Annotated in this window: 52 protein-coding genes and 2 tRNA genes; 31 read left to right on the forward strand and 23 right to left on the reverse strand. The window is 59.7% G+C overall.

Features of this window, described 5'->3' with window-relative positions:
- The first annotated feature begins 29 nt into the window (after positions 1–29).
- The 5 genes from gpmI to AAGQ88_RS25270 all read left to right on the forward strand — a co-directional run bounded on the left by gpmI (position 30) and on the right by AAGQ88_RS25270 (position 7480).
- Entirely contained in the window at positions 30–1565 is a 1536-nt protein-coding gene (gene gpmI / locus AAGQ88_RS25250; RefSeq protein ID WP_285425297.1) for a 2,3-bisphosphoglycerate-independent phosphoglycerate mutase, read from the forward strand.
- A gap of 162 nt (positions 1566–1727) precedes the next feature.
- On the forward strand, positions 1728–3038 hold the full coding sequence (locus tag AAGQ88_RS25255; RefSeq protein WP_342653921.1) for a murein hydrolase activator EnvC: 1311 nt from the start codon (positions 1728–1730) through the stop codon (positions 3036–3038).
- 30 nt (positions 3039–3068) lie between these two features.
- Complete coding sequence (locus AAGQ88_RS25260) at positions 3069–4400, forward strand: S41 family peptidase (RefSeq protein WP_342653922.1); 1332 nt, start codon at positions 3069–3071, stop codon at positions 4398–4400.
- Position 4401: 1 nt separating this feature from the next.
- A complete protein-coding gene (locus AAGQ88_RS25265; protein ID WP_342653923.1) occupies positions 4402–5202 on the forward strand; it encodes a divergent polysaccharide deacetylase family protein in 801 nt (266 codons plus the stop codon).
- A 316-nt stretch (positions 5203–5518) separates the two neighbouring features.
- On the forward strand, positions 5519–7480 hold the full coding sequence (locus tag AAGQ88_RS25270) for an acyltransferase family protein (protein ID WP_342653924.1): 1962 nt from the start codon (positions 5519–5521) through the stop codon (positions 7478–7480).
- A gap of 49 nt (positions 7481–7529) precedes the next feature.
- Here AAGQ88_RS25270 and AAGQ88_RS25275 read toward each other — a convergent pair whose 3' ends face one another.
- The 7 genes from AAGQ88_RS25275 to AAGQ88_RS25305 all read right to left on the reverse strand — a co-directional run bounded on the left by AAGQ88_RS25275 (position 7530) and on the right by AAGQ88_RS25305 (position 13737).
- Complete coding sequence (locus tag AAGQ88_RS25275; protein WP_285425292.1) at positions 7530–8285, reverse strand: ABC transporter substrate-binding protein; 756 nt, start codon at positions 8283–8285, stop codon at positions 7530–7532.
- Positions 8286–8572: 287 nt separating this feature from the next.
- Positions 8573–9343, reverse strand: coding sequence for an imidazole glycerol phosphate synthase subunit HisF (gene hisF / locus AAGQ88_RS25280; RefSeq protein WP_342653925.1), 771 nt, complete (start codon positions 9341–9343; stop codon positions 8573–8575).
- 117 nt (positions 9344–9460) lie between these two features.
- Positions 9461–10198 (reverse strand): 1-(5-phosphoribosyl)-5-[(5-phosphoribosylamino)methylideneamino]imidazole-4-carboxamide isomerase, encoded by a 738-nt coding sequence (gene hisA / locus AAGQ88_RS25285; RefSeq protein ID WP_342653926.1) that lies wholly within the window; start codon positions 10196–10198, stop codon positions 9461–9463.
- A 96-nt stretch (positions 10199–10294) separates the two neighbouring features.
- Positions 10295–10552, reverse strand: a complete 258-nt coding sequence (locus tag AAGQ88_RS25290) for a DUF2164 domain-containing protein (protein WP_342653927.1) — start codon at positions 10550–10552, stop codon at positions 10295–10297.
- The gene (gene hisH, locus AAGQ88_RS25295; RefSeq protein WP_285425288.1) at positions 10552–11190 is read right to left on the reverse strand and encodes an imidazole glycerol phosphate synthase subunit HisH; all 639 of its coding nucleotides are present in this window, start codon (positions 11188–11190) and stop codon (positions 10552–10554) included. Before hisH ends, AAGQ88_RS25290 begins: the two co-directional genes overlap by 1 nt.
- The gene (hisB, locus tag AAGQ88_RS25300) at positions 11190–11783 is read right to left on the reverse strand and encodes an imidazoleglycerol-phosphate dehydratase HisB (protein ID WP_062379429.1); all 594 of its coding nucleotides are present in this window, start codon (positions 11781–11783) and stop codon (positions 11190–11192) included. The genes hisH and hisB overlap by 1 nt, the downstream gene beginning before the upstream one ends.
- Positions 11784–12075: 292 nt before the next feature.
- Positions 12076–13737: an OFA family MFS transporter gene (locus AAGQ88_RS25305; protein ID WP_093465750.1), complete on the reverse strand. Its 1662-nt coding sequence runs from the start codon at positions 13735–13737 to the stop codon at positions 12076–12078.
- A gap of 489 nt (positions 13738–14226) precedes the next feature.
- Here AAGQ88_RS25305 and AAGQ88_RS25310 point away from each other — a divergent pair, with 489 nt between their 5' ends.
- From AAGQ88_RS25310 to AAGQ88_RS25335, 6 genes are all read left to right on the forward strand, one after another.
- Positions 14227–16455, forward strand: a complete 2229-nt coding sequence (locus tag AAGQ88_RS25310; RefSeq protein ID WP_342653928.1) for an AsmA family protein — start codon at positions 14227–14229, stop codon at positions 16453–16455.
- Between the two features lie 103 nt (positions 16456–16558).
- Entirely contained in the window at positions 16559–17626 is a 1068-nt protein-coding gene (gene mutY / locus AAGQ88_RS25315) for an A/G-specific adenine glycosylase (protein ID WP_342653929.1), read from the forward strand.
- Positions 17623–17895 carry an oxidative damage protection protein gene (locus AAGQ88_RS25320; RefSeq protein ID WP_342653930.1) on the forward strand — a complete coding sequence of 91 codons (273 nt, stop codon included), beginning with the start codon at positions 17623–17625 and terminating at the stop codon, positions 17893–17895. Before mutY ends, AAGQ88_RS25320 begins: the two co-directional genes overlap by 4 nt.
- Before the next feature lie 102 nt (positions 17896–17997).
- A tRNA-Phe gene (locus AAGQ88_RS25325) sits at positions 17998–18073 on the forward strand.
- Positions 18074–18230: 157 nt separating this feature from the next.
- A complete protein-coding gene (locus AAGQ88_RS25330) occupies positions 18231–18722 on the forward strand; it encodes a hypothetical protein (protein ID WP_342653931.1) in 492 nt (163 codons plus the stop codon).
- A gap of 96 nt (positions 18723–18818) precedes the next feature.
- A complete protein-coding gene (locus tag AAGQ88_RS25335; RefSeq protein WP_342655886.1) occupies positions 18819–19361 on the forward strand; it encodes a cytochrome b/b6 domain-containing protein in 543 nt (180 codons plus the stop codon).
- A gap of 128 nt (positions 19362–19489) precedes the next feature.
- Here the strand turns inward: AAGQ88_RS25335 and gabP are convergent, their stop codons facing one another.
- Complete coding sequence (gabP, locus tag AAGQ88_RS25340) at positions 19490–20881, reverse strand: GABA permease (RefSeq protein ID WP_342653932.1); 1392 nt, start codon at positions 20879–20881, stop codon at positions 19490–19492.
- Between the two features lie 422 nt (positions 20882–21303).
- Between gabP and AAGQ88_RS25345 the strand changes: the two genes are divergently transcribed.
- The 8 genes from AAGQ88_RS25345 to AAGQ88_RS25380 all read left to right on the forward strand — a co-directional run bounded on the left by AAGQ88_RS25345 (position 21304) and on the right by AAGQ88_RS25380 (position 29679).
- Positions 21304–22077, forward strand: a complete 774-nt coding sequence (locus AAGQ88_RS25345) for an ABC transporter ATP-binding protein (protein ID WP_285425276.1) — start codon at positions 21304–21306, stop codon at positions 22075–22077.
- A gap of 13 nt (positions 22078–22090) precedes the next feature.
- Complete coding sequence (locus tag AAGQ88_RS25350; RefSeq protein WP_342653933.1) at positions 22091–22855, forward strand: ABC transporter substrate-binding protein; 765 nt, start codon at positions 22091–22093, stop codon at positions 22853–22855.
- Between the two features lie 67 nt (positions 22856–22922).
- Positions 22923–23618: an ABC transporter permease subunit gene (locus AAGQ88_RS25355; RefSeq protein WP_342653934.1), complete on the forward strand. Its 696-nt coding sequence runs from the start codon at positions 22923–22925 to the stop codon at positions 23616–23618.
- Entirely contained in the window at positions 23615–24304 is a 690-nt protein-coding gene (locus AAGQ88_RS25360; RefSeq protein ID WP_342653935.1) for an ABC transporter permease, read from the forward strand. The genes AAGQ88_RS25355 and AAGQ88_RS25360 overlap by 4 nt, the downstream gene beginning before the upstream one ends.
- A 99-nt stretch (positions 24305–24403) precedes the next feature.
- Positions 24404–25609, forward strand: coding sequence for a methyltransferase (locus AAGQ88_RS25365; protein WP_342653936.1), 1206 nt, complete (start codon positions 24404–24406; stop codon positions 25607–25609).
- A gap of 295 nt (positions 25610–25904) precedes the next feature.
- Positions 25905–25980: transfer RNA gene (locus AAGQ88_RS25370), tRNA-Thr, on the forward strand.
- A gap of 760 nt (positions 25981–26740) precedes the next feature.
- Entirely contained in the window at positions 26741–28483 is a 1743-nt protein-coding gene (locus AAGQ88_RS25375; RefSeq protein ID WP_342653937.1) for an anti-phage dCTP deaminase, read from the forward strand.
- 827 nt (positions 28484–29310) lie between these two features.
- Positions 29311–29679, forward strand: coding sequence for a DUF3597 family protein (locus AAGQ88_RS25380; RefSeq protein ID WP_093465810.1), 369 nt, complete (start codon positions 29311–29313; stop codon positions 29677–29679).
- 78 nt (positions 29680–29757) lie between these two features.
- Here AAGQ88_RS25380 and AAGQ88_RS25385 read toward each other — a convergent pair whose 3' ends face one another.
- The 5 genes from AAGQ88_RS25385 to AAGQ88_RS25405 form a co-directional block, all read right to left on the reverse strand.
- A complete protein-coding gene (locus tag AAGQ88_RS25385; RefSeq protein WP_093465812.1) occupies positions 29758–31095 on the reverse strand; it encodes an MFS transporter in 1338 nt (445 codons plus the stop codon).
- A 199-nt stretch (positions 31096–31294) separates the two neighbouring features.
- Entirely contained in the window at positions 31295–32233 is a 939-nt protein-coding gene (locus tag AAGQ88_RS25390; RefSeq protein ID WP_342653938.1) for a hydroxymethylglutaryl-CoA lyase, read from the reverse strand.
- Positions 32230–33423 carry a CaiB/BaiF CoA-transferase family protein gene (locus AAGQ88_RS25395; protein WP_342653939.1) on the reverse strand — a complete coding sequence of 398 codons (1194 nt, stop codon included), beginning with the start codon at positions 33421–33423 and terminating at the stop codon, positions 32230–32232. The genes AAGQ88_RS25390 and AAGQ88_RS25395 overlap by 4 nt, the downstream gene beginning before the upstream one ends.
- A 106-nt stretch (positions 33424–33529) precedes the next feature.
- Positions 33530–34441 carry a LysR family transcriptional regulator gene (locus AAGQ88_RS25400; RefSeq protein ID WP_342653940.1) on the reverse strand — a complete coding sequence of 304 codons (912 nt, stop codon included), beginning with the start codon at positions 34439–34441 and terminating at the stop codon, positions 33530–33532.
- Between the two features lie 116 nt (positions 34442–34557).
- Entirely contained in the window at positions 34558–34878 is a 321-nt protein-coding gene (locus AAGQ88_RS25405) for a helix-turn-helix transcriptional regulator (RefSeq protein ID WP_342653941.1), read from the reverse strand.
- Between the two features lie 178 nt (positions 34879–35056).
- Here AAGQ88_RS25405 and AAGQ88_RS25410 point away from each other — a divergent pair, with 178 nt between their 5' ends.
- From AAGQ88_RS25410 to AAGQ88_RS25420, 3 genes are all read left to right on the forward strand, one after another.
- Complete coding sequence (locus AAGQ88_RS25410) at positions 35057–35368, forward strand: hypothetical protein (protein ID WP_285425257.1); 312 nt, start codon at positions 35057–35059, stop codon at positions 35366–35368.
- 260 nt (positions 35369–35628) lie between these two features.
- Positions 35629–35949: a hypothetical protein gene (locus AAGQ88_RS25415; RefSeq protein ID WP_093465820.1), complete on the forward strand. Its 321-nt coding sequence runs from the start codon at positions 35629–35631 to the stop codon at positions 35947–35949.
- A 135-nt stretch (positions 35950–36084) separates the two neighbouring features.
- Positions 36085–36834 (forward strand): transporter substrate-binding domain-containing protein, encoded by a 750-nt coding sequence (locus AAGQ88_RS25420; RefSeq protein ID WP_342653942.1) that lies wholly within the window; start codon positions 36085–36087, stop codon positions 36832–36834.
- A gap of 40 nt (positions 36835–36874) precedes the next feature.
- Here AAGQ88_RS25420 and AAGQ88_RS25425 read toward each other — a convergent pair whose 3' ends face one another.
- The 8 genes from AAGQ88_RS25425 to AAGQ88_RS25460 all read right to left on the reverse strand — a co-directional run bounded on the left by AAGQ88_RS25425 (position 36875) and on the right by AAGQ88_RS25460 (position 46491).
- Complete coding sequence (locus AAGQ88_RS25425) at positions 36875–37834, reverse strand: zinc-binding alcohol dehydrogenase family protein (RefSeq protein ID WP_342653943.1); 960 nt, start codon at positions 37832–37834, stop codon at positions 36875–36877.
- Between the two features lie 40 nt (positions 37835–37874).
- Positions 37875–38048 carry a DUF1427 family protein gene (locus tag AAGQ88_RS25430; protein ID WP_110948701.1) on the reverse strand — a complete coding sequence of 58 codons (174 nt, stop codon included), beginning with the start codon at positions 38046–38048 and terminating at the stop codon, positions 37875–37877.
- A gap of 131 nt (positions 38049–38179) precedes the next feature.
- A complete protein-coding gene (locus AAGQ88_RS25435; RefSeq protein ID WP_342653944.1) occupies positions 38180–38956 on the reverse strand; it encodes a helix-turn-helix transcriptional regulator in 777 nt (258 codons plus the stop codon).
- A gap of 121 nt (positions 38957–39077) precedes the next feature.
- A complete protein-coding gene (locus tag AAGQ88_RS25440; RefSeq protein WP_285425253.1) occupies positions 39078–40346 on the reverse strand; it encodes an OprD family porin in 1269 nt (422 codons plus the stop codon).
- A 255-nt stretch (positions 40347–40601) separates the two neighbouring features.
- The gene (locus AAGQ88_RS25445) at positions 40602–40793 is read right to left on the reverse strand and encodes a hypothetical protein (RefSeq protein ID WP_342653945.1); all 192 of its coding nucleotides are present in this window, start codon (positions 40791–40793) and stop codon (positions 40602–40604) included.
- A 183-nt stretch (positions 40794–40976) separates the two neighbouring features.
- A protein-coding gene (locus AAGQ88_RS25450) for an IS3 family transposase (protein WP_342653946.1) occupies positions 40977–42199 on the reverse strand; the annotation gives its coding sequence in 2 pieces (ribosomal slippage) (positions 40977–41848 and positions 41848–42199; 1224 coding nt in all).
- 111 nt (positions 42200–42310) lie between these two features.
- A complete protein-coding gene (aguA, locus tag AAGQ88_RS25455) occupies positions 42311–43417 on the reverse strand; it encodes an agmatine deiminase (protein WP_342653947.1) in 1107 nt (368 codons plus the stop codon).
- Between the two features lie 155 nt (positions 43418–43572).
- Entirely contained in the window at positions 43573–46491 is a 2919-nt protein-coding gene (locus tag AAGQ88_RS25460) for an aminotransferase (RefSeq protein WP_342653948.1), read from the reverse strand.
- A 281-nt stretch (positions 46492–46772) separates the two neighbouring features.
- Here AAGQ88_RS25460 and rfbB point away from each other — a divergent pair, with 281 nt between their 5' ends.
- From rfbB to AAGQ88_RS25495, 7 genes are all read left to right on the forward strand, one after another.
- On the forward strand, positions 46773–47852 hold the full coding sequence (rfbB, locus tag AAGQ88_RS25465; protein ID WP_342653949.1) for a dTDP-glucose 4,6-dehydratase: 1080 nt from the start codon (positions 46773–46775) through the stop codon (positions 47850–47852).
- The gene (gene rfbA / locus AAGQ88_RS25470) at positions 47849–48724 is read left to right on the forward strand and encodes a glucose-1-phosphate thymidylyltransferase RfbA (RefSeq protein WP_342653950.1); all 876 of its coding nucleotides are present in this window, start codon (positions 47849–47851) and stop codon (positions 48722–48724) included. The genes rfbB and rfbA overlap by 4 nt, the downstream gene beginning before the upstream one ends.
- Positions 48721–49266, forward strand: a complete 546-nt coding sequence (gene rfbC, locus AAGQ88_RS25475; protein WP_093465842.1) for a dTDP-4-dehydrorhamnose 3,5-epimerase — start codon at positions 48721–48723, stop codon at positions 49264–49266. The genes rfbA and rfbC overlap by 4 nt, the downstream gene beginning before the upstream one ends.
- Complete coding sequence (gene rfbD, locus AAGQ88_RS25480) at positions 49263–50144, forward strand: dTDP-4-dehydrorhamnose reductase (protein ID WP_342653951.1); 882 nt, start codon at positions 49263–49265, stop codon at positions 50142–50144. Before rfbC ends, rfbD begins: the two co-directional genes overlap by 4 nt.
- A 307-nt stretch (positions 50145–50451) precedes the next feature.
- Positions 50452–52266, forward strand: coding sequence for an ATP-binding protein (locus AAGQ88_RS25485; protein ID WP_342653952.1), 1815 nt, complete (start codon positions 50452–50454; stop codon positions 52264–52266).
- Positions 52263–53642, forward strand: coding sequence for a sigma-54 dependent transcriptional regulator (locus tag AAGQ88_RS25490; RefSeq protein WP_342653953.1), 1380 nt, complete (start codon positions 52263–52265; stop codon positions 53640–53642). The genes AAGQ88_RS25485 and AAGQ88_RS25490 overlap by 4 nt, the downstream gene beginning before the upstream one ends.
- Positions 53629–54099: a thioesterase domain-containing protein gene (locus tag AAGQ88_RS25495; protein WP_342653954.1), complete on the forward strand. Its 471-nt coding sequence runs from the start codon at positions 53629–53631 to the stop codon at positions 54097–54099. Before AAGQ88_RS25490 ends, AAGQ88_RS25495 begins: the two co-directional genes overlap by 14 nt.
- 323 nt (positions 54100–54422) lie before the next feature.
- Here the strand turns inward: AAGQ88_RS25495 and cysQ are convergent, their stop codons facing one another.
- Together cysQ and nudE are read right to left on the reverse strand one after the other, a co-directional pair.
- Entirely contained in the window at positions 54423–55265 is an 843-nt protein-coding gene (gene cysQ / locus AAGQ88_RS25500; protein WP_342653955.1) for a 3'(2'),5'-bisphosphate nucleotidase CysQ, read from the reverse strand.
- Positions 55262–55828, reverse strand: a complete 567-nt coding sequence (gene nudE, locus AAGQ88_RS25505; protein WP_285425242.1) for an ADP compounds hydrolase NudE — start codon at positions 55826–55828, stop codon at positions 55262–55264. Before nudE ends, cysQ begins: the two co-directional genes overlap by 4 nt.
- Before the next feature lie 96 nt (positions 55829–55924).
- Between nudE and yrfG the strand changes: the two genes are divergently transcribed.
- Positions 55925–56587, forward strand: a complete 663-nt coding sequence (gene yrfG, locus AAGQ88_RS25510; protein ID WP_285425241.1) for a GMP/IMP nucleotidase — start codon at positions 55925–55927, stop codon at positions 56585–56587.
- 131 nt (positions 56588–56718) lie between these two features.
- Positions 56719–57606 carry a LysR family transcriptional regulator gene (locus AAGQ88_RS25515; protein WP_342653956.1) on the forward strand — a complete coding sequence of 296 codons (888 nt, stop codon included), beginning with the start codon at positions 56719–56721 and terminating at the stop codon, positions 57604–57606.
- The last annotated feature ends 65 nt before the right edge of the window (positions 57607–57671 follow it).

A 57671-nucleotide genomic window follows, 5' to 3' on the forward strand; every position in this document is an offset into this window, starting at 1 on the left:
ACTTCACCTATTTGCCAAGAGTGGGATTCATGACTACCACGCCTAAACCTTTGGTTCTGATCATCCTGGACGGCTTCGGTCACAGCGACAGCCATCACGGCAACGCGGTCTACGAAGCGAAGATGCCGGTCTTCGATCGCCTCTACAAGACCATGCCTAACGGCCTGATCTCCGGTTCCGGCATGGACGTCGGTCTGCCCGACGGGCAGATGGGCAACTCCGAAGTCGGCCACATGAACCTGGGTGCTGGCCGCGTGGTTTATCAGGATTTCACTCGCGTCACCAAAGCGATCCGCGACGGCGAGTTCTTCGAGAACCCGGCCATCTGCACCGCTGTGGACAAGGCCGTTGGCGCAGGCAAGGCGGTTCACATTCTGGGTCTGCTGTCTGACGGAGGCGTCCACAGCCACGAAGACCACCTGGTGGCGATGGTCGAACTGGCTGCCAAGCGTGGCGCCGACAAGATTTATCTGCACGCCTTCCTGGACGGTCGCGATACGCCGCCGCGCAGCGCTCACAAGTACCTCGACACCATGGAAACGGCCTACAAGCGTCTGGGCAAAGGTCGTACGGCCACGATCATTGGCCGTTATTTCGCCATGGACCGTGACAACCGTTGGGACCGCGTCGAATCCGCCTACAACCTGATCGTCGACGGCACATCTGAATTCCAGGCCGAGACCGCCAAGGCCGGGCTGGATGCAGCGTACGGGCGTGACGAGAACGACGAATTCGTCAAAGCCACACGCATCGGCGAGCAGGTCAAAGTCGAGGACGGCGACGCCGTCGTGTTCATGAACTTCCGCGCCGACCGCGCTCGCGAACTGACCCGCGTGTTCGTCGAGGATGACTTCAAAGATTTCGCCCGGGCTCGCCAGCCAAAATTGGCCGGCTTCGTGATGCTGACGCAATACGCCGCGAGCATTCCGGCACCTGCTGCATTCACTAAAGAAGGTCTGCACAACGTGCTCGGCGAGTACCTGTCGAACAACGGCAAGACCCAGCTGCGCATCGCCGAGACCGAGAAATACGCCCATGTGACGTTCTTCTTCTCCGGCGGCCGCGAAGAGCCGTTCCCAGGTGAAGAGCGCATCCTGATTCCTTCTCCGAAGGTTGCCACTTACGACCTGCAGCCGGAAATGAGCGCGCCGGAAGTGACCGACAAGATCGTCGACGCCATCGAAAACCAGCGTTATGACGTGATCGTCGTCAATTACGCGAACGGCGACATGGTTGGCCACAGCGGCATCATGGAGGCCGCAATCAAAGCGGTTGAATGCCTGGACGTGTGCGTGGGTCGCATCACCGAGGCGCTGGAAAAAGTGGGTGGCGAAGCGCTGATCACAGCCGACCACGGCAACGTCGAGCAAATGACCGATGACACGACCGGTCAGGCGCACACCGCGCATACCACCGAGCCGGTGCCATTCGTCTATGTCGGCAAGCGTGACTTGAAAGTCCGTGAAGGCGGTGTGCTGGCGGACGTCGCGCCGACCATGCTGACGTTGCTGGGCATGGACATTCCGAAAGAAATGACCGGCACCTCGATCCTGATCGCCAAGTAAGGCGCCTAGAACCGGCCTGTCAGCGACTGACAGGCCGGTTCTTATAGGTGCAAGCCCCTATATTTGTATGAAATGTCTGAAAGGCTCGTCCACAGAGCGTTTTTTTTGCAGCCACTGGCGGGCATACTAGGCCCGTCTTCACTCCCGGTATCGCCCAACCTCATGCTTCGCGCCCTGATCGCCTTTGCTTTGATTTGTCTGCTCAATCCGGCCTTTGCCGATGACGAGCGCGCACAAACCCAGAAACAGCTGGATGCCACACGTCAGGACATCACCGAGCTGAAGAAGGCCTTGAGCCAGCTGCAGGAAGAAAAGTCCGGCGTCCAGAAAGATCTGCGCTCTACCGAAACCGAAATGGGCAAGCTGGAAAAGCAGGTGGAGGCCCTGCAAAAAGAACTAAAAAAGAGTGAAACCGAGCTTCAACGGCTCGACGGCGAGAAAAAAAAACTCCAGAGCGCCCGCGTTGAACAGCAGCGCCTGATCGCGATTCAAGCCCGCGCGGCCTATCAAAGCGGCCGGCAGGAATACCTCAAGCTGCTGCTGAACCAGCAGAATCCCGAGAAATTTGCCCGCACCCTCACCTATTACGACTACCTGAGCCAGGCGCGCCTGGAGCAGTTGCGCAATTTCAATGAAACCCTGCGTCAGTTGGCGGAGGTCGAGAAAGACATCGACCTGCAGCAGGCACAGCTGCTGGTGCAGAAAAGCTCGCTGGACGACCAGAAATCCCAGCTCGACACGGTCCGCCAGGAGCGTCAGGTCGCCCTCGCCAAGCTGAATCAGGACTACAAGGCACGTGACCAGAAGCTACAGGCACGCCAGCAGGATCAGGCAGACCTGACTAAAGTCCTCAAGACCATCGAAGAAACCCTTGCCCGACAAGCCCGCGAAGCAGAAGAAGCGCGTCAGAAAGCGCTGCTCGCTCAGCAGGAAGCGGAGAAACGCCAGCGCGAACAGGAAGCACTGGCCAAAAGTCGCGGCAAAGACGACAGCGACGAAGCGCCGCGTCGGCCGGTAAAAGCGCCCGGCGCCATGGTTTCCAGCGCAGGGCAGTCCTATGGCGGACCTTTTGAACAAGCAAAAGGAAAACTTCCTTGGCCTGTCGATGGTCGATTGTTGGCGCGCTTCGGCGAAACCCGCGGCGATGACGAGCGGACCAAGTGGGACGGCGTGATGATCAGCGCTGCCGCAGGCAGTCAGGTACACGCTGTGCATGGTGGTCGTGTGGTCTTTGCCGACTGGTTGCGTGGCGCAGGCCTTCTGGTCATTCTCGATCACGGCAACGGTTATTTGAGTTTGTACGGTCACAACCAGAGTCTGTTGAAAGAGGCTGGTGACGTTGTAAAAGCCGGAGAGGCGATCTCCACCGTCGGCAACAGTGGTGGCGGTCAGGACACTCCGGCTCTGTATTTCGCTATTCGTCAGCAGGGTCGCCCTAGTGATCCGGCCCAATGGTGTCGCACTCAAGGATAAGTCGACACCTCACTCAGGAGTTCGTAAGACATGCTGTTTTCGTCCCGCCTCACCTCGCTGGCCCTGACTATCGCCGTGGTTATCGGCGCTCCTCTGGCGCACGCCGCCGGTGCCGCTCCGGCGACAACGCCTGCCGCGTCAGTGCCAGCCAATGCCGCGACCGTCAAGGCCCCGCTGCCGCTCGACGAGCTGCGCACCTTCGCCGAGGTGATGGACCGGATCAAAGCCGCGTACGTCGAGCCGGTGGATGACAAGACCCTGCTGGAAAACGCCATTAAAGGCATGCTCAGCAACCTCGATCCGCACTCCGCTTACCTGGGCCCGGAAGACTTCCAGGAACTGCAGGAAAGCACCAGCGGCGAATTTGGCGGTCTGGGCATCGAAGTGGGTGTCGAGGACGGCTTCATAAAAGTCGTCTCGCCCATCGATGACACACCGGCTTCCAAAGCGGGCATCGAGGCCGGCGACCTGATCGTCAAGATCAACGGCACGCCGACCCAAGGCCAGACCATGCAGGAAGCGGTCGACAAGATGCGCGGCAAGATCGGCGAGAAAATCACCCTGACGCTGGTACGCGATGGCGGCAACCCGTTCGACGTGACGCTGGCGCGCGCCACCATTCAGGTCAAGAGCGTGAAGTCGCAGATGCTTGAGCCGGGCTACGGCTACATCCGCATCACGCAGTTCCAGGTCAAGACCGGCGAAGAAGTCGGCAAGGCGCTGGCCAAGCTGCGCAAGGACAACGGCAAGAAGATGAACGGCCTGATTCTGGACCTGCGCAACAACCCGGGTGGTGTGTTGCAGGCGGCCGTCGAAGTGGCCGACCATTTCCTGACAAAGGGCCTGATCGTCTACACCAAGGGCCGCATCGCCAATTCCGAACTGCGCTTCTCGGCCGATCCGGCCGACGCCAGCGAAGGCGCGCCTCTGGTGGTGCTGATCAACGGTGGCAGTGCCTCGGCGTCCGAAATCGTCGCCGGCGCATTGCAGGATCAGAAACGCGGCATCCTGATGGGCACCGATTCGTTCGGCAAAGGCTCGGTGCAGACCGTGCTGCCGCTGGCCAACGATCGCGCGCTGAAGATCACCACTGCGCTGTACTACACGCCAAATGGCCGTTCGATTCAGGCGCAGGGCATCAACCCGGACATCGAAGTCAAACGCGCCAAGGTCACGGCCGAAGCCGACGGCGACAACTACAAAGAGGCCGACCTGCTTGGCCACCTGGGCAACGGCAACGGCGGCGCGGACAAACCGACCACCAAGGCCAAGGCTGGCAAGGCGCGTCCGCAGGACGACGATTACCAGTTGAATCAGGCCCTCAGTCTGCTCAAGGGATTGAGTGTCACACGCGGCAATTGATATGCGCCTCTGGCTGACCGGGCTCTTCTGCGCCCTTGCTGTCATGACGGGCGTCGCGCAGGCGACGTCCGCCGAAGCCTCCGCAACCGACGGCAAAAAGCCGAAGGTCGCGTACCTCAGCCTGATCATTGACGATCTCGGACAAAGCCCGGAGAAAGACAGCCGAGCGCTGGCCCTCCCCGGCCCGGTGACGCTGGCGATCATGCCGGACACGCCGCACGCCACCGACTTCGCGCGTCAGGCGCACAAAGCCGGCAAGACGGTCATGCTGCATATGCCGATGGATCCGGCCACCGGGCCGTATGCGTGGCGTCCCGATCTTGCGCTGCCTGAACTCGAGTCGCGGCTGAACGCGGCCCTGCTGAAAGTGCCGTATGCCGCAGGCATCAACAACCACGAGGGCAGCCGCATGACCGCCGAGCCGGTGGCGATGAGCTGGCTGGTTGGCGAACTGCAGCGCCGGCATCTGTTTCTGGTCGACAGCCGCACCAGCGCAAAGACAGTCGCCGCCGCCGAGGCACAGAAGATCGGTCTGGCAAGCGTCTCGCGCGATGTCTTCCTGGACGATGAACGCACTGCCGAAGCCATCAGCACTCAGCTACAGACTGCGATCAAGCTGGCACACAAGCAGGGCTCTGCCGTGATGATCGGCCATCCGTATCCTGTGACGATGGACGTGCTCGAGCGCGAACTGCCCAAGCTCAAGGCTCAGGGCATCGACTGGATCGAACTGCGCCACATGATCAGCATCCGGGGCAATCAGGCGATGACCGGGCACGGCAAGAACGGCGTGTACCGCTGACCCGCCGCTTTACCTTCCTTGAAATGGCAGCGCTCGCTGGCGCCAGCCGACCCGCTACGTTCGTCGGTTCTCTCGTCTGCGAGTGACCCGATACCTTCCTCAGTCCAGGCTCAGTTATGTCGTAAGTCCTTGTATGCGGAAGCATCCGGGTGATCGTCGTATTTCTGGCACCATCAAACACGCTATCGAAACAGCCTCCGATTCAGGTCATTAATTTGACAGAAACCGGCGCTGCTTTATGTTGGATCTCGAATGGATGCAGCGCCCCGTATTGGAGTGCCACCCCCGATCCACCCTTACTTCGATCAAGGCGCTCATGAATCCGACTCTCGCCCAACCCGATCGCGTATTGAAATACCGGCCTGAAATCGATGGGCTGCGTACGGTAGCCGTGCTCCCGGTGATCCTGTTTCACGCAGGCTTCACGTTCTTCTCCGGCGGCTTTGTCGGTGTCGATATTTTCTTCGTGATCTCGGGCTATCTGATTACGTCCATCCTGGCGGCGGAGATCGCGCAGGGGCATTTTTCCATTCTCAAATTCTACGAGCGACGGGCACGGCGGATTTTACCTGCGCTGTTCTTCGTGATCATCGCCACGCTGCCGTTCGCACTGGCCTGGATGCTCGACAGCGACCTTCAGAACCTGGGACGCAGCATCATGTCGGTGGCAGTGTTTGCGTCCAATCTGTTCTTCTGGCGCAACACCGACTACTTCGACCCCGCGGCGGGCGAACAACCTTTGCTGCATACGTGGAGCCTGGCCGTCGAGGAGCAGTACTACATCTTCTTTCCGCTGTTCCTGCTGCTGGCCTGGAAACTCAAGAAGCCGGGCCTGACGCTGTTCATTCTGTGCATCACTTGCGTGTCGCTGGCGCTGGCCGAATGGGGGGCGACATACCATCCGGCGATCAATTTCTACCTGCTGCCAACCCGTGCGTGGGAGTTGCTGGCAGGCTCGCTGACGGCGATGGTGCTGTTCCGCACCTCCGGCGTCGCAGCACCCGCAGCGGGGTTCAACCCTTACAAGGCAGCGCTGGCAATCATCGGTGTTGCCATGGTGCTGTATTCGATCTTCGGCTTCGAAGAAACCACGCCCTTCCCCAGCCTCTACACCGTCATTCCCGTGCTGGGCACCTGCCTGATCATTCTGTTCGCCTCGCCGCAATGCGTGACCGGCAAGGTGCTGTCGCTCAAGCCGATGGTCTGGATCGGCCTGCTCTCGTACAGCGCCTATCTGTGGCACCAGCCGATTTTCGCGCTGTATCGCCTGTCGCCGCTGCAGTTCTCGAACTACGACGAGGCGATCTTCCCGCTGCTGATCATCGCTGTGTTCGTGCTGGCGTGGATCAGCTGGAAATACATCGAAGCGCCGTTTCGCTACAAGAACAGGATTTCCCAGGCTGGCGTGTTCAAGTGGGCCGTGGCCAGCATCGTGCTGCTGCTGGCGATCGGCGGGACGCTGAACACGGTGTTCAAACCGCAGGTCGACCCCATGGCCGTAAATGTGCAGGACTGCGATGGCTACGATTCGGGCGGGTCGGAACTGGTCTGCAAGAAGATCGGCACGGGCAGCCGGCTGGTGGTGTTGTTCGGCGACTCGCACGTCCTGCCGCTGGTGGATGCATTCAGCGAAGACGCGGGCATGACGTACATGTTCGTCTCGATTCCCGGCTGCCCGCCGCTGGTTGGGCTTGAGCGCTACGACGGCATCGGCAACAGTTCCAACTGCGACAAGCCGGGACAGCTTGCGCGGTATGCCGAACAAGTCGCCAATCTGCAGCCGGAGAAGATCATTCTGGTCGGCCGCTGGACGCTGTACATGCATGGCTGGCAAAAGAAAAACGTTCTGCAGAAGAAGCATCACCTTCTGCAGCTTGAAACAGGCGAGCAAGGCCTGACGCCGCAACAGGTCGTCGCACGAGGCGTCGATTCGACGGTGAAGTTCTTCACCCGTACAACCCCCGAAAGCAAGCTGTTCATTCTGGAGCAAGTGCCCGATATACAGATGTTCGGTCACGTCAAAGCGGTGGTCAGCGCACTGGGCGACAACGTGCCCAGAACGGCTATCGACGCCTGGGACGCAGGGGAAATGGCGATGCTCGATCAAGAAACCAACGACGGTCAGCTCCAGGTCATCCGCACCAAGCAGTATTTCTGCAACGCAACCAGCTGTGAGATCGGCAAGGACAAGAGCTTCTATTATCTGGACGACAACCACCTGAGCGCTTCGGGCGCGAAGCTGTTGAGCGAGCCGTTGAAGATGGCGATTGCCGAGTGATGCCTGAAGGCTCCGTCAGCTGGCGTCGACGCCGCTGACGGAGCGCTCGTCAGAGGTACTTGCCGAGAATGCTGTCGACCATGCCTTCTTTGCGCAGCTGATCGAGTGCCGCCTGCAGCCTGGCGACGACGTCATCGGGGGTGTCTTTGTTGAGCGCCAGAAACAATTCCGCGCTGTTGAAACGCAGCACCGTTTTCAGGCCGGTCACCCCTTCCTGACGGGCCAGATAACGTCCTGCCGGATCGCCCGTGGCCCAGAGATCGATCTGACCCTCGACCAGCTTTTTGGCGTTGTCCTTGTCACTGAGCACCGTAATCGGGTTCATGCCCTGACGGTCCAGCTCTTCGGCGATGGCATCGCCTTTGTAAGCGCCGATTTTGTATTGCCGCGCCTCGTCCAGCGAGGACAGCTGGATCGGGCTGTCCGCGCGCGCGAGCATGATCCAGTCATCGGGGCCGATCGGGCCGACCCATTTGAAGAGCTTCTCGCGCTCAGGCAGACGCGCCGTCACGAACACGCCGTAACCGGGCTTTTCCAGGGCGAGCTTGTAGATTCGATCCCACGGGAATCGCAGGGTCATGTTGTAGCCGATGCCGGCCCGCTTGAAGGTTTCGCGCACGATCTCGACGGCGATGCCCTTGATATTGCTTTCCTGGGCGAAATTCTTGCCGTCGGTCGCCATGTTGTAAGGCGGGAAGTTTTCGGTGAGAAGCACCATTGAATAACCCGGCGCATCGTCTGCACGGGCAGTTCCTGACAGCAATGCAGCCACGCTGATCAGCGCAAGAAAAACACCTTTGAACATATCCCTGGCACCCGATCCTGACGACGGCAAGAGAGTGCCGTTAACCTCGGGCGTTGTCCAGTTCGGGAATGGGTGTGGTCGCTTTCAGGACAGAGGTGTCTCGAAGCGTCTGGGGCGGGGTTTCAGCGCTTTGATGGTTCGCACGTCGGCGTTGATCGTGCCCGCGCTCCGCGTGGGAATGCAGGGCAGCACGCTTCGCGTCCCTGTGGCGCAGAGCGTCACGTAAGTCACTCCCACGCAGAGCGTGGGAGCGATCATTCACTGACAGGCACAAACTCCCGCGGCTATCAGCGAACCACGATGCCTTGCCTGGCCATGAACGCTTTCGCTTCCGGCACGGTGTATTCGCCAAAGTGAAAAATACTTGCGGCCAGCACGGCGCTCGCGTGCCCCTCGATCACGCCGTCAGCCAGATGTTGCAAATTGCCCACGCCACCCGAAGCGATCACCGGAATGCCCAGCGCGTCGCTGATGGCGCGCGTGACGCCCAGATCGAAGCCGTTTTTCATGCCGTCCTGATCCATGCTGGTCAGCAGGATTTCACCGGCACCCAGACCTTCCATCTTTTTCGCCCACATGACCGCATCCAGCCCGGTCGGCTTGCGACCGCCGTGGGTGAATATTTCCCAGCGCGGCTCCTCGCCCGGCGCGGACACCTTCTTGGCATCGATGGCAACGACGATGCACTGAGAACCGAAACGCGCAGCCGCCTCGCCGACGAATTCAGGGTTGAACACCGCCGCGGTGTTGATCGACACCTTGTCGGCGCCGGCGTTGAGCAAGTTGCGAATGTCTTGAACGCTACGCACGCCGCCACCGACGGTCAGCGGGATGAACACCTGGCTGGCCATGCGTTCGACGGTGTGCAGCGTGGTGTCACGACCATCGACACTGGCGGTGATGTCGAGAAACGTAATTTCATCGGCACCCTGCTCGTCATAACGACGGGCGATCTCCACCGGATCACCGGCGTCGCGGATGTTCTCGAACTTCACGCCCTTGACCACGCGGCCGTTATCGACGTCGAGGCAAGGGATGATGCGCTTGGCGAGGGCCATGGCCTAATCTCCGAAAGTTTGGACACCTGCAGGAGCGCGCTTGCCCACGATGGCGGCGTGTCAGTCCCGGATGTGCGACTGCTACAACGTCATCGCGGGCAAGCGCGCTCCTACAGATCAGATCGAGTACTGATCACAGAACGCCTGGGCTTCAGCCACATCCAGCGTGCCTTCGTAGATCGCGCGGCCGGTAATGGCGCCGATGATGCCCGGTGCCTTTGCGTCGAGCAGCGCCTTGATGTCGCCCAGGTTGTGAATCCCGCCGGACGCAATGACCGGGATCTTCGTGGCCGCCGCCAGCGCGGCCGTGAAGGGGACGTTGCAGCCCTGCATCATGCCGTCTTTGGCGATGTCGGTATAAACGATGGCCGAGACGCCGTCCGCTTCAAAACGTTTGGCCAGGTCGATCACCTGAACCGAGCTGACTTCCGCCCAGCCATCGGTGGCGACGAAGCCGTCTTTAGCGTCCAGACCGACGATCACTTTGCCGGGGAAGGCGCGGCACGCCTCGGCGACGAACTCAGGCTCTTTGACCGCCTTGGTGCCGATGATCACGTAGCTCACGCCCGCCTTGACGTAGTGCTCGATGGTCTCCAGCGAGCGAATGCCGCCGCCGATCTGGATCGGCAGGTTCGGGTAGCGCTTGGCGATGGCGGTAACCACATCACCGTTGACCGGCTGACCTTCGAACGCGCCGTTCAGGTCGACCAGATGCAAACGGCGGCAACCGCCTTCGACCCACTTGGCAGCCATGCTCACCGGATCGTCGGAAAACACCGTGGAATCTTCCATGCGGCCTTGGCGAAGGCGCACACAGGCACCGTCTTTGAGGTCGATAGCGGGGATAATCAGCATGCTTTTTCCTTCGTCAAAAGAGCTGCGAGCTGCGAGCTGAAAGCTGCCAGCAGGCGCGCGTCAATCATTGTTGCAGCTTGCGTGTCGAAGCTGCTCTCAGTTCTTTTCCAACGCCCAGACGTCGCTTTCAATGCTTTCGAAGCGCTCTTTCAAATGCGCCTGCACATCGAAAATCGCCCGGTTGTAGTAATGCGGCGCAATTTCGCGAGTGAACAATTCCAGGATTTCAGCCGCTTCGAATGAACCCAGGTCCAGTTCGAAGCGGTCCTCCATGAAGCGCTTGATCTTGTGGCACGCCTCACTCTCCTGCTCGGAAGTGAGGGTCAGGATCGGCGCCTTGTTCTTCTTGCTCATTACCAGCGGCCATCCCACGCGGCGAAGTTCTGCAGCAATTGCAGGCCATGGGTGTGGCTCTTCTCCGGGTGGAACTGCACCGCAAAGCGCGAGCCATCGGCCAGCGCCGCAGCGAAATCACGACCGTAATGACCGCGCCCGACGATCTGCCGCGGGTTAGGCGAGTCGATGTAGTAGCTGTGCACGAAATAGAATCGCGCCTGATCCGGAATGCTGTGCCACAGCGGGTGATCCACTGCCTGCGTCACTTCGTTCCAGCCCATGTGCGGGACTTTCAGGTGCTGGCCGTCTTCGTGAAGGTCCTTGCCGAAGAAGCGCACCTGACCTGGAAACACGCCGATGCAGTCCACGCCGTCGTTTTCTTCACTGCGATCCATCAGCGCCTGCATGCCGACGCAGATGCCCAGAAACGGACGATCCTGGCTGACTTCACGCACCAGCGCGTCGAACCCCAGACGGCGGATCTCAGCCATGCAGTCGCGGATCGCGCCAACGCCGGGGAACACCACGCGGTCGGCCTCACGGATGACGTCGGCATCGCTGGTGATCAGCACCCGTCCGGCGCCAACGTGCTCCAGCGCCTTGGCCACGGAGTGCAGATTGCCCATGCCGTAGTCGATTACTGCAACGGTCTGCATTACAAAACGCCCTTGGTCGAAGGCATCTGGCCGGCCATGCGGTCGTCCAGTTCAACCGCCATGCGCAGCGCGCGGCCGAACGCCTTGAAGACGGTTTCGATCTGGTGATGAGTGTTGTGGCCGCGCAGGTTGTCGATGTGCAGGGTGACGTTGGCGTGGTTGACGAAGCCCTGGAAGAATTCCTGGAACAGGTCCACGTCGAAGCCGCCGACCGTGGCACGGGTATAAGGCACGTGCATCTGCAGGCCGGGACGACCGGAGAAGTCGATGACCACGCGCGACAGCGCTTCATCCAGCGGGACGTAGGCGTGACCGTAACGACGGATGCCCTTTTTGTCGCCGATGGCTTTGCTGAAGGCCTGACCCAGGGTGATACCGACGTCTTCCACGGTGTGGTGGTCGTCGATGTGCAGGTCGCCCTTGCTCTCGATATCCAGATCGATCAGCCCGTGACGGGCGATCTGGTCGAGCATGTGTTCAAGAAAAGGAACGCCGATATCGAATCGGGCCTTTCCGGTGCCATCCAGGTTGATCGAGGCTTTGATCTGAGTTTCCAGGGTGTCGCGCTCGACGAACGCCTTACGTTCGGCCATCACCAGCTCCGCAAAATCATTGGGCGAAAAGGCGGACATTATAGGCGTGTGGCGGGGAAACAGAAACACGAAGGGTGAGATCACTGACGGGCTGAATCCAGCGCCGCGAGCGTTAGACATGTGCATACAGGCACATGCAAGCGACCTCAAAACAAATGTGGGAGCGAGCTTGCTCGCGAATGGGCCCGCTCATTCAACATCTCTGTCGATTGTCGGACCACTTTCGCGAGCAAGCTCGCTCCCACAGATTTTGCGTCGGCCTGAAGATGCTCAGGCCGATTCCAACAGCAACTTAGTGAAACAGCACCGCAGTCTTCTGCAGGGTGATCCACACGCCCCATGCCAGTGGAATGCCCACTGCCAGCCAGGCCAGGATCGCCAGAGGCTTGGTGCTCGCGTCGGCTTTCCACTCAAGGGAAGTGGTGTGGTCGGCGCCTGCATCGTGACCAATTGCCTGCTCGGCTTTCAGCTGAGCGTCGGTCATGAAGTATTTGTCGGCCACCGGGCGCACCAGCATGTTGCAGATGAAGCCCAGTACCAGCAGGCCGGCAAGGATGTACAGCGTGATGTCGTAGGCATCGGCGCGCGCAACGCCGTGGCTCAGCTGATACTCACGCAGGTAGTTCACCAGTACCGGACCCAGCACGCCAGCCGCTGCCCATGCAGTCAGCAGACGACCGTGGATCGCGCCTACCATCTGAGTACCGAACAGGTCGGCCAGGTAAGCCGGAACGGTCGCGAAGCCGCCGCCGTACATCGACAGCACGACACAGAACGCAGCCACGAACAGCGCAACGCTGCCCAGATGACCCAACGTCGGAACGGCCGCATAGAGCAGGAAGCCCAGCGCGAAGAACACGAAGTAGGTGGCTTTACGGCCGATGTAGTCGGAGAACGACGCCCAGAAGAAACGACCGCCGATGTTGAACAGGCTCAACAGACCGGTGAAGCCTGCGGCGATAGCGGCGATGGCCGCCAATTGCGAGGCATCCAGTTGCGCGAAGCCCTGATCGCTGCCCAGCAGTTTGCCGCCGAACACTTCCTGCAGCAGCGGCGAGGCCATGCCGAGGATGCCGATACCGGCCGAAACGTTCAGGCACAGCACCAGCCAGACCAGACGGAATTGCGGGGTTTTCCAGGCAACGCTCACGTGCACGTGACGGTTGGTGATCATCGCGCTGTTGGTTTTCTTCGCCGGAGCGGTCCAGCCCTCAGGTTTCCAGCCGGTAGGCGGAACGCGGTACGCCAGCGCACCACCGATCATGAAGACGAAGTAGATCGCGGCCATGGCCACGAAGCTCTGCCATACACCGACGCTGTCCGGGGTGGCGAAGTGGCTCATGAGCGCGGTGGCCAGTGGAGCGCCGACCATTGCACCACCGCCGAAGCCCATGATGGCCATGCCGGTCGCCATGCCGCGTTTGTCCGGGAACCACTTGATCAGCGTCGAGACCGGCGAGATGTAACCCAGGCCCAGGCCGATACCGCCGATGACGCCCGAACCGATCCACATCAGCCAGATCTGGTGGGTGTAGACACCCAGCGCCGAAATCAGCAGACCGCCACACCAGCACAGTGCGGAAACCACACCCGCCTTGCGTGGGCCGGCGTGTTCCAGCCATCCGCCCCAGATCGCCGCCGAGCAGCCCAGGAAGATGAAGAACAGCGTGTAGATCCAGCCAAGCATTGAGATCGGCCAGTCACAGCTGGACGAGAACACTTGTTCGAAGAAGCCCATGTCCGGTGCGCAAGCGACGGCGGTCTTGATGCCGATGGCCTTGGACAGCGGCAGCCAGAACACCGAGAAGCCGTAGGCCATGCCGATGCAAAGGTGAATGGCCAGTGCCGCCGGCGGAACCAGCCAGCGGTTGAAACCGCGTTTGGCGATGATGCGCTCTTTGGACAAGAACGCAGGCTGAGCGACAGTGCCGCCCAGAGCAGTGCTTGTAGTCATTGATTAATGCCCCTAATTTTGTAGTGGTGTCCCGCAAGAACAGCGACATCTTTCTGCCACCCCTCTTATGCACGCAGGCACTGGCGGTTTTATCGGCAGAAAGTCTCATTACGTGACAATTCGACGCAGCAAGACTGGCGAACGGCGAAAGATTACCATTTGAGACGTGACAGAAAGCATTCTGCTACTACCTTTTTTATGCCATCTGTCATCCTCAAGCAGTCCAATCGAACGTCGGGAGCAACGCTTGCCCGTCATCGGTTGTAAAGCAGTCGTGAAACCAGCACATCGGCAGTATCAGGCGCCCCAGCGTGCGAAGCCTTGCGACGACGTTCTCGTCAGTCGCGGAACGCGCTGCGCAGCTGACGCCTTTTTTGTGTTCACATTGGCTACGCTTGCGCGCGAATGCCGCCGCAGAAACCGACGTCCCCATGAGAACGCTATACTCGCGGGCTAAATTTTGAACGACTCGAATACAAGGACTCGCCCATGAAAGCGTTCGGCAAAATCCTGGGACTCTTCATTCTCGGGCTGTTGCTGATCATCGTGGCTCTCGGCTTTGCCTTGACCCATCTGTTTGATCCCAACGACTACAAAGACGAGATTCGCAAACTGGTCCGCGATCGCGCCCACGTCGAGCTCACGCTCAACGGCGACATCGGCTGGAGCCTGTTCCCCTGGCTGGGTCTGGAGTTGCATGACGCCAGCGTCGCCACCTTGAGCGAGCCGACCAAACCGTTCGCCGACCTGCAGATGCTCGGGCTTTCCGTTCGGGTCCTGCCGCTGCTGCGCAAAGAAGTGCAAATGAGCGACGTGCGTGTCGAGGGCCTGAACCTGACGCTGACCCGCGATGAAAATGGCCACGGCAACTGGGAAGACATCGGCAAAGTCCCCGCCAGCACCAACGCGCCATCGGCGCCGCAGAGCAAGCCCGAGGCCACCGCCGATTCGGCAGCGGCCAAGCCCGACAAGCCCTGGCAACCGCTCAAGCTGGACATCGACAGCCTGACCGTGAACAACGCCCGCATCGATTTCAACGACATTCCCAAAGCCCGGCAATTCTCCGCCGAAAGCATTCAGCTGAGCACCGGCCCGATTCATAACGCCACCGATATCCCGGTCAAGCTGACGGCCTTTCTCAGCACCAACCAGCCGGTGGTGCGGACCAAAACCGAGCTGACCGGCAAACTGCGATTCGACCGGGCGCTCAAGCGCTACCAGCTCGACGACATGCGCTTCAGCGGCGAGGCGGCGGGCGATCCGCTGCAGGGCAAGACGCTTACGTTCTCGGCCCAGGGTCAGCTGCTCGCGGACATGACGGCAAACGTCGCCGAATGGACGAATCTGAAACTGTCCGCGAATCAGCTGCGCGCTCTCGGCGAGCTGCATGTGCGAGATCTGGACAAGACGCCTCAGTTGAGCGGCGGCATCTCTATCGCTCAGTTCAACCTGCGCGACTTCCTCGAAAACATCGGCCAGCCAGTGCCGACGCTTGGCGAAGGCAGCCTGAGCAAGTTCGAAATGGTCAGCCGCATCGCCGCCACGCCGAGCAGCGTGTCGCTGGACGACCTGACGCTGCGGCTGGATGACAGCACGGTTACCGGCCGCGTGGCGGTCGAAGATTTCGCCAGACAGTCGCTGCGACTGCAGCTGCGCGCCGACACCTTTGACGCCGACCGCTATCGTCCGCCCCAGAGCGAACAGGCGAAGAATGCCGGTGCGGCGCGCAAATCCGAGGTCCAGAGCGGCGAAGCCGAGGCCTTGGCCGCGTCGGGCACTTCGCCGCTGCCAAACCAGCCGACGCAAGTCGCCTGGAGCGACGCACGCCTGCTTCCACTGGAGCGCATGCGCAAACTCGACGTCGATGCAAATCTGACCTTCGGCAAGCTGACCGTCGAGAAGCTGCCCATCCAGAATGCCGCCCTGAAAACGTCGGCGCTGGACGGTGTCGTCCGGCTCGACAGCTTGCGTGGCGATCTCTACAACGGCAATTTCGAGGTGAAGGGCAATCTGGATGTTCGCCCCGAGGTTCCGCTTGCAAGCGTGCAGACCCGCATCGTCAAAGTGCCGGTCGAGCACTTCATTCAAAGCCAGGGCACTGCACCACCGTTGCGCGGCCTGATGAACCTGACCAGCGACGTCACCGCCAAGGGCAACAGCGAGAAGGCGCTGGTGGAGAGCCTCAACGGCACGGCCAGCTTTGCCCTGAACGATGGCGTGCTGGTTAATGCCAATCTGGAACAGCAGCTGTGTCGAGGCATTTCGACCCTCAATCGCAAAACCCTGAGCGGCGAACCTCGTGGCAAGGACACGCCATTCCAGCAGCTCAACGGTAGCCTGGTATTTCGCAACGGCGTGGCCAGCAATCCGGACCTGAAAGTCCGCACACCCGGGTTGACCGTCAACGGCGACGGTGACATCGACCTGCGCGTGATGGGCATGAATTACCGCGTCGGCGTGATCATCGAAGGCGACAAGAGCGACATGCCGGACCCGGCGTGCGAAGTGAATCCACGCTTTGTCGGCATTGAATGGCCGATCCTCTGCCGAGGCCCGCTGGAGTTGGGCGCCAAGGCCTGCCGACTGGATAACGAAGGCCTGGGCCGCGTCGCTGCAAAGCTGGCGACGGACCGGATCGGTGACAAAATCGATGAAAAACTCGGCGACAAGGTCAGTCCCGAGCTCAAGGACGCCATCAAGGGACTGTTCAAGCGGTAAGATAGTCAGCCCGCGTAACCACTGCGGGAGCGGATGAATTCGCTCCCGCAGTAGTCCGGGTTCCTACACATGGATGCGCCATTTCTCTCAGTCCGGAACCACGATGCAACCCGAGCAGTTCTCCACCGCCGTCCTCGACTGGTACAACAGGCACGGTCGCCACGATCTTCCCTGGCAACACGACATCACGCCCTATCGCGTCTGGGTATCGGAAATCATGCTGCAACAGACCCAGGTCAGCACTGTTCTCAACTATTTCGACCGATTCATGGAGGCGCTGCCGACCGTGCAGGCGCTGGCCGACGCGCCCGAAGACGAAGTGCTGCACCTGTGGACGGGGCTGGGCTACTACACCCGAGCACGCAACCTGCAGAAGGCCGCGAAGATCGTCGTTGCCGAGCATGGCGGAGAATTCCCGCGGGACGTTGAAAAGCTCACCGAACTGCCCGGAATCGGCCTGTCGACCGCCGGCGCGATCGCCAGCATCAGCATGGGCCTGCGGGCGCCGATCCTGGACGGCAACGTCAAGCGCGTGCTGGCGCGCTTCACCGCTCAGGAGGGCTACCCGGGCGAGCCCAAGGTCGCAAAACAGATGTGGACCACCGCGGAGCGCTTCACACCGTACAGCCGCGTCAATCACTACACTCAAGCGATGATGGACCTGGGCGCGACGCTCTGCACACGCAGCAAGCCCAGTTGCCTGCTGTGTCCGTTGGAGCGAGGCTGCGAGGCGCACATGCTGGGTCAGGAAACACGCTACCCGATCCCCAAGCCGCGCAAGACCGTGCCGCAAAAGCGGACCTTGATGCCGATGTTTGCCAACGATCAGGGCGAAATCCTGCTGTACCGTCGCCCCTCGACAGGCCTGTGGGGAGGGTTGTGGAGTTTGCCGGAACTGGAAGACTTCGATGACATGCAGCATCTGGCCGATCAGCACGCGCTGGCGATGGGCGAGCACCAGGCGTTACCGGGGCTGGTGCACACTTTCAGCCATTTCCAGCTGACCATCGAACCCTGGCTGGTCCGGGTCGAGGAGTCCGCCCATCACGTGGCCGAGGACGACTGGCTCTGGTATAACCTCGCCACCCCGCCGCGCCTGGGCCTCGCCGCCCCGGTCAAGAAGCTGCTCAAACATGCAGCCGACGTATTGAATGCAGGAGAGTCGTCATGACCCGCACCGTAATGTGCCGCAAGTACAAAGAAGAATTGCCAGGCCTGGAACGCCCACCCTACCCGGGCGCCAAGGGCGAGGACATCTACTACAACGTCTCGCAGAAAGCCTGGGCTGACTGGCAGAAGCACCAGACACTGCTGATCAACGAGCGCCGTCTGAACATGATGAACGCCGAAGACCGCAAGTTTCTGCAGACCGAGATGGACAAGTACCTCTCGGGCGAGGAATACGCCAAGGCCGAAGGCTACGTTCCGCCGTCCGAATAACCCTTTGCAGACAGTGTTCATCGTAAGCGGAGGAAATAATTCAAATTTTTTTCAACAACACGCTTGACGACCTCCTGAAAAACACGTCTAATGCGCCCCGTTGCCCAGATAGCTCAGTCGGTAGAGCAGGGGATTGAAAATCCCCGTGTCGGCGGTTCGATTCCGTCTCTGGGCACCAAATACCGAAAAACCCCTGCATCGAAAGATTCAGGGGTTTTTTATTGGGCGCGATTTATTCAGCTCTGTTTCATCCTGCCGCGCTTGGTAAAAACCCAGAGCTGCGATTCAATAGCCCCTCGCGACACCACCCTCGCCTGCATAAGGACCGAACACGCATGGCCTCCCCAGACAAACAGCAGAAACGCGCCCAGCGGGCCAAAGCCAAGGCCAAGCAGAACCGTTCCGGCAAGGGCAAGCCGAGCCCGGTTCACCCGGTGCTCAACCACGCGTTCGTGAATGAACCCTTCGACGATGTTTTCCTGGATCTGGCGAAATTCGACTTCAAGGACATCATGGAAAACGGCTTCGAGCCGGCCGACTACGACGACCTGTTCCAGGCGATGCAAAAGGCCGAGGGCATCAGCCTGCTGGCGATGTGCGTGGTTTTCCTGCAGTACCCGGTGCTGGAGCTTGTGATTGCCGAGGAAGAAGAAGACCCGGCGACAGATTTCCTGATGGCCCTTTTGATCACCTATCGCGGCATCTTCCACGATGAAGAAGAGGACGTGACGGTCGAGTGGCTGGGCAGCGACGAATTCCAGGACGCGTACAACGAAGCGTCTGACATCCTGCAGCGCAAGAATGCGCGAGACGCAGGCCGCCGCTGATACTGCGTTTTTTAATTTGCATGACACCGGTCAAGACGGTAGCTTCGCGCCACCACGAGAATGCAACTCCTTCTCAACAAGGCTCCCGTTTTGACCATGCCCCATCCTTCCCTTTCAGCGTCCACTGCGCCTGACGTTCACCGCTACACAAGGTCCCGAATTCTTCTGCATTGGCTGTCTGCTGTTGTAATCCTCTGGGCGACCTTGAGTGGCTTCGGTGTCGCGCTTCTCGATGCGGATCATCCGTTTCGGCAGTGGGTGGAGTCTTTCAATCCTCAGCTGACGAGCCTCTTCATTCCCTTCTTTGCCTGGCGAACCTGGCTGGCGCTCCGGGCCAGACCTCACCGCCCTCGCCAACCGCAGGAATGGCTCGCCAGTGCGGCGCACACGCTGATCTACGCAGCGGTGTCTGGGGTATTGATCACCGGCGTGCTGATGATGAGCCATCCAGTCACGCTGATGGCGCTCATACCGCTGCCACAGCTGATCCACTCGAAGATAGCCCTGTTGCGGCTGCATGACCTGCATCACATGCTGTGCGCGGTTTTGGCGGGATTGGTGGCGCTGCATCTGTCGGCAGTGGTGATGCATCAGGTGCGGGGGAAATCGGTGCTGGGAAGAATGCGTCCAGAAAGGTGATCACGGACGAGTGGCTCCCACCTCATCGCAGCCGCATCGTCACCCAATGTGCGTACAAAAAAAACGGCCACCCTCATTTCTGAGGGCAGCCGCTTTTATCTTGCCGGCGAACCCGGCTCATTCACGTCTCAATTGAGCACGACTTTCCCCGCCTTCACCGCCTTGCGGCGGTTCGACACGATCAGGCCGGCCGCAACGACGATGATGCTCAGTAAGCCGGTCGCGATGATCTCCATGCGATGGCCTTCCTGGAACAACATGATCGTCAGCACGGCGACGATGAACACGATCACAGCCCAGGTCAGCCCCGGAAAGAGCCACATGCGGAAGTCGATGGCCTGGCCTTCGGCTTCGCGCTTGCGGCGCATGCGCAGCTGAGAAACGGCGATCACCAGATACACCAGCAGCGCGATGGCGCCGGAGCTTGCCAGCAGGAAGTCGAACACGGCAGCTGGCGCAACGTAGTTGGCGAACACCGCCGCGAAGGCTGCCGCCGTCGACAGCAGCACCGCCCAGTACGGTGTACCGGCCTTGCTGGTGCGTTGGGAAACGGCAGGTGCGTCGCCGCGCTTGCCGAGCGAGAACAGCATGCGCGAAGCGGTGTAGAGCGCCGAGTTCAGGCAACTGGTCACCGCCACCAGAACCACCAGGTCGACGATCAGCTTGGCGTTCGGAATGCCCATCAGATCGAGGACCGTCTGGTAAGAACCCACCTCGGCCAGTCGGCTGTCGTTCCAAGGCACCAACGCCACGACCAGGAAGATCGAGACCAGGTAGAACAGGCAGATCCGCCAGATCACGGAGTTGGTGGCTTTGGTGATTTGCTGGCCCGGGTTCTTCGATTCGGCGGCCGCGATGGTGACGATCTCAGTGCCCATGAACGAGAACATCGTGGTCAACATGGCAGCCAGCACAGCGCCCATGCCGTTCGGCAAAAAGCCCTGAGTGTCGTAGAGATGGCTGACGCCGCTGACCTGGCTGGCAGGCAGCAGGCCGAAAACCGCAGCCACGCCCAGGATGACGAAGCCGATGATTGCCAGCACCTTGATCAGCGCGAACCAGAACTCGAACTCACCGTAGTTCTTCACGCTGAACAGGTTGGTCGCCGTCAGCAACAGGGTGATCACGAGGGTGAAGACCCAGATGGCGATGTCAGGGAACCATGCGTGCAGGATCGTGGCGGCGGCGTTGGCTTCCAGCGGAATCACCAACACCCAGAACCACCAGTACAGCCAGCCGATGGTAAAACCCGCCCAATGACCGATCGCACGGTCGGCGTAGGTGGAAAAGGAACCGGTGTCAGGCGAAGCGACCGCCATCTCCGCGAGCATGCGCATTACCAGAACCACCAGAGTGCCCGCTGCGGCGTATGCCAGCAGCACGGCAGGGCCCGCTTCGGCGATGGCATGGCCGGAGCCGACAAATAGCCCAGCGCCAATCACGCCAGCAATCGAGAGCATTGTGATATGCCGCGATTTGAGCCCCTGATCGAGGTTTGAAGAATTTGGGGTACTGCTCATGGAAGCGACCTTTGAGGAGTTTTCATACGGATCAGGACGTGAAGCGACCGTTCGTAAAGAGAAGACAACAGTCCTGTTATTTATTTTTTACGCAAAAACTACGCCAAAATATTTCAAAAGCGACGTCGTGCGTGGATATGCCTGTTGCAGAGGCGTCGGGTAAGTCCCTGAATGGAATAGCATTTAGCCACTCCTGTAGGAATTGTTACCGAGCGCAACAGAATAGAGACGTTTTGTCGCACCGAAAATACACACACGCGACTGATTAGCACCAAATAAGCGCATTTATCAGACCATCGATCCCGCCGCTGGCCGAAATACCCTTCCCCACGGCGTTTAAAGCTGGCACCATCGCGCCCTTTTTGCGCAAGGGCAGCTCGGTTCCCGTGCGCCAGCCAGTTATTGAAAACAGAGGACTGCACATGGCTGAGGCCACGCCCGCCCTGGAAATCCGCGATCTGCATAAACGCTACGGTCAGCTCGAGGTGCTCAAGGGCATATCGCTTACCGCGCGCGAGGGTGACGTGATTTCAATTCTGGGCTCCTCCGGCTCCGGGAAATCAACGCTGTTGCGCTGCATCAACCTGCTGGAGAATCCGCATCAGGGCGAGATTCTCGTGGCAGGGGAAGCGCTCAAACTCAAAGCTTCGCGCAAGGGTGAACTGATCTCGACCGACAACCGTCAGATCAATCGCCTGCGCAGCGAGATCGGTTTCGTTTTCCAGAACTTCAATCTATGGCCTCACATGACAGTGCTCGATAACATCATCGAGGCGCCGCGCCGTGTGCGGGGGCAAAGCAAGGCCGAAGCGATCGAAATGGCAGAAGCATTGCTGGCCAAGGTCGGGATCGCCGACAAACGCCATGCGTATCCGGCGCAACTGTCGGGTGGTCAGCAACAGCGCGCCGCCATCGCCCGCACGCTGGCGATGCAGCCTAAAGTCATCCTGTTCGATGAGCCGACTTCGGCACTCGACCCGGAGATGGTGCAGGAAGTGCTTAATGTGATTCGTGGTCTGGCGCAGGAAGGCCGGACCATGTTGATGGTGACTCATGAAATGAATTTCGCCCGGCAGGTTTCCAGCGAAGTGGTGTTCCTGCATCAAGGGCGGGTAGAAGAACAAGGATCGCCGCAGCAGGTCTTCGATGACCCGCAGTCGGCGCGCTGCAAACAATTCATGTCCAGCAATCGCTAACGGAGCAACACCGATGCAGACCCTGAAAAATCTTCTGTTGGCCGCTGCCGCTACCCTGGCAGTCGGCTCCAGCGCTTTTGCTGCCGAGACCCTGAAAATGGGTGTCGAGGGTGCCTACCCGCCGTTCAACAACAAGGACGCCAGCGGACAGGTCGTAGGCTTCGACGTCGAGATCGGCAACGCGCTGTGCGCCAAGATGAAGGTCACCTGCGAAGTGGTCACCTCCGATTGGGACGGCATCATTCCAGCCCTGAACGCGCAGAAGTTCGACTTCCTGATCTCTTCGATGTCGATCACCGATGAGCGCAAGCAAGCGGTCGACTTCACCAACCCGTACTACTCGAACAAGCTGCAATTCATTGCACCGAAGGCGACGAATCTGAGCGGTGACGTCAACGCCATCAAGCAAGCACTGACTGGCAAGACCATCGGCGCCCAGCGCGCAACCCTGTCGGGCACCTGGCTGGCTGATAACTGGGGCGACGTTGTTACCGTCCAGACGTATGACTCTCAAGAGAACGCCTTCCTGGACCTGGCCTCCGGTCGAGTCGACGCGCTGCTTGGCGACAAATACGCCAGCTACGAATGGCTGAAAAGCAAAGAAGGCCAGAACTTCGAGTTCAAAGGTGAACCGTTGTCTGAGGATGACAAGATCGGCATTGCCCTGCGCAAAGGTGACCCTCTGCGCGAGAAGCTGAACGAAGCCCTCAAGGGCATCATCGAAGACGGCACCTACAAGAAGATCAACGACAAGTACTTCCCTTTCAGCATCCTCTGATCTGCCCGATCGATACCGTCGCGGCTCCATCAGCGCGGCGGTTTCTGTCCTCTGACCAAGCAAAGCCATGAACCTCGATTTACAAGGATTCGGCCCTGCCCTCGCGGCTGGTGTGCTGATGACCCTCCAACTCGCCCTTTGCGCCCTCTGCCTTGGCCTCGTGCTGGGGCTGCTCGGCGCGCTGGCCAAAACCTCGTCTAACCGGGCGTTGCAATGGCTGGGCGGTGCTTATTCGACACTGGTGCGCGGCATCCCTGAACTGCTGTGGGTATTGCTGATTTACTTCGGCACGGTCAGCAGCATGCGCGCGATCGGCCAGGTGTTCGGCATCCCCAACCTGTCGCTGAGTGCCTTTGCTGCAGGCGTCATCGCGCTGGGTCTGTGCTTCGGCGCGTACGCCACCGAAGTGTTTCGCGGTGCGATGCTGTCGATTCCCAAAGGGCACCGCGAAGCCGGGCTGGCACTGGGCATGTCGCGAGCACGGATTTTCATCAAACTGGCCTTGCCGCAGATGTGGCGCATCGCGCTGCCGGGGCTGGGCAACCTGTTCATGATTCTGATGAAAGACACCGCGCTGGTGTCCGTCATCGGCCTGGAAGAAGTCATGCGCCATGCGCAGATCGCGGTGACCACCACCAAACAGCCGTTCACTTTCTATATGGTCGCTGCGTTCATGTATCTGGGCATGACTGCGCTGTCGATGATCGGCCTCGCGTGGCTGGAAAAGCGCGCATCGGTCGGCTACGCGAGGAGCGCTTCATGAACTGGGAATTCGTCCTCAAGTGGCTGCCCAAATTGCTTCAGGGCGCCACACTGACGCTGGAACTGGTGGCCATCGCCGTCGTTGCCGGCCTGATCCTTGCGATCCCGATGGGCATCGCGCGCGCCTCGCGCAACGCCTATGTGCGGGCGCTGCCTTACGCCTACATCTTCTTCTTTCGCGGCACGCCGTTACTCGTCCAGCTGTTCCTCGTCTATTACGGGCTGGCGCAGTTCGAGGCCGTGAGGCATGGCCCGCTGTGGCCCTATCTGCGCGATCCGTTTTTCTGCGCCGCGCTGACCATGACCCTGCACACCACCGCTTATATCGCCGAAATCCTGCGCGGCGCGATTCAGGCCGTTCCGCCGGGCGAAATCGAAGCAGCGCGGGCCTTGGGCATGTCCAGAGCCAAGGCACTGCTTTATATCGTCCTGCCTCGCGCGGCGCGTATCGGCCTGCCGGCCTACAGCAACGAGGTCATTCTGATGCTCAAGGCCAGCGCACTGGCGAGCACCGTCACGCTGCTGGACATCACCGGCATGGCCCGCACCATCAACGCCCGGACCTACATGCCCGAACAGACGTTCTTCATCGCCGGGATGATCTATCTGGTGATGTCCTTCGTGCTGGTGCAGGGCTTCAAGCTGCTTGAGCGGTACTTGCGCGTGGATGCCAGTCAAGGGCGATGATCTGACCCAGGCCTGAGAGTGTGAGCTTGCGCACGAAGGCTGCCGCCCAGGCAGCAAAGCCCGTAAGCTTGCCCCCACAGCCCAGACCGCCGCCCAACCATGCATCTTCAAGCCGCCGACCTGAAACCTCGCTTCCACGCACTCGATGCCTTCCTGCTCGCGCACCAAGACCTTTGGCGTCCGAAACCCTTCACCCATCGCCATCTGCCATGGGAAGCGCACCATCCGCAATTGTCGAGCTGGTTACGGCAGCGCTCGCTGGAACAGGCAGAAGCAGCGCATAACCACCCGGAACAACTCGACGCGCCAGAGCCGTTTACGCAGATCGCCAGACAATCGAAAGCGCTGAGCGAAGTAGAGGCCCTGCCTCGCATCGCTCTGGGGAACGTGTCATCGCGCATGAGCGTCGACGTTCCCGGCCGTAAATGGCAGCAGATCGAAGCGTTCGCCAGCAGCCTCAGCTTCAGGAACACACCCACGCACTGGCTCGACTGGTGCGCCGGCAAAGGCCATCTCGGCAGACGCCTTGCTCAGGATGGCCAAGCGCTGACCTGCCTAGAGTACGACGCGAAGCTGGTAGACGCCGGCGAGCGGCTCAGCCAGAAGCTCGGCGTGCCTGCCCTGCATGTGCATCAGGACGTCATGACTGCGCAAGCAGCGACTCGGCTGCAATCCGCGCACACGCCCGTTGCGCTTCATGCCTGCGGTGACCTGCACGTGCGCCTCATGCAACTTGCCAGCGACGCCGGCTGCCAGAACATCGCCATCGCCCCCTGCTGCTATAACCGCATCGCCTGCGATCACTATCAGCCGCTTTCTGCAGAGGGCCAGACCTCCGCGCTGCAACTCTCCATTGATGACCTGGCCCTGCCACTCAGCGAAACTGTCACCGCTGGGGCACGCGTCCGACGCCAGCGCGACCAATCAATGGCCCGCCGCCTGGCGTTCGACCTGCTGCAAAGGCAACTGCGCGGCACCGACGAGTACCTGCCCACCCCTTCTCTACCGATCGCCTGGCTGGATAAACCATTCGCCGGCTACTGCCGCGACCTCGCCGCACTCAAACAACTGCCGCCGCCTGCTCACCAGAATTGGGATGCCCTTGAAGCCGCCGGATGGCAGCGACTGGCCGAAGTGCGCAACCTCGAACTGCTGCGCAACCTCTTTCGCCGGCCGTTGGAGCTTTGGCTGGTCCTCGACCGCGCGCTTTATCTTCGCCAGCGCGATTATCACGTTCGCATCGGCACCTTCTGCGAAAGCCAGATCACCCCACGCAACCTGCTCATCCTCGCCGAGCGAAAATGAAACGCTTTAGGCGCCCCGCCCTGTGGATAACTCTGTTGAAGAAATTCCGGCGAACGTACATAAAACGCGCTTTGCAGCCGATTTAACAATTTGTTCACTTTTTATACAGCTGTTAAATTTTTGTAAAAACAGTAGCTTGCGAACGAACCCGCAAAATTTTACAAAATCGGTACTCAGCGCCCGCCCCACCGGCCCATTGTGAATAACGGTCAGCACGACATCGCATAAGCAGCGCAAAAAAACTGAAATTAAGGCTTTACTCGATCGATCAAATCCCTATAATCAGCGCCCACACGCCGGTATAGCTCAGTTGGTAGAGCAACTGACTTGTAATCAGTAGGTCCCGGGTTCGACTCCTGGTGCCGGCACCATGACTCAGCGAGAAAGGCTCACCGAAAGGTGGGCCTTTTTTGTTTTTGTGCCGTAGGCTTCTTTCGAAGCTACAGATCGCGGCGGCGGTTTCTCTCCTGCAGCGACAATGCAAATCAGGTGCGCGGTCTCCATAACACGATTCTGGCGTTCTTACCCTATAGATAGGACGATGATCGCGTCGACAGTTGAAAGGTTAGGAACGTGCACTGATGATTTTCAGCATGGCAGGAGTAGCGAAGCGGCAGACCGATCTTTCGATATCGCGCTCAAATCAACGCTCGAACCACGGCCCTTGGAACCTACGGGCAGTCGTCGACTGGTCAAAGCGCACGGTGGCAGGTCTCAGCCCTATGGACATCTGAGCAGGGCTTTTCTCGCTCGTCCAAGTAGTAGTTCCAGAGCAACGATTTTAGCGCCTTTCCTTATGACACTTGGATTTTGAATCATATCACCATGGCTTTTTTCATCCTCAATCTATAGGCATCTGGCTAAGCGAAGATGTATTTGCGCGCGGCCTTGTGCCACTATGATCTTCTACCGAGAATGTAGGTTCCGGGAACGCAGAGGTGGAGAGGCGATTCGGCCGTAACCGATTACAAATTATGCACTACGCCAGCGTTAATTTGGTTGAAAATTCTCAGCTACCAAATAAATACTGGATGAATTTGATAGCAGCTAAAATTTTAGTACTTCACAAAATCAAGAGCATTATTGAACTAATGTAAATATCGAGAAATTGACATACTTAATGGAGAGAAAATGGTAAATCACAACAGGGATGTGGTGTCATCCCTTTTCAAGGAACGCAGTAAGTTTGTTGTCATAGGACTCACTGGTCGAACAGGATCCGGCTGCACTACTGCGGCGAACATCCTCGAAAGTTCGAACCCAAACTTCCCAGATTTAAATGCAGTCCAATACAAAGGGAAGCCTTTTTTTGAGCGCTTGAATGGACGACGTTACGAAATACTAAAGACATATGCCGAAAGAAACATTGTACAGTTTTACTCGATCAAAGTAAGCGATCTAATTTCAGCTTATTTACTATCCATGGAGAAGCATGAGCTATTATTATTTATCATGGGGACACCCAAATCCCACATTGACAGTATAAAATTGGGGGACATCCTAGATAATGGCTCTTATGGCAAAAATAAAATAAGAACAAAGTTCACCTCGATCATGAGCAAACTATTGAATCACGAAGATAAGTTCGTCTTGTTGGACAAGGAAAGAGATAAATTTATTTCCTTTCTCAAACTCATGCGAAAGTTCACGAACGATTTTAAAAACGAGCTGAGGAGCATTGATAACGCGCTTTACGTTTCTGTTTATCAATCCGCCGGAAATTCAATAAGAAAAATCGGATGCATTGATAAAGACTATACGCATGTCGATTTCATGCCTGCCAGCATTTTTCATCTTCCAGAAACCATAAACAGAGTAATCAAAGGAATTAGAAGCATCAAAGAAAAAGCCTTAATAGTAGTAGATGCTATCCGGAACCCGTACGAAGCCAGGTTCTTCAAGGACAGGTATTCTGCATTCTATCTAGTCTCCATTAATGCACCTGATGATGATCGTGCAGCGTACCTTCAAAGCGTTCATAAGTTCACCTCGGACAAGCTACGCGAAATCGATGACCATGAATCTGGTATGACAAAAATAACCCATGCCGACTTCATCAGTCAAAACGTGAAGCAATGCATAGAGATCTCAGACATACATCTCTTTAACCCTAGAGGTGAGCTTGATAATAACAACATACTGAAAGCTCAATTGGCTTGGTACGTGGCATTAATGCTTCACCCTGGGCTAGTTTCACCAACATCACTTGAAAGAGTGATGCAAATTGCATACTCGGCAAAAAGCAATTCGGGATGCGTTTCTCGGCAAGTCGGTGCGGTAGTAACTGACGCCGATTTTTCTGTCAAGGCTGTTGGATGGAATGACGTGGCAAAAGGACAAATTCCGTGCTCATTACGTTCGCTTAAAGGTCTAATTAACGATTTCGACGTGATCGCCTATAGTAAATACGAGCGGACCAATTCGGAATTCAGATTAAGTGCGGGAAAAAAACTTATAAAACTCAACGACGTGTTAGAAGCGAGCGGTCAAAATCTGTCCTATTGCTTTAAAGATATCCGTAATGGTTTGGTTAGCAGTGAGCGCACACGAGGAAACCAAGTACATACTAGATCGCTCCATGCAGAGGAAAATGCTTTCCTACAAATCGTAAAATATGGTGGAGCAGCAATTGAAGGTGGCAAACTTTTCACCACAGCCAGCCCTTGTGAGCTTTGCGCCAAAAAGGCCTATCAGTTAGGGCTGAAGGAGATTATCTTCATTGACCCTTACCCTGGAATTGCAAACAATCACATTTTAGAAGTAGGCGAAACCCCCCCTGAACTTTTACAGTTTTATGGAGCGGTAGGGAAAGGTTATCATCAATTATATGATTCCGTCTTACCCTACAAAGACGAACTTGCTTACATGGAATAACTACTGAAAGCTAGGCCGCACCAGAACCCCCATAAGTTCCGATGCGTAAAAAGCTATTAGAAAATATTTCCCTCTCGTAGTTCAGGGGGGGCATGCCGATAATAAGATACTGCATGCCCCTTTGGGCCTTAGAGCAAGTCGATAAATATGTTCGACACCATTGAATAGCATAAGCACGTGTAATATTCAAAAGTTGTTGATTGACGTCGACTGCAGCCTGAACGTTTTCACCTACGCTAAGTTCCTCCTTGCATCCATCGATTACTGAGGTGGCGCATTGGCGTGACGTCGGCAGCAATTCTATATCGACGCCAGTGCTCACGAACACGCGATTCTGGACCACTATATCTGTTTTGGCTTCAAAATTTTTTGACCTAGGTAACACTACATCCAAGCTATTTAGATCAAAGATTAAATCATTGGATCGCTCCGAAACTGCACCTCTAATTCCCCACCTCCCCACCACTCGTCCGATATCCCGCACCGCCCCACATCCCCCGGAACCGAACGCTTCGCCCACAACTCAAGTAAATAGCGGCTACGCTGCACGCTGACTGATCTGCCGCACGTCATGGACCGTTCCAACGCACAAGGCAGTGACGATCCCATTTCCGGTAACGGATGTCTTTTCGACCGTCCCCATTCATGCCTCGACTTCACGGCCAGGATCCGCGTGGGGTGGTGGCTGTCGCTTTGTGTTCCTGGTGTCGGTCAGGGCATGTGTGACGAGACGTCGGTCGCCGCGACGAAGGGGAAGGCTTGATGCGCAGTCGGGCGTTTGCCCGTCCGCCGCCCTGAAGAACAATCACTGAAAATAAGGAATTAACATGAGCATTCTCAGCACTATTCTTGAAAAACTCGGCATCGGGTCGGCCAGCGCGACGCCGCAGGCAGCGCCTGAGCCGTCGGCCGTTCCGCCTACCGGAAGCACGGCGTCCTCCACCGGGACACCTGCTGGCGCACCTGCAGCACCGAGTGCCGATCAGGTCACTGCCAAGCTTGAATCTCTGTCGCAGGCTCATCCGGAGCTCAAACCGCAGAACTCGATCGTGGACTTGTTGAAGGCCTTGGGCCTGGACAGCAGTTTCGAGCATCGCAAGGAGTTGGCGAAGGAAGTCGGCATCGATCCTTATGAGGGCTCGGCGGAGCAGAATCTTGAACTGCACAAGGCTGTGCTGCAGAAGGCATCTCAATAACGCGAACCGTCCGGGTCGCGTCATTCACTGTCGCAACCTGCGACGCTGCGCCTGACTTCAGGCGCAGCGTCGCAGGGTTCAATCGTGGCTCTTGTCGAGGGTGCGCAGTTTCTCGGGCAACGCCCACAATAACAATCCCGCGGCAATCACAGTGCTCACGCCGATGACATACAGGGCAGGCGTGGTGCTGCCTGTGATGTCCTTGATGTGGCCGACCATCACGGGGCTGACGATGCCGCCGAACTGACCCAACGTATTGATGAGCGCGATGCCGCCTGCAGCGCCTGCGCCTGCACCGGCCAGCAGTTTGGGCGGGAGGGTCCAGAAGGCCGGGATCGAGGCGACGATGCCGCCGCCAAGCATGGCGAGTGACAGGACGAGCATGCTGGTGTGCTGGGCGAAGATGCCGGCGCAGAAGAAGCCGACAGCGCCGAGCACCACAAGACCACACACAAACTTGCGCCGCTCGCCGCTGGCATCCGACAGACGCCCGATCACCACCATGCTGATCGCGCCGCAGATGTACGGAATCGCCGTGAGCAGGCCGATCATGACCGGACTTTCGACGCCGGCGCTGCGAATCAGCTGTGGTGCCCAGAAGTTGAGGCCGTAGGACGCAACCTGAATGAGGAAGTAGATCAGGCCGAGCATGAGGAAGCCGGGCATCTTCAAAGCGGTCAGCAGCGAGCCGCCGTGCTTGTTCGGCTCGTGCTGGGCGATGCGGCTGGACAGGTAGGTCTTCTCGGCATCGGTCAGCCAATGAGCGTCGGCCACACGGTCCTTGAGGATTTTCAAGACTGCGAAGCCGAGCGCGATGCACGGCAGGCCGCCCAGCAGGAATAGCCAGTGCCAGCCGCGCATCTGCATGACGCCGTCCATGCCGCCGAGCACCAGACCCGAGATCGGCGCACCCAGCAAGCCGGCGAATGCGGAGGCCAGAAACAGCGTGGACGTGATGCGCCCTCGATAGGTCTGCGGAAACCACAGCGTCAGATAAAACAGCACGCCCGGTGCGAAACCGGCTTCCATCGCGCCGATGATGAAACGCAGCACATAGAACTGCCATTCGGCGTTGACGAAGACCATCAGCGCAGTGGCCACGCCCCAGGAGATCATGATGCGGGCGATCCAGCGCCGCGCGCCGACCTTGTACAGCATGATGTTGCTCGGCACTTCGAACAGCACGTAACCGATGACGAACAGGCTCGCTCCTAGGCCGTACGCGGTATCGCTAAGGCTGAGGTCGGTCTGCAGCTGGAACTTGGCGAAGCTGATGTTGATGCGGTCGAAGAATGCAAACAGGTAGCAGACCATGATCAACGGCATCAGGCGCCATGCGACTTTGCGGATGAGCGCTTTTTCGGCGCTGACAACCTCGGCGAGGCTGCTGTTCGGGTTCAGAACAGAGATAGTCATTGCGGTTACTCCAGCTGGACTTCCCAAAGGGAGCCCTATTGTTTTTGTTGTCTGGACGAATGCACCTTCAAGCGCATTCGTTCTGGATGTGCAGGACTGCGCGAGCTTGCGATGGCGTCAGGTCTTCCACAGGGATGCGGACAGTTCATCTGCTATCGCAAGCAGGCTCACGCCTACAGGATTTACGGCGCGTCAGGATTCAGGTCGCCAGGTTCTCCGGCGCCGGGTGCAGGTCACAGTTGCGGCCCGCCTTGGCGACTTGGCCTGGCATTTCGTGTCCCAACAGCGCAGGCAAGCCACGCGAGAGCTTGAGCAAGTGCAGCAGGTCGATGCCGGTGTCGATGCCCATCTCTTCGCACAGGTTCACCAGATCCTCCGTGCAGATGTTGCCCGACGCGCCGGGCGCGAAAGGACATCCGCCCAGTCCGCCCAGCGATGCATCGAACCGCCGCACACCTGCTTCGTACGCGGCGAGCACATTGCTCAGGCCCAGGCCACGCGTGTTGTGAAAATGCAACGTGAGCGCAGACGCCGGGAGGCGAGTCAGCACGCGCTGCACCAAGCGGTGCACCTGACGCGGATTCGCCATGCCGGTGGTGTCAGCCAGGGAGATGCCCTGCATGCCCAGTTCCAGGTACGCGTCGACGATCTGCAGCACGCGGTCTTCATCGATCTTGCCTTCGAACGGGCAGCCGAATGTCGTGGCGATGGAGCCATTGAGGCTGAGAGAACTGCCCGCCACCAGCGAGACGACATCGGCAAATGCGTCGAGCGATTGTTCGCAGCGCATGCGCATGTTCGCCAGGTTGTGGGTCTGGCTGGCGGACATCACCAGATTCAGCTCATCGGCGCCGGCGTCCATCGCCCGCTGCGCGCCGCGCAGATTGGGGATGAGCGCAACATAGATCACGCCCGGCTGCCGCTTGATGCCGCGAAATACTTCGTCGCCATCGCGCAACGCAGGAATGGCTTTGGGCGATACAAAAGAGCCGGCTTCGATGCGGCTGAAACCGGCCAGAGAAAGCTGGTCGATGAGGTCGATCTTGTCAGCGGTTTCGACCCACTTCGGTTCGATCTGAAGGCCGTCGCGGGGCGACACTTCCTGAACGATCAGGCGCTCTGAGAAGTCAGTGATCATTGAACCACCCCATCGGTTTTGAGTTGAGCGATATCGGCCGCCGTCAGACCCAGCGCGCCAAGCACGCTGTCGGTGTGCTGGCCCAATGCGGGACCTTGCCAGTTCACCGAGCCCGGCGTTTCGGACAGTTTGGGCACGATGCCGGGCATTTTGACCTGAGCGCCGCCGGGCAGCTCGGCGTCGAGAATCATCTCGCGGGCCTGATAATGCGGATCGGCGACGATGTCGGCGACGTTGTAGATCCGGCCGGCGGGGACCTCAGCCTGTTCCAGCGCGCGCAGCACGTCGTCGATCGGCAGGCTTGACGACCAGCCGCTGATCGCCGCGTCGAGCATGTCGCTCTGTGCCGCGCGGCCATCGTTCTGCGCAAACTCGGCCGCGTCAGCCAGATCAGGCCGGCCAATGACCTGCATCAGCCGCTTGAAGATCGGGTCGCTGTTCCCCGCGATCACCACATAGGCGCCATCTGCAGTTGGGTAAGTGTTGGAAGGCGCGATGCCAGGCAACGCTCCGCCGCTGCGCTCACGCACATGGCCGAGCATGTCGTACTCGGGCACCAGGCTTTCCATGAGGTTGAACACGCTTTCAACCAGCGAAACGTCGACGATCTGACCATCGCCCTGCCCGGTCTTCACGCGCAGCAGAGACATCAACGCGCCCATGACCGCATGCATGGAAGCCAGCGAGTCACCCAGACTGACGCCCACGCGCGCGGGCGGCGAGCCAGGCGTGCCGGTGGTGTACCGAATGCCGCCCATGGCCTCGCCGATGGCGCCGAAACCCGGACGATCGCGATAAGGGCCGGACTGGCCGTAACCCGATATGCGCACCAGCGTGAGCTTGGGATTGAGAGCGTGCAGCACGTCCCAGCCCAGACCGAGTTTCTCCAGCGCGCCGGGGCGCAGGTTTTCGATCAACACGTCGGCGCTTTCAGCCAGGCGTTTGACGATCTCGATGCCTTCAGCGGATTTGAGGTTCAGGGACAGGGATTTCTTGTTGCGCGACTGCAGGTACCACCACAGCGAAGTCCCTTCGTGCAGCTTTCGCCATTTACGAAGAGGGTCGCCCTGCCCCATCGATTCGATCTTGATCACCTCGGCGCCGAATTCGCCCATCAAGCGAGCGGCGAAAGGCGCTGCGATCAGTGTGCCGATTTCAATTACGCGCACACCGTTCAGGGGGCCTGTCATAGCGGATACCTCGAGTGTTTCTTGGAATTTGTACCAAGACTAGAGGACGGCGAATCCGCAAATCCAACCGTATGTTGGCAAGAGGCGTTCGCAAACCGCGAACGCTTCAGCGATAAGTCCCACGCAAGTGATCGAACAACAACGCGCTGACCGGTGACAGCGTTGCCCGGTCGCGCACGACGAGAATCAACGTGCGACGGGCCCATGCATCGCTCAGCGACACCGCGCAGAGGCCAAGGGGCGTGCCGAGCAGGTCGAACGCCTTGCGCGGCAGCACGCCGATGCCCATGTTGGCCTGAACCATTCGGCACATCGCGTCGAAGCCTGGCACGTGGATTCGCACGCGCAGAGGCTTTCCGTGGGAGCGGGCTGCATTCTGGGTGCGCATGTTGATCGAGCTGGCGGCGTGCAGGCCGATGTGATCGCTGCCAAGGGTGTCCTCGAACGCGACGGATTCAAGCCCCGCCAGGGGATGGTCCGCGCGCATCACCACAACCAGCTCGTCACGCCGGTACGCCACGCTGTGCAAGCCTTGAACGTCGGTGTCTTCGGAACAGATTCCGATGTCCGCCATGCCATCGATCAAGCCCTGAACGACGCCATTGCTGGGCCGCTCTTCGAGGTCGACCTTCACCCGTTCATGGCTGGTGGTGAAGTCGTGCAGGTCTTCAGGCAGAAACTGAATGATCGCCGAGAGGTTCGCCAGCATCCGCACATAGCCGCGCATGCCCTGAAGATGCTCATCGAGCTCGAGGCCCATTTTTTCGAGATCAGAGAGCATGCGGCGGGCGTGATGCAGCAGCGTTTCGCCCGCCGCCGTGAGCAGCATGCCCTTGGCATTGCGCACGAACAGACCGATGCCCAGCACTTCCTCAAGCTCCATCAGCCGCTTGCTGGCGGCCGAAACGGCAATCGCCTCTCGTGCAGCCGCACGCGTCAAGGTGCCTTCCTCATGCACGGCGACGAAGAGTTTGAGGGTGATCAGATCGAGACGACGGATCAGGTTCTTGTGAAGCATGAGGAGGGTCCCGACAGCTGCGAGCGCCCAAGAATACACGCAATCGCCGCTGCGTCAGTTCAGGAAAAAGAACACAACAGGCCAGGAGCAGCGCTTATATTCAGGGGTGTTCGTCGTTACCGCGCGGTATGAACGGTGTCGTGCAACTCGATCGCCAACGCCAGAATCCTTTTTTTGCCTGGCATATCCAGCCGGAAAAAAAGAAGCAGCATCCTGGCTTCGTCCTCGTCAACGCAATAAAAGTAAGCGGGTGGAACGTTCAACGCCGCCGCAATCTGAATGATGGTCAACGAGTTAGGGACGTGCTTGTTGTTTTCGTACTGATTCATCCGCGCGCTCGCAGATGCGGGGTCAATGCCTGCTTCGATACCTAAACGCTCTTGGGATAATCCAGCCGCCGTTCGGGCCTCTTTCAGCCGTTTACTAAAAATGCTCATTCACTAGCCGTTAAAAGGCTAAGAGATTCTTAGAATCAGGTTGACCCCGTACTAAGAGATACTTAGGATCGGAAAATAATCAGTCCTGCCCAGTCATGCCAAATCTGTAGCGCGATGAACGCGCTCGTGGGTTTCCTACCGGAACACGCCACGCACAAGAGCTCAGGGAGAGCTGGCCATGAACATCGAAGCGCAAATCCAAAGCCTTCAAACCGAGCTCCAGATCATTGTCCAAGGGGACACGACCGCGTCGGCCACGACTGTGCAGCAATGGTCGTGCAGGCTCGATGAGATACAGAATCAGCTGAACGGACTGAACGCCGCGGTTCAGAGGGTGGCAGACGCCAATCTTGGGCTTGTTCTGGTGGCTCAACTGCTTGAGGCAGCCCACACAGAAAAGCTGAATGCAGACCAGGTCTGGTGCTTGATTGATCCATTGCGGGAAAGACTGGGGCGCGCAATAGAGGAGGTAAAGCTAACCATTCAATAGCACGTATGGACTGACGCCATTCATTTCATTTCAGTCGCCACCCGCCATTCCGCCAGACGGTCCCCTCGCCGTTGCGCCAATATCTGGCTTCCTTGCTCGAGAACCGCGTCGCCACTGGCGCCGTCGGGCATCATATTGATCCAGACGCCCCCTCCCCGATTCCGTATCCTTCGAGTAACGTATAGCCATAGCCGTCGGCCTGTTTCGCTTGTCGAGGAGACAAAGCGCTGCAACCCCGCAACACGATAGAAGGTCACCCCGTGCATAAAGTCAGACTGATCAAATATTTATGGACCCATCAGACCCCCGAGATTTCTTCTGAATGGTCCAAACTGCTGTTCGAAGTGGAGTTGCCGTTCGTGCCGTTCCATGGCTTGAACATCCAGCTGCCCGATCAGCGCGCCTGGCGCATTCGGGACGTTGAGTGGAACGTTGAAGAGCAGACCTTCCGCTGCCACATCGAAGATCAGTTCATGAATCTGCTCGATGTCGACGATTCTTATGAAGACTGGATCGACATGCTGCTTGAATGCGGCTGGGAGCTGAGCGGCCGTTACACCAACGAACACAACAAGACCTGATCAGCGCCGACCTGCATTCAGGACGGCCACGCCTCAGGCGCGGATATCGACGATACAGACGGCCATGCAGCGATGACATGAGCCAGGCACGCGGCCTGCCAGACAGGCCCGGCATTTACCTTGAGCGCTACTGCCATGAAATGGATCTTCAGCTGTGTCCGTCACCTGACCGGCGCTTTAGTAGTGTGGTCGTCTGCGCTGCTTGCAGCACCGAGCGTTCAGGTCTACGTCCCCGAAGCCCCGCCTCTGACCATGCTCAACGACGGCGACCGACACGGTATCGCAGGCGACCTGGCGCTCAAGGCGATGGACATGGCCGGTTACTCAGCGACATTTATCTCCCCGCCCTGGCCCAGGGCGCAGCGCGATGTGGCCAATGGCAAGAACCTGCTGATCGCGCCGCTGACCCGCACTCAAAGCCGCGAGAACAGCTTCACCTGGATTGCCCCGCTTCTGACGATGGACCGAACATTTTTCAGTCTCGATCGTCGGGTCGACAGCTTCGACGAGGCGCGCAAGGCCTTCAAGTTGATCGCCGTCGGCATTGGAACCGCGCAGGAAACCCGGCTGCGCGAAGAGGGCTTCCCGGCCTCGCAGATCTATCCCTTGAAAATCGGTGACAACCCGGCGCAGATGCTGCTCAAAGGGCGCGTCGATGCCTGGTTCAACGGGGTGCCGGAAACGCGCTACATCTGGAAGCAGATAAGCGACCGGCCGCTGGTGATGAGCCGTGTTTTGATGACTGCAAACCTGTATCTGGCCTGCTCGAAAGAGTGCGATTCACAGATGGTAGAGAGCCTGCGAAAGGCGCTCGACACGCTGCAGAGCGATGGCACCGCTGCCCGCACCGAGGCCTCGTACCTGAAAGGTCTGCCGGCCTGGTGAACGCCGGACAGACGCTGTCTGCCTGCCCGGCGATTGCCGATCAAGGCAGCAGAATGATTTTCTCGGCTGCGCCTGCGTTCACCTGGGCGTAACGCGCGGGGCCGTCTTCCAGCGGTGATTCGATCAGCCCGCCAGGCAACGGCAGCGTGCCGTCGTCGAACAGCTTGCCGAACTGCTCCAGCATGCGCGCACAGGCCTCAACGCCGTACAACAGCGAGTTGATGCCCACCACCGAGCCACCCTTGCGGTAGAGCGCCAGCGCTGGCAGTTGCACATGGCCGTCCACCGGTGCCGCAATGATCGCGATGCGGCCGAACTGCGCCAGCGCTGGCACCGCGGCCGGCAGCCAGAAGCCTGTGGTGTCGAAAATCACTTCGGCGCCGCCCGAGAACACTTCATTGACCTGCGCGCCCAGCTGCTCAGGCGTTTCCAGCAGAATCGCCTCGAAGCCTTGTTCGCGCAACGCTTTGAGCTGCTCGGGACGACGCACCGCCGCCAGAACCTGCGCGCCCCGCACCCGCGCCAAGGCAATGGCCGCGCTGCCCACCGCGCCATTCGCACCGATCACAAGCAGGCGCGTGTTGGCGCCCACGAGGCTGCGCTCAAGCGCGTCCCACGCCGTGGTGTAAGGCACGCCAAGGCTGGCGGCCTGAGCGAAACTCAAGGACTTGGGTTTGAGTGCGACACCTTTGGCCGAGAGCGTGATGTAACCGGCGTGGGAGCCATTGCGCGAAAAACCGATCTGATTGCCGGTGCCCCACACTTCCTGGCCGACCAGTTCCTGCGGGCCTTCAATCACCACGCCGGAGAAATCGCGGCCTGGAACGCGGGGCAGCGTGGTGTACGGGAAGCGCCCGAGCACGTTCTTGACGTCGCTGGGGTTCAAGCCCGCCGCTTTGATCTGCACCAGCACCTCACCTTCTGCAGGCACGGGTGTTGGCAGCTCGACGACTTCCAGCGCAGCCAGGTCGCCGGTTCGGGAAAATTGCAGTACTTTCATAGCTTCAAATCCAGGTGTCAGACGGAAGATTCGGGTCGATTCAAGAAATCAGGTTGGCGAACAACTGCCGGCCCATCGGCCACAGTTTCTCGCCTGCCTGCATGCCGAGCAGGCCGACAAGCGCGACCAAAGGCGGCGCCGGTGAGCGAAAATCCAGGGCGCCGTACAGCAATCCGACGGCGATACCGATGGCAAGGGAGATGATGTAACTCATGGCGAACTCCGGAAATCTGGCGGCGCGCGGCACAATTGCGGCGCGGCGGCGTCAAGCGATAACCAGAGTGTAAGGAGAGGCCGAAAAGGCTACCGGCCAAGTACTTCTGAATTTCGGACAGTGATCAGCGGTCAGCCTGCCTGCTCGCCCAGAGGATATTGCGACGGCGCAATGCCCAGTTCGCGGCGGAACATGTCACTGAAGCTGCTGGGCGAGTAACCCATGGATCGGGCGATCACGCTGACCGGCACGCCTTGAATGATCTCGGCCACCGCAGTCGCCAGTTGCACCTGCCGCCGCCACTCCGCGAACCCCATGCCGAGTACGGCCAGAAACAGGCGCGACAGCGTTCGAACGCTCGCTCCCGCATTTTCCGCATGCTGCTCGAACGGAATATCAATCGAGGGCTCGACCATCACCGCCTGGCAGACATTCATCAGCCGGCGATCACTGTCATCGGGCATTGGCACCTTCAACAGCGAACGCCTGGCCCGCTTGAGCTCGAGCAGCGCAAGCCCGGCCAGGGCGTCGTAGTACTCGGAGTCCTTGTCCTGCTCGGCGACCAGGCCAACGATCAGTTCGCGTAGCAGTCGGCCGACTTCCAGCACCTGAACCGTCGTGTCCAGCGTGTGAGCCAACGCGGGACGCAGATAGATATTGCGCATTTCCAGGTCCGAGACGACCCGAATGCCATGGGGCACGCCGGGCGGCAACCACACGGCGCGTTGCGGTGGCACGACCAGCGCCTCGTGCGGCGTTTCCACCCACATCACGCCCGACATCGCATACAGCACCTGTCCCCAGTCGTGTTCATGCGGCTCGATGTACAAACCGCGAGGGTACGTTCGGGACAGAGGCTGCACCGCGACGGCGGTGTCGGAGAGATCGGGCGGCGCGGCAAGGGCCATGAGGGTGACCGGCGAAAGTGGGAAAGTGCGATGTTAACGGAAGATCGACCGACGAAACAAAAACGCCCCGGTCACGGGACCGGGGCGCTCTTTGCAACGTCAGCTCAACAGCCGTTCAACATCAGAAAACGTTGATCGGGTAGTCGATGAAGATGCGGGTTTCGTTACCGCCGACGTTGTACTGATCGACATCGTTGGAAACGCGCAGGAACGAGTTGCGCAGACGCACGGACAGGTCTTTTGCCGGACCGCTTTGCACGACGTAGCTCAGTTGGCTGAACAGTTCGCGCTCTTCGCCACGACCACGGCCTGAACCGTCGTCGATGTTGTCGCCGCGAACGTAAGCAATCTTGTAGCTCAGGCCAGGCGTGACGACGGTGGCCAGGTTCACGCCATAGCCGGCCTGCCAGGAGCGCTCGTCCTTGCCGTTGAAGTCCGACCAGTAGGAGTTGGACAGGTAAATGGTGTTGCCGCCATCGCTGAAACCGCCGTTGTTGCGGTAGCCACCGTAGTTGTAGCCGGTTTCACCCGTGCTGCGCTGGTGCGCGATGGTGAAGGAGTGGATGCCCACAGCCCACGTCGCGGCCAGGGACCAGATCTTGTTGTCACGGTCGTCATTGACCGCAACGTCCTTGTCCAGCTTGGTCTTGTAGCCGTTGAAGTCGAAGGTCAGCGACTGATCTTTCGGCAGTGCCCAGACGTAGTTCAGGTTCACGTACTGCTTCTTCAGCGTGTCTTCGTCGTCGGAGGCGTAGAACGCGCCGCTCAGGGCGTCGGTGAACTTGTAGGCGGCACCGTAGACGTTGATGCTCTTCAGGTCGCCGCTGTCACGGCCTTCGGCGCTTTTGCGGGTCAGACCGGTGAAACGGCCAGCCACCAGCTTGAGGTCCTTGATCTCTTCGGATGTGATCATGGTGCCGGTGTAGGTTTCTGGCAGCAGACGCGAGTTGTCGTAACTCAGCACCGGCAGCTCGGGCATCATGTCGCCGTATTTGAGCACGGTGTTGGAAATGCGGAATTTGACCGCGCCGCCGAAGCGCTGCAGGTCATCGGCTGCATTGCCGCTGTCGCCTTGCTTGAAGAAGTCGATACCGCCGGCGCCGCTCTTGCCCTTGCCACCGTCCAGACGTACCGCGTACAGGCCGAATGCATCGACGCCCACGCCGACGGTGCCCTGGGTGAAACCGGACGAATAGTTGGCCATGAACGCCTGGCCCCACTCGGCGCGGTCTTGAGGGCCGTTCTTGTAATCGCGATTGATGTACGCGTTACGCAGATTGACCTTCAGGCTGCTGTCTTCGACAAAGCCGTTGGCGTCTGCCTGGCCGTCCGCCATGGCGTGGCTGGCGGCGAAGATGCCCAGAGCGAGCAAACCGATACGCTGTTTCATCTTGTTGTCCTTGTGAGCAGATTAATCGCGCGCTGTGGCAAATACCCGGACAGGTAATTGCGTCTCCCGGAACGAAAAAAGCACTCCGGAAGCCAGCACGAAATCATCGCAGTGGACTACTGATGCACGTACATGGCGCTTGGCCACAGGCGGTGGAGGCGCGAATGCTATCCGCCGCATACGGGCATGTCAATTTGATGAACCCCGAACAGACATACGGCTTACGCCCTTCCCGGCAGGTGAAAGGCGCACGTTTCAGCCGTGAAGAATGCCCAGCAGTGCCTCAAGTTCTGCATCGTTGATCAGGCCGCGTGGGTAGCGTTTGACCAACATGTCCCGGTAATCGGGTGTCTGTGCCTGCTCCTGTAAACGGGGAGCCTGGGTTATCCGTAACCAGTCCGCCATCATCTGCCGTGCTTCACTGCTCGCAGACAAACCTCGAGTCACTCGCGACTCATGACCTGCGTTCATAGGGATAACCTCTTGCGTCTTGGACCGCGAAATCTACGGCGCTTTTGTTACAGACGAACGAACCGGGTAACTGTTCAGGTAACCCGATGGCGCTGTTTCGCGGGGCACTCGAGAAAACGCTATGTCCAGTCCTGAAATAGGTTTACACCTGTTTCACCCTTAAAACGCTCGATGCATCGCATCGGGCGTTTTGTATTTCAAGGCCTGGTGGGGCCGCTTGCGGTTATAGATATCTACCGATTCGTCGACCATACGTTTGGCTTCGGCCAAGTCTCTCGGGCGATGCAGCAAAAACTCTGTTTTCAATATGCCGTTCACCCGCTCTGCGAGTGCGTTCTGGTAACAGTCATAACCGTCTGTCATCGAACACCTTACCCCGTGCATGGCATGCAGCTTCTGGTACAGATCCGAGCAGTATTGCGAGCCGCGATCTGAGTGATGCACCAGTGCCTGATCCGTTTTCCTACCCCTCAATGCCTTGCGCATCGCCTGCGCAACCGATTCGGCATGCAAGGTTTCATGCACATGATGACCAACGATTTTTCGAGAGTAAGCATCGGTCACCAGGCTCACATACGCGACGCTTTGCTGGGTGGGCAAATAGGTGATGTCTGCTACCCAGACCTGCTCAGGGCCAGTGGCTGTTACTTGGTCGAGACCAGGTTTTAGCCTGTTGGGATGGCGACGGAAGCGATGATGGCTGTCAGTGGTCTTGTGGTAGGCGCGCTTGCGCGCAATCAGTTGGCGGTTTTCTCTCAGGATGTCGAATAGCCGATCCCGACCCACCGTTCGCGCCAGTTCAGGCTCGGCTTGCATCAGTCCGTGCAGCTTGCGTGTGCCCAGTCGTGGCATCTGAAGTCGGGTTTCCAGTACAAACCCCAGTACTTTCTGGGCGTGGTTGGTTTGCATGTCGCAGACCCGGTTTCGCTTGTAGTAAGCCTGCCGGGAGATGCCCAGAAACTGGCAAGCCCTGACGATGCTCAGGCCTTGGATTTGCCCTTGGGAAAGGACTTGCCGGATCGCTTTTTTACAACGGAAACACCGTAATCATTCTTCAGCACGTCAACGACGGCTTCGAAGAACTGGGCTTTCTGATTGGCAAGGGCGAGCTTTTCTTCAAGCTCCTTGATTCGCTGATCTGGGGTCAGCGGCAGCTTCGGGTCGTCCATCGGTCGGCTCCTCTGGGCACGAATGGAGGCGCCTTGGCTCCAGTCTTGGCGCCCATGCTTGCGTAACCACACCAGCACAGTCGAACGCCCCTGAATTCCGTAACGCCGTTGAGCCTCTTTATAACTCAACTCGCCTTTTTCGACCTGATCGACGACCGCTAATTTAAAGCCCAGCGTGTAATCACGCTGACTGCGCCTTTTTCCCGAATCCATTGGTTCCTCCTGAGGAAAGGTCAGAAGGTGTAAACCTTATTCAGGACGGGACACTACCCACAAAAAAGCCCATCGTTCGATGGGCTTCATGACAGCAAGAAGTGAACCAACTCAGCGGCGATGTGGTGCCGGCTGTTGCTGGGTCAAGCAGTGAATGTTGCCACCGCCCAGCAACAGCTCGCGGCCCGGCACCATCACGACCTCATGCTCCGGGAACAATTTCTGAAGGATCTGACGAGCCGTTTCGTCCAGTGGATCGTCGAAGCTTGGGGCAATGATCCCGCCGTTGACGATCAGGAAGTTCACATACGATCCGGCAAGACGCACCGAAGGGTTGCGCTCCTGGCTGCCGTGCACCTGATCAACGCCATCGCACTCTTCTTGCGTGGCGAACAAGGGACCGGGAATCGGCATTTTGTGCACGATGAAAGGCCGGCCCTTTGCGTCACGGGCGTTTTCCAGAACACCCATTGCCGCCTGGCAACGCGGGAAGTTCGGGTCTTTCGGGTCATCCGTCCAGGCCAGCAGGACTTCGCCGGGCCGCACGTAACAGCAGAAGTTATCCACGTGGCCGTCTGTTTCGTCGTTGTACAGACCGTCCGGCAGCCAGATGATCTTCTCGACCGACAGATGATCGCGCAGCACCGTTTCGATCTCCTCGCGATTCAGGTGCGGGTTGCGATTGCGGTTGAGCAGGCATTCCTCGGTGGTGATCAGCGTGCCTTCGCCGTCGACATGAATCGAGCCGCCTTCAAGCACGAAACCTTTGGTGGCATAACGAGGGCAGCGTTCGATTTCCAGCACCTTGCTTGCCAGCGCGGAGTCCAGGTTCCAGGGCGAATACAGGCCGCCGTCGAAACCACCCCACGCGTTGAAATCCCAATCCACGCCCCGTACTTCGCCGCTGTCATTGATGACGAAGGTCGGGCCGGTATCGCGGACCCATGCGTCGTCGTTGCTGATCTCGACGACCCGAATGTTCGGCACGTCCAGACGGGCCCGGGCGTTGTCGTACTGAGCCGCAGACACCGCGACAGTCACAGGCTCGAAACGGGCGATCGCCTTGGCCACCGCGACATGGGCGCTCTGCACCGGTTTGCCTCCCAGACGCCAGTTGTCCGGACGCTCGGGCCAGACCATCCAGGTCTGGGTTTGCGGGGCCCATTCGGCTGGCATGTAAAAGCCATCGACGCGGGGTGTGCTGTTGAGAGTGGTCACGGTATTCAGGACTCCATCTGTTCGTCGAAGCTTAGCGGCAGAGAACGCACCTTATAGACGATAAAAATCGAATAAAAAAGCCATTTCCTGCCTTTAGGGCTGAAGGCTGTCAAATCTGGCGGATAATAATCTGTCAGCTGACGCATCGGGGACACTCAGCCTTCGAGCTCGCTCAGCACCTTCGACACGTTATCCACGAAGAAATCCACGCTGCGACGGGTGGTCACCATCGGCGGCTTGATCTTCAGGATGTTCAGGTAATCGCCAGTCGGCTGCATGAATATGCCCAGCTCGCGCAACCGATCGCACAGGTACGTGGTTTCTTCGGTGGCAGGCTCCAGGGTCTGGCGATCACGCACCAGCTCAAGTCCCAGATAGAAGCCGGAACCATGGGCAGTGCCGACCAGTGGATGTTTATCAATGAGCGCCATCAGCCGCTCCTTGAAGTAATCGCCCACCGACCGCGCGTTCTCCCAAAGCTGCTCCTCTTCCATGACATCCAGTACAGCCATGCCGATCCGGCAACTGACCGGGCTTCCCCCCGAAGACGAGAAGAAATACCCCTCAGCCTCCAGCGCCTCGGCAATCTCGCGACGCGTGATGACAGCGCCGAGCGGGTGGCCGTTGCCCATTCCCTTGGCCATGGTGATGATGTCCGGCACCACGCCCTGTTCCTCAAAGCCCCAGAAATATTGGCCCAAACGGCCATAGCCGACTTGCACCTCGTCGGCGATGCACACGCCGCCCTGCTCGCGCACCTTCTGATAGACCTGCTGCAGATACCCGGGCGGCAGCGAAATCCCGCCGGCGTTGCCATACACCGGCTCGCAGATGAATCCGGCAACCTGGCGTCCCTGCTCGGCCAGCCGACTCAAGTGCGCCTCGACACTCTTCAGATAAAAAGGTGTGCTGTCGGCGCCTCGGAATTCGCCACGCCAGGTGTTGGGCGCAACCACCGGATGAACCCAGTCCGGGCGCGTACTGAGGGCTTGCGGGTTATCAGCGATGGAAGTCGAGATCGCATCGGTCGCCACGGACCAGCCGTGGTAGGCCTCCAGCACGCTCAGCACATCGCGCCCGCCGCTGTAAGCCCACGCCAGCCTGATGGCCAGATCGTTCGCTTCGGTGCCGCTGTTGACGAGAAATACCCGGTCCATGCCCTCAGGCGCGAACTTCAGCAGCCGCTCGGAGAACTCAGCGATGGCAGCGTAGTGAAAACGCGAGTTGGTGTTGAGCAATGACCACTGCCGCGCCGCGACCTGCGCCATGCGCGGATGACCGTGACCGAGCACCGCGACATTGTTGAGCATGTCCAGATAGGAGCGGCCGTGCATGTCGATCAGATGATTGCGCCAACCCCGCTCGATCTGTGGTGGCGCCTGGTAATAGTGCTTTTGCGAGCGGGCAAAGCTGGCATCCCGACGCGCCAGCAACTCTTCCGGGTTTTCCAGCGCCGGTGCGTCGCAATCAAAGCCCAGCAAGCGCCTGGGTGACGGGCAAAGCGTGCGCCACGCGGCCGCGCGCGATGGTGTTGTGAACAACGGCGGGCTCAGATCCGGGAGCGAACACCGCTGCACGATCAGCGAACCGCCGCCCTGACCGACGACGTCGCCGACCCCGAATTCGACGCCCGAATCGAAGTCCGAACGCACGCCCCAGAGACGCAGGCTCGACTCGGCGCCCTTCAGCAGCAGCGCACCATCTGCGGTGTGGCGCAGCGAGCCGGCGAACGGCGCGTGCACGGCGGTGCCGTGGGGAATCTGCAATTCCACATGCAGGGCGAATGTCTCCGGCTCTTTCGCGCTGTCCGGCAGGGTTCGCGACAGCCGATATTCGCCGTAGCGGCTCGCTGTCAGGCCATGGCGCTGCGCGGCTTCCTTGAGTAACCGCTCGTCGATTCCGGATTGCTCCCAGTTACCCGCCTCGAAATGTTCGCTGAGCACACCCAGATCGATCATTGTGAAAGGCTGATCGCTCAGACTTGGCAACAACGGAGAAAACGTCTCGACGACGTCCTCTTCCGCACGTTCGCCCACGGCGTCGAGAATCGCCGCTTGCATCAACGCCACCGGTACCGAAGTCGCCACATCAAAGATGTTCCATTCGCTGGCAAGGTTGGCCTGAATGTAGGCGTTGTCCGGCTCGATACTCGCCTGTTGCTCGCTGCTGAGCACCAGCACGGCTGCACGCGCCACGATCAGCGGCCACAACGCTTGCAGCTCTTCGCTGCCAAGCGGGTTGATCGCGTGGTACGCCTTGACGACGCGCACTATATAAAGCGGGTCGCCCTCGGCATGGTGCAGCAACGCCGCGCAGGTCACCGACAGGTCGGCGATGCGCCAGGTGCTGACCAGATCGCCGAAGTCGATCAGCCCCTTCAGTTGCCACTGATGATGAGCATCGCGCTCCCAGACCACGTTGTATTCGGTGATGTCCATGTGGATGGCCTGCACCGGCAGCGCGCTGATCAACGGCAACAGATGGGCGTGCGCTTGCTCGGCTGCTACAGCGATGCAAGCGCGCTTCTCGGCGCTGTCGATGACCGGCAGCAGATGCTTGATCAGCGCACTGGCGTGCCGCGGGTCCCATTGCAGAATGCGCGCAAGCCCCGGATGTTCGAACTCGGCCAGCGCCCTGTCGGCTCTGGCGCACAGTTCGGCCAACCGGGTGGCAACGTGAGGGCTCAGGTGCGAGACATGAGCAAGGGGCTGGCCGTCGATGAATTCCAGCAGCCGGGCGTGCACCGCATTGCCGTCGACTTCGATGGACAGCAGGTCCTGACCATCCACTGTGAGTTGCACCGCCGGGACTCGCACGTCAGGCCGATTGCGCAGGTGCGCCAGCGCTGCGTGCTGGGCTTGCAGTTCTGCCGTCGAGTAATCGCCGTGGCAGATTTTCAGCACGAAACGCCGCCCGTCACCGCAATCGAGCAGGAAATTACGATCCTGATGACTGCCCAGCTCCCTCAACGATCCCGACAGCCCGTAATACGTCGCCAGCAATCCGGCAGCCTGCGCAGCGCTGATTTCCGGGCACGGAAGACTGGATCGACGAATCAAGGTGGCGAGCGGCATGAGCGAAAGCCCTGTAAACGAGAGGAAGCAGGCAATATCGCCAGTTGCACGGGTTTTAGGCAACCCCACCGCGAGGTGTCATAAAGAAAAACCAGAACTGATCGATAGATAGCGTAGCCGTTAAGCCCGTGAAACAGTCGCGGCGGTTTTATGACGCTTTCAGGGCTTGGCAATCAATTAATTTCATGGCCGATGGGCGCTTTGCGCCTTGCGCGTGGGCACCGCCCGCCCACAAGCTATGCTTCGTATCTTGACGTCCATCCAGGGAAGAAGGTTTAGCTATGCGAATACTTGTCACCGGTGGCGCCGGTTTTATCGGTTCTGCGCTGATCCGCCATTTGATCAACAACACCGACCATGACGTACTGAACTTCGACAAACTGACGTACGCAGGCAACCTCGAATCGCTGCAGAGCATCGCAACCAACACTCGTTATGAGTTCGTTCAGCAGGACATCGTCGATCAGGCCGGCGTCAGCAAAGTGCTGGCGCGCTTCAAACCCGAGGCGATCATGCACCTGGCGGCCGAATCCCATGTCGACCGCTCGATCGATGGGCCGTCAGAATTCATTCAGACCAACATCGTCGGCACGTACAGCCTGCTCGAAGCGACACGTGGCTACTGGCAGACCTTGCCTGAAGCCGAACGCGCGGCCTTTCGCTTCCATCACATCTCGACCGATGAAGTGTATGGCGACCTGCACGGGGTCGACGACCTGTTCACCGAGACCACACCTTATGCGCCAAGCTCGCCGTATTCGGCCAGCAAGGCTGCTTCGGACCACTTGGTCCGGGCCTGGCAGCGCACCTACGGCTTGCCGGTCGTGGTCACCAACTGCTCGAACAACTACGGTCCTTTCCACTTTCCCGAAAAACTCATCCCGCTGGTGATCCTCAATGCCTTGGCCGGCAAACCGCTGCCCGTCTATGGCAACGGCTTGCAGGTGCGTGACTGGCTGTTCGTCGAAGACCACGCCCGCGCATTGCTCAAGGTCGTCACCGAGGGCAAGGTCGGTGAGACCTACAACATCGGTGGCCACAACGAGCAGAAGAACATCGATGTGGTGCGCGGCATCTGCGCGCTACTCGAGGACCTGGCGCCGGAACAGCGCAAAGGCGTGGCCAACTACGCGGACCTGATCACTTACGTCACCGATCGCCCCGGCCATGACATGCGCTACGCCATCGACGCCAGCAAGATCGAGCGCGAACTGGGCTGGAAGCCGGAAGAGACCTTTGAATCCGGGCTGCGCAAAACCGTGCAGTGGTATCTCGACAACCTGGAATGGTGCCGCAACGTGCAGGACGGCAGCTATCAGGGTGAACGCTTGGGCACCAACGTGAAGGATCTGATCGCATGACTAAAGGAATTGTACTGGCTGGTGGCTCCGGCACCCGTTTGCACCCCATCACCCTCGGGGTCTCCAAACAACTGCTGCCTATCTACGACAAACCGATGATCTATTACCCGATCTCGGTATTGATGCTTGCGGGCATCAAAGAAATCCTGATTATCTCGACGCCGCTGGACCTTCCCCAATACAAAGCGCTGTTGGGCGACGGCAGCCAGTTCGGCGTGCATTTCCATTATGCCGAGCAGCCCAAACCTGACGGGCTGGCGCAGGCGTTTCTGATCGGCGAAGAATTCATCGGCGACGATTCGGTCTGCCTGATTCTGGGCGACAACATCTTCCACGGTCAGCACTTCAGCGACCAACTCAAGCGCGCAGCCGAACAGAAAGCCGGCGCCACTGTGTTCGGCTATTGGGTCAAAGACCCGGAACGCTTTGGCGTGATCGACTTCGACAAGGACGGGCACGCACTGTCCATCGAAGAAAAACCCAAGGCGCCGAAGTCCAGCTATGCCGTCACCGGGCTGTATTTCTACGATAACGAAGTGATCCGGATCGCCAAGAACGTCAAGCCATCGCCCCGCGGCGAGCTTGAGATCACTGACGTCAACAACGCCTACCTCAAGCGCGGCGATCTGCGCGTCGAGCGCTTTGGCCGCGGCTTCGCCTGGCTCGATACCGGGACTCACGACAGCCTTCTCGATGCGTCGCAATACGTGCAGACCATCGAGCACCGACAAGGCCTGAAGGTCGCATGCCTTGAAGAGATCGCGTTCCAGAATGAATGGATCGACCGCGCGCACCTGCTCAAACGGGCTGACTATTTCGGCAAGACCGGCTACGGTCAGTACCTGTTCAAAGTCGCAGGGGAAAGTCAGTGAACGTCATCGAGACTGAGTTGCCAGAAGTCCTCATCATCGAACCCAGGGTGTTCGGCGATGAGCGTGGCTTCTTCTACGAGAGCTTCAATGCCAAGGCCTTCGCCGAGGCAACCGGGGTCGACGCGCAGTTTGTGCAGGACAACCATTCACGCTCGCAGAAAGGCGTGTTGCGCGGCCTGCATTATCAGATCGAAAACCCGCAGGGCAAACTGGTGCGGGTCACGGCGGGCAAGGTGCTCGACATCGCTGTGGATATCCGTCGCGGCTCCAGCCATTTCGGCAAATGGTTCGGGCTTGAGCTGTCCGCCGAGAACGCCAGGCAGCTATGGATTCCGCCAGGATTCGCCCACGGGTTTCTGGTGCTGAGCGATTACGCCGAATTCCTGTACAAGACCACTGACTACTACACCCCGTCGGCCGAGCGCTGCATTCGCTGGGACGATGAAGAACTGGCCATCGACTGGGGCCTGACGGAGCCGCCCAAGCTGTCGGCCAAGGATCAGGTCGGGAAAACCCTCAAAGACGCGGACGTCTTCGAATGAGTGCATCGCTGCGGATATTGATCAGCGGACAGCACGGGCAGGTCTCGCAGGCGTTGCAGCAGAGCCTGAAAGATCTGGGCGAGTTGATCGTGTTGGGCCGCGATCAACTGGACCTGAGCCGGCCCGAGTCTATCGGCGAGGTGGTCCGCCGCATTCAGCCGGATCTGATCATCAACGCTGCCGCGCACACGGCGGTGGATCAGGCCGAGAGCGAACCGGATCTGGCCTTCGCGATCAATGCGACGTCGCCGGGCGTTTTTGCTCAAGAAGCCGCAGCGCTGGGGATCCCGTTCATTCACTACTCCACCGACTATGTTTTCGATGGCAGCAAAGAGGGAACGTGGAACGAGCATGACGCGCCAAACCCTCTCGGGGTGTACGGCCAGAGCAAGCTGGCGGGCGAACAGGCGATCGCGGCAGCGGGCGGGCAGTCACTTATTCTGCGCACCAGTTGGGTCTATTCGCTGACAGGACGCAACTTTCTGCTGACCATGCAGCGCCTGCTGCAGGAGCGCGAGGAGCTCACCATCGTTGCCGACCAGATCGGCGCGCCGACGTGGGCAGGCACCATCGCCCAGAGCACGCGGCAGTTGATCGAGCGCTGGCGCGAAGGCAGGCCCGGCGCCTGGGGCGTGTATCACCTGACGGCCAGTGGCGAGACTTCGTGGTTCGGCTTCGCTCAAGCCATTGGCGAGCAACTGGTCAAAGACGGCAAGCCATGCGCGGTCCTTGAGCCCATCCCATCCAGCGCCTACCCGACCCCCGCCGTTCGCCCGCTCAATTCGCGCCTGGATTGCAGTCGCCTGCAGCGTGAATGGGGCGTGAGCCAACCAGACTGGCACGATGCAATGCTGGAGTGCTTAGCGCAGCAGCGCTAGGCATAATGGCGCCAACCGATGCCACGGCAGCCGGGCGGAGCACGCTGCAGCGCCTGAACGGCCGCCTTCGTGAGCAAGCTCACTCCCACAAGGAATACGTTCCCCTGCAGAATTGAGCCATTCCCCGGATGCCATTTCCTGATGGAGTGAATCGCTCCACAGCGAACACCATTCCTTTTTGGGAAAATTTGCTCCAAAGCGAACGGCATTCAATGTGGGAGTGAGCTTGCTCACGAAGAGGCCGGTTCAGGCACCATAACCTGACCGGCATGAACCAGGCATCGCAACGGACCACTCGGGCGATTCAATGACCAGCACTTCCTCTCTACCACGCCGCCCCCGATGGCGCAGCCTCGCCCTGCTTGCGCTGTGCCTGGCGCCGCTGCTGTGGCCGCTCGAACGTCTGGCCGAGCATTACTATCGCAACGAACTGTTGAGCCAGAATCGCCAGACACTCGATCTGTACGTCGCCAACTTGCTCGGCACCCTGCACCGCTACGAAGTCCTGCCGCAAATTCTGGGCGACCTCCCCGGCCTGCGCGCCATGCTCGCCAACCCTCAGGACAAACACACCCAGGACAGCGCCAACCAACTGTTGATGAATACCGCGCGCCAGACCGGTGCCGAAGTGATCTACCTGATGGCGCCGAACGGCGACACCCTTGCCGCTTCGAACTGGGACAAACGCGACAGTTTCGTCGGCCGCAACTTCGCCTTCCGTCCCTACTTCAGCAACGCGATGGCAGGCAATCTCGGCCGTTTCTTTGGCCTGGGAACCACATCGGCCAAACGCGGTTACTTCTTCGCCGCCGCCGTGCGCGACGGCAACACCGTGATCGGCGTGCTCGTGGTCAAGGTCGATCTGGATCTGACTGAAACGCTGTGGGGCAAGACCCCTGAACAACTGCTGGTCACCGACCACAACGGTGTCGTGATTCTGACCTCCAACCCCAGCTGGCGCTTCAGGGCCACGCGGCCGCTCAGCGAAGAAGAAAAGCAAGCGATCATCGCCATTCAGCCCTACCCGACCCGGGATCCCCGGCCGCTGCAACTGGACGAGAACGGTTGGCTGACGCAAACCCAGCAGATCGATGAAACCGGCTGGAGTGTGAACATTCTCGCGCCCAAGGTGCTGGTGTCACGGCCTGTGCGCACGGTTGTCGCCGTTGGCGGCGCGACGCTGCTGGTGTTGATGCTGCTGCTGGGCATCATGATGCAGCGGCGCCGGCATTATCTGGACCGGATCGACTTCGAGGCGCGGGCGCGGCGTGAGCTGGAAGCGCGGGTGATCGAGCGCACCAGCGATCTGGAAGGGCTCAACCGACGCCTGCGTCAGGAAGTGCTGGAGCGCGAGCAGGCGCAACAAGAGCTTTTCCGTGCTCAGGACGAGCTGGTTCAGGCAGGCAAGTTGTCGGCGCTGGGGACAATGTCCGCCAGCATCAGTCACGAACTCAATCAGCCATTGGCGGCGATCCGCAGCTACGCAGAGAACGCCGAAGTGCTGCTCGATCATCAGCGCACTGACGACGCCCGGGGCAACCTGAAACTGATCAGCGAACTGACCGGGCGCATGGCCTCGATCATTGCTCATTTGCGCGCATTTGCACGGCGGGATCGTCATGCCCCTGAAAGCGTGGCGCTGCAACCGGCGCTGGACGATGCACTGGCGCTGCTTGCCAAGCGTCGTCGGGCGATGGAAGTGGAGCTGATCCGCGACCTGCCCGACGCCACGTTGTGGGTTCAGGCAGGCGAGACGCGCTTGCGCCAGGTGCTGGGCAATCTGCTCGCGAACGCGCTGGATGCACTGACCGAAAAAGGCCCGCCGCGCAAACTGTGGATAAGTGCCGAGCATAATGCCGAGGGCGTCAGCCTGTACATTCGGGACAACGGTCCGGGCTTTTCCAGGGAAGCGCTGGAACATGCCCGCGAACCGTTTTTCACCACCAAGACCCGCACACAGGGGTTGGGGCTCGGGCTTGCGATCTGCGATACGCTGATGCGCGCACTGGGCGGCGAGTTGCTGTTCGCCAATCATCCCGAAGGCGGCGCGCTGCTGACATTGCGTATGCGCACCGGTGCCTCGGGAGTCAACCTTCAACCGCCGGAGGATCTATCTGCATGACCACGGACACCGCCATCGACAGCCGCATACAGGTTGTGCTGATCGACGACGACCCGCACTTGCGCCAGGCACTGACTCAGACCCTTGATCTGGCCGGCCTGAAAATTCTGCCGCTGAGCGACGCCAAAGGTGTGCAGGCCCGCATCGAACGCGACTGGCCGGGCGTGATCGTCAGCGACATTCGCATGCCCGGCATCGATGGCCTTGAACTGCTGAATCAGTTGCACGCGCAAGACCCTGAGCTTCCGGTGTTGCTGATCACCGGGCACGGCGATGTGCCGCTTGCGGTGCAGGCGATGCGCGCGGGCGCGTACGACTTCCTTGAAAAACCCTTCGCCAGCGACGCCCTGCTCGACAGCGTGCGGCGTGCCCTGGCGTTGCGCCGTCTGGTGCTGGACAACCGCAGCCTGCGTCTGGAACTCAGCGACCGCCAGCAACTGAGCACACGGCTCGTCGGCCTCAGCACGTCGATCCAGCGATTGCGCGATCAGATCGGCGCACTCGCGGCCACCAAGGCCGATGTGTTGATTCTGGGTGAAACCGGCGCCGGCAAAGAAGTTGTCGCGCGCGCATTGCATGATCTGTCTAACCGGCGGAATGGCCCGTTCGTGGCGATCAACGCCGGAGCGCTGGCGGAGTCGGTGGTTGAAAGCGAGTTGTTCGGTCACGAACCCGGCGCGTTCACGGGCGCGCAAAAGCGCCGCATCGGCAAATTCGAATTCGCCAATGGCGGCACGCTGTTCCTCGACGAAATCGAGAGCATGAGCATGGACGTGCAGGTCAAGCTGCTGCGTCTGTTGCAGGAGCGGGTGGTCGAGCGGCTCGGTGGCAATCAGTTGATCCCGCTGGACATCCGGGTCATTGCGGCGACCAAGGAAGACCTTCGGCAAGCCGCTGATCAGGGCAGATTCCGGCCGGACTTGTACTACCGGCTCAACGTCGCGCCGCTGCGTATTCCGCCGTTGCGCGAACGGGGCGAAGATGCGCTGGTGCTGTTCCAGCATTTCGCCGATGGCGCCAGCCTGCGCCACGGGTTGCCGCGCCACGAACTGCAGCCGGGGCACAGGGCGATGCTGCTGCGACACAGCTGGCCGGGCAACGTGCGCGAGCTGCAAAATGCCGCCGAGCGCTTTGCCCTGGGACTCGAGCTTGAGCTGGAAGGCGCCCCACAGGATGACCTGCCTTCGTCCGGCGGCGGGCTGAGCGAGCAGGTCGAGGCGTTTGAACGCGCCCTGATCGCCGCCGAACTGACCCGCCCGCACAGCTCCGTTCGCAGCCTGGCCGAAGCGCTGGGCGTGCCACGCAAGACCCTGCACGACAAGTTGCGTAAACATGGCCTGACGTTCAGTGGTGGCGGTTCCGATGACAACGATTGATCCACATTCGAAAGCCCGCGAGCTGCAGGAGGTTCTGCACCAGGACATTCCCCTGACCCGCGACATGGGCATGCAGGTGATCAGCTGGCAAAACCATCAGTTGCGCCTGCATCTGCCGCTGGCACAGAACATCAACCACAAGAGCACGTTGTTCGGCGGCAGCCTGTATTGCGGCGCGGTGCTGGCGGGCTGGGGCTGGCTGTATCTGCGCCTGAAGGAAGCCGGCATCGACGACGGCCATATCGTGATTCAGGAGGGACAGATCAGTTATCCCCTCCCGGTCAAGCGCGATGGCGTGGCGATCTGCGACGCGCCGGACGATGCGACGTGGGACAGGTTCGTGAAGATGTATCAGCGCCGAGGGCGCGCGCGGCTGTCTCTGAACACCCGCATCGTGGCGCAGGACTCGGATGAGTCGGCGGTGGAGTTTGTCGGCCAGTATGTGTTGCATCGCTGACTGCGCTGCGAACACTTCTGGGCGTGAATCAACTGTCTTTAACGTGCCTTCGGTCAACGCCGTAACACCCGACGTCTTCCCGGCTGAAGCCGGTCCTACGAAAAGCTTGCGGCGTCCGTAGGACCGGCCGCACCCCGTCCTGCGAAAAGCTTGCGGCGTCCGTAGGACCGGCCGCACCCCGTCCTGCGAAAAGCTTGCGGCGGGCGTAGGACCGGCTTTAGCCGGGAAGAGGCCGGTGCATGTTGTAGAGATGCAGCGGGTGGAAATCAGGCTTCGCGAACAAGCTCCTTCCCACAGGATCTACGCCTGGGCGACACGCAGTGTCAGCCCTTCGCCAATTCGACCAACGCCTCGCGCCATGCGGCCTCTGCCGGCAACGCCAGAAAATAACCGTTGAGCAGCGACTCACGCGCCGGATAGTCGAACGTATTTCCCGCCAGATCGAGCACCACACCGCCTGCGCCTTCGAGCACGCCCTGCGCGGCGGCGGTGTCCCACTGCGACGTGGGCGCCAGACGCGGGTAGCAATCGGCAGCGCCCTCGGCCAGCAGGCAGAATTTCAGCGAGCTGCCGACGCTGGTCAGTTGCAATTCGCCAACTGCGGCAGACAGCCCGGCCAGCAATCGCTCTTGCTCGGGGCTTGAGTGACGACGGCTGGCAACCACCGTGAACGCCTCCCCCTTCGGCGGCACGTCGCGCACGCGAATGGGCGCAAGGTGCGTGTCATCGTCACTGCGCCACGCGCCCAGCCCGGCGCCGCCGACATAGCAGCGTTGAGTCGTCGGCATCGACACCACGCCGAACACCACGCGACCGTTTTCGATCAGCGCGACGTTAACCGTGAATTCTTCGCTGCCGGAAATGAATTCCTTGGTGCCATCCAGCGGGTCCACCAGCCACCAGCGCTGCCACTGCCCGCGCTCGCTCAACGGGATGTCGGCGTCTTCTTCAGACAGAATGTGAATGTCCGGAGCCAGCGCCTTCAAACCGGCGGCCAGCACGTCGTGGGCCGCCAGATCCGCAGCCGTGACAGGCGATTCATCAGCCTTGGCCATCACGTGCACATCGGCGCGCCAGAACGGCAGAATCGCTTCGCCCGCGCGACGACAAAGCTCGACGACGGGGGCCATCAGAGGGTGCGGAAGATCGGCGAACGCTCGGCTCATGGCTTGAAATCCCCACGCTGGGCGAGCAGGTCGCGGGCCAGGTACAACGCCGCCAGAGCCCGCCCTTCTGTGAACTGCGGGTGCTGCACAAGACTCGACAACTCGCGCAGATTGACCTTGTCCACTCGCATCGGCTCAGGCTCGTCGCCAGGCAGACGCTCTTCATACAGATCGGTCGCCAGCACCACCTGGATCTTCTGGCTCATGTAACCGGGCGAGAGCGACAGCTCGGTCAAGTGTTCCAGCGTGCGCGCCCCGAATCCGGCCTCTTCCTTGAGTTCCCGGTTGGCGGCGGCCAGCACATCTTCGCCCGGCTCGACCAAGCCCTTGGGCAGCGACAACTCGTATTCATCGGTGCCGCCGCAGTATTCCTCGACCAGTACCGCGTGGTCTGCATCGAGCATGGCCACGATCATCACGGCGCCGTAGCCGTTGCCACGGCCGACCAGACGCTCATACACGCGCTCGACGCCGTTGGAGAAGCGCAACTGCACTTCTTCGACTCGGAACAGACGACTATTGGCGACGATTTCGCGGGCAAGCACGGTGGGTTTCTGGCGCATGACAGGCTCCTTGGCGTAGACGGGGTACTATACCGTGGGTTTTCCGAATGTCGTCGTCGGAAAGCCACCGTGACTTTTTCAATGCCGAGGACCTGTATGCCTTCTTTGCCATGGCGCGATATCGACACCGTTTTGCTGGATATGGACGGAACGCTGCTGGATCTGCATTTCGATAACCATTTCTGGCTGGAGCATTTGCCCCAGCGCTATGCGCAGTTGCACGGCGTGAGCCTGAGCCTGGCGAAGATGGAACTCATGCCGCTGTTCGAAAAGAACGCGGGAACGCTGAACTGGTATTGCACTGATTTCTGGAGTGCGGAACTCAAGCTGTCGGTGAAGGACCTGAAGGTCGAGATTGCCCATCTGATCGCATTACGGCCCGACGCGGAGACCTTTCTGGCGGCCATCAAACAGGCCGGCAAGCGCGTGATCATGATCACTAACGCCCATCGCGACTCGCTTTCGCTGAAAATGGAGCGTCTGCAACTGGCGCCCTGGTTCGAGCGTCTGATCAGTTCTCACGATTACGGTTTCCCCAAGGAGAACCCGCAGTTCTGGGACGCGCTGCATGCCGATATCAACTTCGATCCCGCGCGCAGCCTGTTCATCGATGACACCCTGCCGATCCTGCGCAGCGCTGGACGCTATGGCGTCAAACACCTGCTGGCGGTCCGGGAACCCGACAGCCGCAAGGGGCCAAAAGACACCGAGGAATTCGCCGCAGTCGAGGATTATCGCGAGCTGATTCAGGGTTTGTAAGGCGCGGCACGGCGCATTGCAGGGGTAGCGCTGCCCGTGCGCAACTGACGCAGCTGGCGGCAATCAACACCCCATGCGACATCCTGCCGCGCTAGAATCGCCGGGCCAGCCCTGTGCCTTGCGGAGTGACAATGGACATCAAACAGCTGAAATTCCTGATCGCCCTCGACGAAACCCGTCACTTCGGGCAGGCCGCCGCACGGTGCCACATCACTCAGCCAACCCTGTCCATGCGCCTGCGCAGCCTTGAGGAAGAGCTGGACTTGCCACTGGTGAACCGGGGTCAGCGCTTCGAGGGGTTCACCGCGCCGGGCGAACGTGTGCTGGCCTGGGCGCGCACGGTACTGGCAGCCTACGACGGCTTGCAGGCTGAAGCCGCGGCCTGTCGGGGGCATCTGGTCGGTACGTTGCGATTGGGCGTGGTGCCGCTGTCCAACTTCGATCCACTGCCCCTGTTGCAACGCCTGCACAGCACTCATCCGAACATGCGCTTCGAGCTGTCGGCGCTCAGTTCCGAGCAGATTCTGGACCAGCTCGCGAGCAACCGTCTGGACTTGGGCGTTTCCTATCTGGACCGTCTCGACACCGAGCGCTTCGACTCGCTGGAGCTGGCGGAAACACGCATGGGGCTGATGTACGACCAGCGCTATTTCAGCTTCAGCGAAGAACCGCTGAGTTGGGAAAGCCTCATCGAGTTGCCGCTGGGCATGCTCACCAGCGGCATGCATTTTCGCCAGTCGATCGATCACAACTTCCACAGCCGCAGCCTGCATCCGCAGCCCATCCTCCAGACCGACGCGGTGCATCAATTGCTGCAGGCGGTTCATGGCGGATTCTGCTGCGCAATCATGCCGCTGGATGGCGGTCTGGAAACCCTCACCGAACACCTGCGCCTGCAGCCCATCGAACAGGCTCAGACGTTGGCCCGCCTGGGCCTGATCATGCGCCGCTCGGCGCCCCGCTCTGCACTCGCCGAAGCCAGCTTTGCGCTGTATCAGAAAATGATCGAGCCCTCTTGATCGACGTCATCTATCACGGCATCAGTACTAGCGATTAGACGTTATCCGACCGGAGGCCTAGGCTT

The sequence above is a fragment of the Pseudomonas sp. F3-2 genome (assembly GCF_038804275.1).
Lineage (GTDB): Bacteria > Pseudomonadota > Gammaproteobacteria > Pseudomonadales > Pseudomonadaceae > Aquipseudomonas.

Excerpts from the sequence above, each read along its gene's own strand:
- AAGQ88_RS25440 (WP_285425253.1), bottom strand. The coding sequence starts at position 40,346 with ATGAAACAGCGTATCGGTTTGCTCGCTCTGGGCATCTTCGCCGCCAGC.
- AAGQ88_RS25395 (WP_342653939.1), bottom strand. The coding sequence starts at position 33,423 with ATGACAGGCCCCCTGAACGGTGTGCGCGTAATTGAAATCGGCACACTG.
- cysQ (WP_342653955.1), bottom strand. The coding sequence starts at position 55,265 with ATGAGCCGAGCGTTCGCCGATCTTCCGCACCCTCTGATGGCCCCCGTC.
- rfbA (WP_342653950.1), top strand. The coding sequence starts at position 47,849 with ATGACTAAAGGAATTGTACTGGCTGGTGGCTCCGGCACCCGTTTGCAC.
- AAGQ88_RS25350 (WP_342653933.1), top strand. The coding sequence starts at position 22,091 with ATGCAGACCCTGAAAAATCTTCTGTTGGCCGCTGCCGCTACCCTGGCA.
- AAGQ88_RS25495 (WP_342653954.1), top strand. The coding sequence starts at position 53,629 with ATGACAACGATTGATCCACATTCGAAAGCCCGCGAGCTGCAGGAGGTT.
- AAGQ88_RS25290 (WP_342653927.1), bottom strand. The coding sequence starts at position 10,552 with ATGAGCAAGAAGAACAAGGCGCCGATCCTGACCCTCACTTCCGAGCAG.
- AAGQ88_RS25330 (WP_342653931.1), top strand. The coding sequence starts at position 18,231 with ATGGCCTCCCCAGACAAACAGCAGAAACGCGCCCAGCGGGCCAAAGCC.
- AAGQ88_RS25305 (WP_093465750.1), bottom strand. The coding sequence starts at position 13,737 with ATGACTACAAGCACTGCTCTGGGCGGCACTGTCGCTCAGCCTGCGTTC.
- AAGQ88_RS25515 (WP_342653956.1), top strand. The coding sequence starts at position 56,719 with ATGGACATCAAACAGCTGAAATTCCTGATCGCCCTCGACGAAACCCGT.
- AAGQ88_RS25260 (WP_342653922.1), top strand. The coding sequence starts at position 3,069 with ATGCTGTTTTCGTCCCGCCTCACCTCGCTGGCCCTGACTATCGCCGTG.
- AAGQ88_RS25360 (WP_342653935.1), top strand. The coding sequence starts at position 23,615 with ATGAACTGGGAATTCGTCCTCAAGTGGCTGCCCAAATTGCTTCAGGGC.
- hisA (WP_342653926.1), bottom strand. The coding sequence starts at position 10,198 with ATGCTGATTATCCCCGCTATCGACCTCAAAGACGGTGCCTGTGTGCGC.
- AAGQ88_RS25405 (WP_342653941.1), bottom strand. The coding sequence starts at position 34,878 with ATGAGCATTTTTAGTAAACGGCTGAAAGAGGCCCGAACGGCGGCTGGA.
- AAGQ88_RS25255 (WP_342653921.1), top strand. The coding sequence starts at position 1,728 with ATGCTTCGCGCCCTGATCGCCTTTGCTTTGATTTGTCTGCTCAATCCG.
- hisB (WP_062379429.1), bottom strand. The coding sequence starts at position 11,783 with ATGGCCGAACGTAAGGCGTTCGTCGAGCGCGACACCCTGGAAACTCAG.
- AAGQ88_RS25385 (WP_093465812.1), bottom strand. The coding sequence starts at position 31,095 with ATGACTATCTCTGTTCTGAACCCGAACAGCAGCCTCGCCGAGGTTGTC.
- AAGQ88_RS25270 (WP_342653924.1), top strand. The coding sequence starts at position 5,519 with ATGAATCCGACTCTCGCCCAACCCGATCGCGTATTGAAATACCGGCCT.
- AAGQ88_RS25420 (WP_342653942.1), top strand. The coding sequence starts at position 36,085 with ATGAAATGGATCTTCAGCTGTGTCCGTCACCTGACCGGCGCTTTAGTA.
- AAGQ88_RS25365 (WP_342653936.1), top strand. The coding sequence starts at position 24,404 with ATGCATCTTCAAGCCGCCGACCTGAAACCTCGCTTCCACGCACTCGAT.
- AAGQ88_RS25380 (WP_093465810.1), top strand. The coding sequence starts at position 29,311 with ATGAGCATTCTCAGCACTATTCTTGAAAAACTCGGCATCGGGTCGGCC.
- AAGQ88_RS25410 (WP_285425257.1), top strand. The coding sequence starts at position 35,057 with ATGAACATCGAAGCGCAAATCCAAAGCCTTCAAACCGAGCTCCAGATC.
- AAGQ88_RS25320 (WP_342653930.1), top strand. The coding sequence starts at position 17,623 with ATGACCCGCACCGTAATGTGCCGCAAGTACAAAGAAGAATTGCCAGGC.
- rfbB (WP_342653949.1), top strand. The coding sequence starts at position 46,773 with ATGCGAATACTTGTCACCGGTGGCGCCGGTTTTATCGGTTCTGCGCTG.
- AAGQ88_RS25275 (WP_285425292.1), bottom strand. The coding sequence starts at position 8,285 with ATGTTCAAAGGTGTTTTTCTTGCGCTGATCAGCGTGGCTGCATTGCTG.
- hisH (WP_285425288.1), bottom strand. The coding sequence starts at position 11,190 with ATGCAGACCGTTGCAGTAATCGACTACGGCATGGGCAATCTGCACTCC.
- yrfG (WP_285425241.1), top strand. The coding sequence starts at position 55,925 with ATGCCTTCTTTGCCATGGCGCGATATCGACACCGTTTTGCTGGATATG.
- AAGQ88_RS25430 (WP_110948701.1), bottom strand. The coding sequence starts at position 38,048 with ATGAGTTACATCATCTCCCTTGCCATCGGTATCGCCGTCGGATTGCTG.
- AAGQ88_RS25490 (WP_342653953.1), top strand. The coding sequence starts at position 52,263 with ATGACCACGGACACCGCCATCGACAGCCGCATACAGGTTGTGCTGATC.
- nudE (WP_285425242.1), bottom strand. The coding sequence starts at position 55,828 with ATGCGCCAGAAACCCACCGTGCTTGCCCGCGAAATCGTCGCCAATAGT.
- AAGQ88_RS25390 (WP_342653938.1), bottom strand. The coding sequence starts at position 32,233 with ATGATCACTGACTTCTCAGAGCGCCTGATCGTTCAGGAAGTGTCGCCC.
- hisF (WP_342653925.1), bottom strand. The coding sequence starts at position 9,343 with ATGGCCCTCGCCAAGCGCATCATCCCTTGCCTCGACGTCGATAACGGC.
- AAGQ88_RS25355 (WP_342653934.1), top strand. The coding sequence starts at position 22,923 with ATGAACCTCGATTTACAAGGATTCGGCCCTGCCCTCGCGGCTGGTGTG.
- AAGQ88_RS25425 (WP_342653943.1), bottom strand. The coding sequence starts at position 37,834 with ATGAAAGTACTGCAATTTTCCCGAACCGGCGACCTGGCTGCGCTGGAA.
- gpmI (WP_285425297.1), top strand. The coding sequence starts at position 30 with ATGACTACCACGCCTAAACCTTTGGTTCTGATCATCCTGGACGGCTTC.
- rfbD (WP_342653951.1), top strand. The coding sequence starts at position 49,263 with ATGAGTGCATCGCTGCGGATATTGATCAGCGGACAGCACGGGCAGGTC.
- AAGQ88_RS25335 (WP_342655886.1), top strand. The coding sequence starts at position 18,819 with ATGCCCCATCCTTCCCTTTCAGCGTCCACTGCGCCTGACGTTCACCGC.
- AAGQ88_RS25400 (WP_342653940.1), bottom strand. The coding sequence starts at position 34,441 with ATGCTTCACAAGAACCTGATCCGTCGTCTCGATCTGATCACCCTCAAA.
- AAGQ88_RS25435 (WP_342653944.1), bottom strand. The coding sequence starts at position 38,956 with ATGGCCCTTGCCGCGCCGCCCGATCTCTCCGACACCGCCGTCGCGGTG.
- AAGQ88_RS25310 (WP_342653928.1), top strand. The coding sequence starts at position 14,227 with ATGAAAGCGTTCGGCAAAATCCTGGGACTCTTCATTCTCGGGCTGTTG.
- AAGQ88_RS25460 (WP_342653948.1), bottom strand. The coding sequence starts at position 46,491 with ATGCCGCTCGCCACCTTGATTCGTCGATCCAGTCTTCCGTGCCCGGAA.
- AAGQ88_RS25375 (WP_342653937.1), top strand. The coding sequence starts at position 26,741 with ATGGTAAATCACAACAGGGATGTGGTGTCATCCCTTTTCAAGGAACGC.
- gabP (WP_342653932.1), bottom strand. The coding sequence starts at position 20,881 with ATGAGCAGTACCCCAAATTCTTCAAACCTCGATCAGGGGCTCAAATCG.
- AAGQ88_RS25485 (WP_342653952.1), top strand. The coding sequence starts at position 50,452 with ATGACCAGCACTTCCTCTCTACCACGCCGCCCCCGATGGCGCAGCCTC.
- AAGQ88_RS25265 (WP_342653923.1), top strand. The coding sequence starts at position 4,402 with ATGCGCCTCTGGCTGACCGGGCTCTTCTGCGCCCTTGCTGTCATGACG.
- mutY (WP_342653929.1), top strand. The coding sequence starts at position 16,559 with ATGCAACCCGAGCAGTTCTCCACCGCCGTCCTCGACTGGTACAACAGG.
- AAGQ88_RS25345 (WP_285425276.1), top strand. The coding sequence starts at position 21,304 with ATGGCTGAGGCCACGCCCGCCCTGGAAATCCGCGATCTGCATAAACGC.